55 protein-coding genes (2 of these 55 running past the window's edge) are annotated in these 55,401 nt (G+C 67.8%); 31 read left to right on the top strand and 24 right to left on the bottom strand.

From position 1 onward, the window contains the following. The 4 genes from trxA to BN1263_RS14725 form a co-directional block, all read left to right on the top strand. Nucleotides 1–796, top strand: the 3' portion of a protein-coding gene (gene trxA / locus BN1263_RS14740; protein WP_019662117.1) for a thioredoxin. The gene continues 62 nt to the left of window position 1, outside the view; the window shows 796 of its 858 coding nt (coding positions 63–858); the start codon falls outside the window, past its left edge; it ends in the stop codon at nt 794–796. Between the two features lie 107 nt (nt 797–903). Further along, complete coding sequence (locus BN1263_RS14735; protein WP_058982157.1) at nt 904–2,604, top strand: FecR family protein; 1,701 nt, start codon at nt 904–906, stop codon at nt 2,602–2,604. Beyond that, on the top strand, nt 2,601–4,226 hold the full coding sequence (locus BN1263_RS14730) for a CHASE2 domain-containing protein (protein ID WP_058982155.1): 1,626 nt from the start codon (nt 2,601–2,603) through the stop codon (nt 4,224–4,226). The genes BN1263_RS14735 and BN1263_RS14730 overlap by 4 nt, the downstream gene beginning before the upstream one ends. A gap of 77 nt (nt 4,227–4,303) precedes the next feature. After that, nucleotides 4,304–4,756 (top strand): DUF4442 domain-containing protein, encoded by a 453-nt coding sequence (locus tag BN1263_RS14725; RefSeq protein WP_019662120.1) that lies wholly within the window; start codon nt 4,304–4,306, stop codon nt 4,754–4,756. A gap of 7 nt (nt 4,757–4,763) precedes the next feature. Here the strand turns inward: BN1263_RS14725 and BN1263_RS14720 are convergent, their stop codons facing one another. Next, nucleotides 4,764–6,080 (bottom strand): hypothetical protein, encoded by a 1,317-nt coding sequence (locus BN1263_RS14720; protein WP_058982153.1) that lies wholly within the window; start codon nt 6,078–6,080, stop codon nt 4,764–4,766. A 76-nt stretch (nt 6,081–6,156) separates the two neighbouring features. Between BN1263_RS14720 and BN1263_RS14715 the strand changes: the two genes are divergently transcribed. The 9 genes from BN1263_RS14715 (at nt 6,157) to rnfB (ending at nt 15,271) form a co-directional block, all read left to right on the top strand. Beyond that, nucleotides 6,157–6,852 carry a DUF502 domain-containing protein gene (locus tag BN1263_RS14715; protein WP_005414135.1) on the top strand — a complete coding sequence of 232 codons (696 nt, stop codon included), beginning with the start codon at nt 6,157–6,159 and terminating at the stop codon, nt 6,850–6,852. Continuing rightward, nucleotides 6,849–7,634, top strand: coding sequence for a queuosine precursor transporter (locus BN1263_RS14710; RefSeq protein WP_021204314.1), 786 nt, complete (start codon nt 6,849–6,851; stop codon nt 7,632–7,634). Before BN1263_RS14715 ends, BN1263_RS14710 begins: the two co-directional genes overlap by 4 nt. 94 nt (nt 7,635–7,728) lie before the next feature. Continuing rightward, on the top strand, nt 7,729–9,669 hold the full coding sequence (locus BN1263_RS14705; protein WP_058982150.1) for a DUF885 domain-containing protein: 1,941 nt from the start codon (nt 7,729–7,731) through the stop codon (nt 9,667–9,669). A 16-nt stretch (nt 9,670–9,685) separates the two neighbouring features. Further along, nucleotides 9,686–10,756, top strand: a complete 1,071-nt coding sequence (locus tag BN1263_RS14700; RefSeq protein WP_058982148.1) for a serine hydrolase domain-containing protein — start codon at nt 9,686–9,688, stop codon at nt 10,754–10,756. Then, nucleotides 10,753–11,157 carry an SMU1112c/YaeR family gloxylase I-like metalloprotein gene (gene gloA2, locus BN1263_RS14695; RefSeq protein ID WP_058982145.1) on the top strand — a complete coding sequence of 135 codons (405 nt, stop codon included), beginning with the start codon at nt 10,753–10,755 and terminating at the stop codon, nt 11,155–11,157. Before BN1263_RS14700 ends, gloA2 begins: the two co-directional genes overlap by 4 nt. Before the next feature lie 381 nt (nt 11,158–11,538). Continuing rightward, nucleotides 11,539–11,982, top strand: a complete 444-nt coding sequence (locus BN1263_RS14690; RefSeq protein ID WP_012480941.1) for a DUF2147 domain-containing protein — start codon at nt 11,539–11,541, stop codon at nt 11,980–11,982. A gap of 102 nt (nt 11,983–12,084) precedes the next feature. Further along, nucleotides 12,085–14,166 carry a methionine--tRNA ligase gene (gene metG / locus BN1263_RS14685; RefSeq protein WP_058982143.1) on the top strand — a complete coding sequence of 694 codons (2,082 nt, stop codon included), beginning with the start codon at nt 12,085–12,087 and terminating at the stop codon, nt 14,164–14,166. Between the two features lie 75 nt (nt 14,167–14,241). Further along, nucleotides 14,242–14,832 (top strand): HAD family hydrolase, encoded by a 591-nt coding sequence (locus tag BN1263_RS14680; RefSeq protein WP_058982140.1) that lies wholly within the window; start codon nt 14,242–14,244, stop codon nt 14,830–14,832. 25 nt (nt 14,833–14,857) lie between these two features. Beyond that, nucleotides 14,858–15,271 (top strand): Rnf electron transport complex subunit RnfB, encoded by a 414-nt coding sequence (rnfB, locus tag BN1263_RS14675; protein WP_019662127.1) that lies wholly within the window; start codon nt 14,858–14,860, stop codon nt 15,269–15,271. A gap of 152 nt (nt 15,272–15,423) precedes the next feature. On the opposite strand, the gene BN1263_RS14670 is transcribed toward rnfB, so the two are convergent. Beyond that, a complete protein-coding gene (locus tag BN1263_RS14670; RefSeq protein WP_019662128.1) occupies nt 15,424–15,771 on the bottom strand; it encodes a RidA family protein in 348 nt (115 codons plus the stop codon). 192 nt (nt 15,772–15,963) lie between these two features. Between BN1263_RS14670 and mprF the strand changes: the two genes are divergently transcribed. Then, complete coding sequence (mprF, locus tag BN1263_RS14665) at nt 15,964–18,528, top strand: bifunctional lysylphosphatidylglycerol flippase/synthetase MprF (protein WP_058982138.1); 2,565 nt, start codon at nt 15,964–15,966, stop codon at nt 18,526–18,528. Nucleotides 18,529–18,634: 106 nt separating this feature from the next. Here the strand turns inward: mprF and BN1263_RS14660 are convergent, their stop codons facing one another. From BN1263_RS14660 to BN1263_RS14650, 4 genes are all read right to left on the bottom strand, one after another. Further along, entirely contained in the window at nt 18,635–19,981 is a 1,347-nt protein-coding gene (locus tag BN1263_RS14660) for a virulence factor family protein (protein WP_058982136.1), read from the bottom strand. 78 nt (nt 19,982–20,059) lie between these two features. Continuing rightward, a complete protein-coding gene (locus BN1263_RS14655) occupies nt 20,060–20,677 on the bottom strand; it encodes a DUF998 domain-containing protein (RefSeq protein WP_058982134.1) in 618 nt (205 codons plus the stop codon). After that, nucleotides 20,674–20,847, bottom strand: coding sequence for an oxidoreductase-like domain-containing protein (locus BN1263_RS20180; RefSeq protein ID WP_080241960.1), 174 nt, complete (start codon nt 20,845–20,847; stop codon nt 20,674–20,676). The genes BN1263_RS14655 and BN1263_RS20180 overlap by 4 nt, the downstream gene beginning before the upstream one ends. Nucleotides 20,848–20,896: 49 nt before the next feature. Further along, nucleotides 20,897–21,499 carry an HD domain-containing protein gene (locus BN1263_RS14650; RefSeq protein ID WP_058982132.1) on the bottom strand — a complete coding sequence of 201 codons (603 nt, stop codon included), beginning with the start codon at nt 21,497–21,499 and terminating at the stop codon, nt 20,897–20,899. 228 nt (nt 21,500–21,727) lie between these two features. Here BN1263_RS14650 and BN1263_RS14645 point away from each other — a divergent pair, with 228 nt between their 5' ends. Further along, a complete protein-coding gene (locus tag BN1263_RS14645) occupies nt 21,728–22,882 on the top strand; it encodes a transglutaminase-like domain-containing protein (protein WP_058982130.1) in 1,155 nt (384 codons plus the stop codon). Nucleotides 22,883–22,888: 6 nt separating this feature from the next. Here the strand turns inward: BN1263_RS14645 and BN1263_RS14640 are convergent, their stop codons facing one another. Next, nucleotides 22,889–23,224: a zinc ribbon domain-containing protein YjdM gene (locus tag BN1263_RS14640; RefSeq protein WP_021204683.1), complete on the bottom strand. Its 336-nt coding sequence runs from the start codon at nt 23,222–23,224 to the stop codon at nt 22,889–22,891. 181 nt (nt 23,225–23,405) lie between these two features. Here BN1263_RS14640 and BN1263_RS14635 point away from each other — a divergent pair, with 181 nt between their 5' ends. The 3 genes from BN1263_RS14635 (at nt 23,406) to BN1263_RS14625 (ending at nt 25,483) form a co-directional block, all read left to right on the top strand. Then, nucleotides 23,406–24,767, top strand: coding sequence for an Hsp70 family protein (locus BN1263_RS14635; RefSeq protein ID WP_058982127.1), 1,362 nt, complete (start codon nt 23,406–23,408; stop codon nt 24,765–24,767). A 228-nt stretch (nt 24,768–24,995) separates the two neighbouring features. Then, on the top strand, nt 24,996–25,289 hold the full coding sequence (locus tag BN1263_RS14630; protein WP_080112561.1) for a YkgJ family cysteine cluster protein: 294 nt from the start codon (nt 24,996–24,998) through the stop codon (nt 25,287–25,289). Between the two features lie 11 nt (nt 25,290–25,300). Further along, nucleotides 25,301–25,483 carry a hypothetical protein gene (locus tag BN1263_RS14625; protein ID WP_005410566.1) on the top strand — a complete coding sequence of 61 codons (183 nt, stop codon included), beginning with the start codon at nt 25,301–25,303 and terminating at the stop codon, nt 25,481–25,483. Between the two features lie 51 nt (nt 25,484–25,534). On the opposite strand, the gene BN1263_RS14620 is transcribed toward BN1263_RS14625, so the two are convergent. The 3 genes from BN1263_RS14620 to BN1263_RS14610 are packed head-to-tail and all read right to left on the bottom strand — an operon-like array spanning nt 25,535 to nt 27,535. After that, the gene (locus BN1263_RS14620) at nt 25,535–26,416 is read right to left on the bottom strand and encodes a DUF4097 family beta strand repeat-containing protein (RefSeq protein ID WP_058982124.1); all 882 of its coding nucleotides are present in this window, start codon (nt 26,414–26,416) and stop codon (nt 25,535–25,537) included. Nucleotides 26,417–26,426: 10 nt separating this feature from the next. After that, the gene (locus BN1263_RS14615) at nt 26,427–26,960 is read right to left on the bottom strand and encodes a hypothetical protein (protein WP_058982122.1); all 534 of its coding nucleotides are present in this window, start codon (nt 26,958–26,960) and stop codon (nt 26,427–26,429) included. Continuing rightward, nucleotides 26,957–27,535: an RNA polymerase sigma factor gene (locus BN1263_RS14610; protein WP_019662138.1), complete on the bottom strand. Its 579-nt coding sequence runs from the start codon at nt 27,533–27,535 to the stop codon at nt 26,957–26,959. Before BN1263_RS14610 ends, BN1263_RS14615 begins: the two co-directional genes overlap by 4 nt. A 124-nt stretch (nt 27,536–27,659) precedes the next feature. Between BN1263_RS14610 and BN1263_RS14605 the strand changes: the two genes are divergently transcribed. Both BN1263_RS14605 and BN1263_RS14600 read left to right on the top strand, forming a co-directional pair. Beyond that, on the top strand, nt 27,660–27,839 hold the full coding sequence (locus tag BN1263_RS14605) for a hypothetical protein (protein ID WP_058982120.1): 180 nt from the start codon (nt 27,660–27,662) through the stop codon (nt 27,837–27,839). A 35-nt stretch (nt 27,840–27,874) separates the two neighbouring features. After that, nucleotides 27,875–28,468, top strand: a complete 594-nt coding sequence (locus BN1263_RS14600; protein ID WP_019662140.1) for a mechanosensitive ion channel domain-containing protein — start codon at nt 27,875–27,877, stop codon at nt 28,466–28,468. A gap of 512 nt (nt 28,469–28,980) precedes the next feature. Here BN1263_RS14600 and BN1263_RS14595 read toward each other — a convergent pair. Next, nucleotides 28,981–29,247: a DksA/TraR family C4-type zinc finger protein gene (locus BN1263_RS14595; RefSeq protein WP_058982117.1), complete on the bottom strand. Its 267-nt coding sequence runs from the start codon at nt 29,245–29,247 to the stop codon at nt 28,981–28,983. A gap of 169 nt (nt 29,248–29,416) precedes the next feature. After that, nucleotides 29,417–29,974 carry a DUF2058 domain-containing protein gene (locus BN1263_RS14590; RefSeq protein ID WP_058982115.1) on the bottom strand — a complete coding sequence of 186 codons (558 nt, stop codon included), beginning with the start codon at nt 29,972–29,974 and terminating at the stop codon, nt 29,417–29,419. 62 nt (nt 29,975–30,036) lie between these two features. On the opposite strand from BN1263_RS14590, the gene BN1263_RS14585 reads away from it, so the two are divergent. The 3 genes from BN1263_RS14585 to BN1263_RS14575 all read left to right on the top strand — a co-directional run bounded on the left by BN1263_RS14585 (nt 30,037) and on the right by BN1263_RS14575 (nt 32,945). Continuing rightward, nucleotides 30,037–30,537: a M48 metallopeptidase family protein gene (locus BN1263_RS14585; protein ID WP_021203991.1), complete on the top strand. Its 501-nt coding sequence runs from the start codon at nt 30,037–30,039 to the stop codon at nt 30,535–30,537. A gap of 47 nt (nt 30,538–30,584) precedes the next feature. Beyond that, complete coding sequence (locus tag BN1263_RS14580; RefSeq protein ID WP_058982113.1) at nt 30,585–31,283, top strand: RNA pseudouridine synthase; 699 nt, start codon at nt 30,585–30,587, stop codon at nt 31,281–31,283. Nucleotides 31,284–31,352: 69 nt separating this feature from the next. Next, nucleotides 31,353–32,945 carry a phospholipase D family protein gene (locus tag BN1263_RS14575; RefSeq protein WP_058982201.1) on the top strand — a complete coding sequence of 531 codons (1,593 nt, stop codon included), beginning with the start codon at nt 31,353–31,355 and terminating at the stop codon, nt 32,943–32,945. Nucleotides 32,946–32,948: 3 nt separating this feature from the next. On the opposite strand, the gene BN1263_RS14570 is transcribed toward BN1263_RS14575, so the two are convergent. Continuing rightward, nucleotides 32,949–34,025, bottom strand: a complete 1,077-nt coding sequence (locus BN1263_RS14570) for an HDOD domain-containing protein (RefSeq protein ID WP_058982111.1) — start codon at nt 34,023–34,025, stop codon at nt 32,949–32,951. 276 nt (nt 34,026–34,301) lie between these two features. Between BN1263_RS14570 and BN1263_RS14565 the strand changes: the two genes are divergently transcribed. Beyond that, the gene (locus BN1263_RS14565) at nt 34,302–35,399 is read left to right on the top strand and encodes a Glu/Leu/Phe/Val dehydrogenase dimerization domain-containing protein (RefSeq protein ID WP_058982109.1); all 1,098 of its coding nucleotides are present in this window, start codon (nt 34,302–34,304) and stop codon (nt 35,397–35,399) included. Nucleotides 35,400–35,445: 46 nt separating this feature from the next. Here BN1263_RS14565 and BN1263_RS14560 read toward each other — a convergent pair whose 3' ends face one another. Next, a complete protein-coding gene (locus BN1263_RS14560) occupies nt 35,446–38,286 on the bottom strand; it encodes an autotransporter serine protease (RefSeq protein ID WP_058982106.1) in 2,841 nt (946 codons plus the stop codon). A gap of 183 nt (nt 38,287–38,469) precedes the next feature. Between BN1263_RS14560 and BN1263_RS14555 the strand changes: the two genes are divergently transcribed. From BN1263_RS14555 to BN1263_RS14545, 3 genes are all read left to right on the top strand, one after another. Further along, nucleotides 38,470–39,645: a thiolase family protein gene (locus tag BN1263_RS14555; RefSeq protein ID WP_058982105.1), complete on the top strand. Its 1,176-nt coding sequence runs from the start codon at nt 38,470–38,472 to the stop codon at nt 39,643–39,645. A 124-nt stretch (nt 39,646–39,769) separates the two neighbouring features. Then, nucleotides 39,770–40,111: a hypothetical protein gene (locus tag BN1263_RS14550; protein ID WP_019662150.1), complete on the top strand. Its 342-nt coding sequence runs from the start codon at nt 39,770–39,772 to the stop codon at nt 40,109–40,111. Between the two features lie 156 nt (nt 40,112–40,267). Further along, complete coding sequence (locus tag BN1263_RS14545) at nt 40,268–40,678, top strand: hypothetical protein (protein WP_019662151.1); 411 nt, start codon at nt 40,268–40,270, stop codon at nt 40,676–40,678. Between the two features lie 448 nt (nt 40,679–41,126). On the opposite strand, the gene BN1263_RS14540 is transcribed toward BN1263_RS14545, so the two are convergent. Next, nucleotides 41,127–42,764 (bottom strand): acyl-CoA dehydrogenase family protein, encoded by a 1,638-nt coding sequence (locus BN1263_RS14540; protein ID WP_019662152.1) that lies wholly within the window; start codon nt 42,762–42,764, stop codon nt 41,127–41,129. Between the two features lie 113 nt (nt 42,765–42,877). Between BN1263_RS14540 and BN1263_RS14535 the strand changes: the two genes are divergently transcribed. The 4 genes from BN1263_RS14535 to pdeM are packed head-to-tail and all read left to right on the top strand — an operon-like array spanning nt 42,878 to nt 48,567. Next, entirely contained in the window at nt 42,878–43,876 is a 999-nt protein-coding gene (locus tag BN1263_RS14535) for a ligase-associated DNA damage response exonuclease (RefSeq protein WP_058982104.1), read from the top strand. Further along, nucleotides 43,873–45,480 (top strand): ATP-dependent DNA ligase, encoded by a 1,608-nt coding sequence (locus tag BN1263_RS14530; RefSeq protein ID WP_058982103.1) that lies wholly within the window; start codon nt 43,873–43,875, stop codon nt 45,478–45,480. Before BN1263_RS14535 ends, BN1263_RS14530 begins: the two co-directional genes overlap by 4 nt. After that, nucleotides 45,477–47,936 (top strand): ligase-associated DNA damage response DEXH box helicase, encoded by a 2,460-nt coding sequence (locus BN1263_RS14525; protein WP_058982101.1) that lies wholly within the window; start codon nt 45,477–45,479, stop codon nt 47,934–47,936. Before BN1263_RS14530 ends, BN1263_RS14525 begins: the two co-directional genes overlap by 4 nt. Beyond that, on the top strand, nt 47,926–48,567 hold the full coding sequence (gene pdeM / locus BN1263_RS14520; protein ID WP_058982098.1) for a ligase-associated DNA damage response endonuclease PdeM: 642 nt from the start codon (nt 47,926–47,928) through the stop codon (nt 48,565–48,567). Before BN1263_RS14525 ends, pdeM begins: the two co-directional genes overlap by 11 nt. A gap of 1 nt (nt 48,568) precedes the next feature. Here pdeM and BN1263_RS14515 read toward each other — a convergent pair whose 3' ends face one another. The 9 genes from BN1263_RS14515 to rlmD form a co-directional block, all read right to left on the bottom strand. Continuing rightward, entirely contained in the window at nt 48,569–48,838 is a 270-nt protein-coding gene (locus BN1263_RS14515) for a hypothetical protein (RefSeq protein ID WP_058982096.1), read from the bottom strand. A 180-nt stretch (nt 48,839–49,018) separates the two neighbouring features. After that, the gene (locus BN1263_RS14510) at nt 49,019–50,287 is read right to left on the bottom strand and encodes an FAD-dependent oxidoreductase (protein WP_058982095.1); all 1,269 of its coding nucleotides are present in this window, start codon (nt 50,285–50,287) and stop codon (nt 49,019–49,021) included. Nucleotides 50,288–50,389: 102 nt separating this feature from the next. After that, complete coding sequence (locus tag BN1263_RS14505; protein WP_005410590.1) at nt 50,390–50,596, bottom strand: cold-shock protein; 207 nt, start codon at nt 50,594–50,596, stop codon at nt 50,390–50,392. Nucleotides 50,597–50,684: 88 nt separating this feature from the next. Then, a complete protein-coding gene (locus tag BN1263_RS14500; RefSeq protein ID WP_058982093.1) occupies nt 50,685–51,431 on the bottom strand; it encodes an S-methyl-5'-thioinosine phosphorylase in 747 nt (248 codons plus the stop codon). An 82-nt stretch (nt 51,432–51,513) separates the two neighbouring features. Continuing rightward, a complete protein-coding gene (locus tag BN1263_RS14495; RefSeq protein WP_005410592.1) occupies nt 51,514–52,068 on the bottom strand; it encodes a hypoxanthine-guanine phosphoribosyltransferase in 555 nt (184 codons plus the stop codon). Continuing rightward, the gene (gene nagZ, locus BN1263_RS14490) at nt 52,068–53,075 is read right to left on the bottom strand and encodes a beta-N-acetylhexosaminidase (RefSeq protein WP_058982091.1); all 1,008 of its coding nucleotides are present in this window, start codon (nt 53,073–53,075) and stop codon (nt 52,068–52,070) included. The genes BN1263_RS14495 and nagZ overlap by 1 nt, the downstream gene beginning before the upstream one ends. A gap of 115 nt (nt 53,076–53,190) precedes the next feature. Next, complete coding sequence (locus tag BN1263_RS14485) at nt 53,191–53,886, bottom strand: DsbA family oxidoreductase (protein WP_021204004.1); 696 nt, start codon at nt 53,884–53,886, stop codon at nt 53,191–53,193. Nucleotides 53,887–53,999: 113 nt separating this feature from the next. Continuing rightward, nucleotides 54,000–54,485: a CYTH domain-containing protein gene (locus tag BN1263_RS14480; RefSeq protein ID WP_031270571.1), complete on the bottom strand. Its 486-nt coding sequence runs from the start codon at nt 54,483–54,485 to the stop codon at nt 54,000–54,002. Nucleotides 54,486–54,519: 34 nt separating this feature from the next. Further along, nucleotides 54,520–55,401, bottom strand: the 3' portion of a protein-coding gene (gene rlmD, locus BN1263_RS14475) for a 23S rRNA (uracil(1939)-C(5))-methyltransferase RlmD (RefSeq protein ID WP_058982090.1). The gene runs 453 nt beyond the window's last position; 882 of the gene's 1,335 nt are visible here — the last part of the coding sequence; its start codon lies off the right edge, out of view; its stop codon occupies nt 54,520–54,522.

Genomic DNA, 55,401 nt, shown 5'->3' with positions numbered 1-55,401 from the left:
GAAGTCGCTGCAGACGCCGGTGCTGGTCGACTTCTGGGCCACCTGGTGCGGGCCGTGCAAGACCCTGGGGCCAATGCTGGAAAAACTGGCCGCCGAGTACAACGGCGCCTTCGAACTGGCCAAGGTCGATGTCGACAAGGAACAGCAGATCGCAGCGGCCTTCCAGATCCGCTCGGTGCCGACCGTGTTCCTCGTCAAGGGCGGCCAGCTGGTGGATGGCTTCCCGGGCGCGATTCCGGAAGGCCAGCTGCGTGAGTTCCTGGCCCAGCACGGCATCGTGCCGGCCGATGTCGGCGACGCCGCGCCCGAAGATGACGCCCCGCTGGACCCGCAGGCGCAGGTCGATGTGCTGCGTGCCCAGATCGCCGCCGAGCCGGACAAGGACGAACTGAAGCTCGACCTGGCCCTGGCCCTGCTGCAGATCGGTGGCGTGGACGAAGCCGGCACCCTGATCGACGGCCTGCCCGCCAATCTGGCCACCGACGACCGCGCCGTGCGTGCCCGCGCCCGCCTGGCCTTCGCCGCCGCGCTGAAGGATGCCCCGGCCGCTGAAGTGCTGGACGCCCGCATCGCCGCCGATGGCAAGGACCTCAAGGCCCGCCATCTGCGCGGCGTGCAACTGTTGCTCGGGGGCCATGACGAAGCTGCGTTGGCCCAGTTCCTGGAAATGCTGCGGATCGACCGCACGTTCGAGGAAGGGCTGCCGCGCAAGGCCCTGATCGACGCCTTCAATGTGATCTCCGACGAGGACCTGGTCGGCCAGTACCGTCGCCGGATGGCCTCGCTGCTGTTCTGAACGGGAGCGGTCCTCGTTCAGAATCCCTGCACTGAACGCGGGCAATAATGCACTGGATGGCGGCCGGGCGGCCGCCACGATCCGTTCGGGGGGATGAGGTCGGGGCCATGGGGTCTTGCAGCTGCGCCCCCGCATTGCCGGGATTGCAAACTGTGACCTTCGTCCGCTCGCTGTCGTTCGCCATGCGCTTCCAGGGCGCGCTGCTCTGCGCTCTTCTCTTCCTGCCGGCCATTGCCGCGGCCCAGGACTGGAACTACCGGGTCCGTCCCGGCGATACCCTGTGGGACCTGAGTGGCCTGTATCTCAAGCCCTCGGTACGCTGGCAGCAGCTGCAACAGCACAACCGCATCGACAACCCCTACCAGCTGCCGCCGGGGCAGCTGCTGCGCTTCCCGATCAGCTGGCTGCGCATCGAACCAGCCCCCGCCCGCGTGCTGTCGGTAAGGGGCAAGGTCGAACTGTCCGGCGCCGATGGCAGCGCCACGCGCGCGCTACTGGCCGGGGAACAGCTTCGCATCGGTGACACCGTGCAGACCGAGGGCGACTCCAGCGTCACGCTTGAATTCGCCGACGCTTCCCGCCTGCAGCTGCGCGAGCATTCCCGGCTGCGCCTGGACCAGCTCAGCCGTTACGGCCACACCGGCATGGTCGATACCCGCGTGCGCCTCCAGCAGGGCCGCGCCAGCAACCGGGTGACGCCTGCCCGTGGCCCCGCCTCGCGCTACATCATCGATGCACCTACGGCGACCAGCAGCGTACGCGGTACCGTATTCCGGGTCAGCGCCGGTGACGCCGGCCACGTGGCTGCCACCGAAGTGCTGCAGGGCAAGGTGCAGGTCGGCAACATCCACGGCAAGCGCCTGGTCCAGCCTGGACAGGCCAGCCTCAGCAGCAGCGCCGATACGGCGCCGGATGCTGTCTCCGCCCTTCTTCCAGCACCGCAGCTGCGCAGCGACGGCATGCGCCTGGCGCCCTTGCCGGCCCTCCTCGCCTGGGACCCCGTCGACGGCGCCGCCCGCTACCGCGTTGAAGTGGTGCTGTCGGCAACGCCGGAAATCCTGCTGTTTGCCGCCACCACCACCGATACCCGGCTGGCGATCGGCGACCTGCCCCCCGGCCAGTTGCGCATCCTGTTGCGCGCCGTGGATGCGCAGGGTGTGGAAGGCCTCGACGCCAGCGCCGATTTCGAACTCGGCGACCAGCCCCCGCCGCCACTGACGGTGGCCCCGCTGCACGGGCAGACCATCAACAGCGACCGACCGCGCTTCCGTTGGAGCCAGGCGCCCGGTGCGCGCAGCAGCGTGCTGCAGATTGCCGCCGAGCCGAACTTCGAGCAACCGCTGCAGGAACAAAGCACCCCGGGCACCGACCTGCGCCTGGCGCAGCCGCTGCCGCCCGGCCAGTACTTCTGGCGGGTGGCCTCGCGCGATGGCAACGGCCACCAGGGCCGCTATGGCCAGGCCCTGCCCTTGCAACTGAGCAATGAACCGGTCGACCCGGCCCTGCAGCCGCCTGAGGCCACGCGTGGCGAACTGACCCTCCGCTGGCAGGCCGGCAGCGAAGGCCAGCGGTACCGGGTGCAGGTGGACCGTCGAGGCGACTTCCGGGCCCCCCTGGTCGACCAGACCGTAAGCGAGCCGCAGGTCAGCTTCAAGCAGCCGTGGAGCGGCACCCTGCATGTGCGCGTGCAGTACATCGACGACGACGGGCATGCGGGTGAGTACTCGCCGGCCCAGCAGATCAAGCTGCCTTGCCGTCTGTGCTACGGCGCTGGTGGCGGCGCCCTGCTGCTGTTGCTGTTGTTATGAGGCGCTCGCCGCTGCCGTGGTCGAAGCGGATTCTGCTGGCACTGCTGGCCGGCGTGCTGACAGTGATCGCCAGCCACGGCCAGTGGCTGTGGCGCCAGGACGAAGCCGCCTATGACGCCATGGTTGGGAATTGGGAGTACCGCCCCGACCCCAGCGTGCTGATCGTGGCCATCGACGAGGGCAGCCTGCAGCGCATCGGCCAATGGCCCTGGCCCCGTTCGGTCCATGCGCGCCTGCTGGACCGGCTGACCGACGCCGGCGCCGAGCGCATCGCACTGGACCTGATGCTGTCTGAGCCGGATCGACGCGACAGCCAGCAGGACGATGAACTGGCCACAGCGATCCGCCGCAGTGGCCGGGTGGTGCTGCCAGTGCTGGCGGCGCCGGCCGCCGGCGACCGCATGGCCGAGGAAATGCTGCCGATTCCGCAGATCGCGAGCAGTGCTGCGGCAATCGGCCATACCGATGTGGAAGTGGACGGCGATGGCGTCGCGCGCGGTGTGTATCTGCATGCGGGCATCGGCAAGGCCCATTGGCCGGCATTGGGCCTGGCGCTGGCCGACCTGCCGCCGGGCACGGTGCACGGCCTGCCCGATCCCGATCCGCAGATCGGTTCGCCCTATCAGTGGCGACGCGACGACTACGTACGCGTGCGCTATGCGGGGCCGCCCGAGCGCCTGCCGCAGGTGTCCTATGCCGACGTACTTGATGGTCACGTGGACACGGCGATGCTGCATGGCCGCCGCATCGTGGTGGGCATGACGGCCAGCGGCATCGCACCGCGGCTGTTGACCCCGACCACCCGCGAGTACTGGATGAGCGGCAGTGAATACCAGGCCAACATCGCGTCGATGCTGCTGCAGCACAAGCAGATCGATCTGCTGCCACGCCTCTGGCAGCACGCCATCAGCGGCGTGCTGGCCGCGTTGTGCGTGCTCCTGCTCGGCCTGCGCCTGCCATGGCTTGCCGCACTGTGCTCGCTGCCGCTTCCACCGCTGCTGAGCTGGTTGCTGTTGCGTGCCGGTGACCTGTGGTGGGCACCGGCAAGCGCAATGCTGGGCATCCTGCTGGTGCTGCTGTCCTGGGCGATCTGGCGGATCTCGGCCTGGCACCGCCAGGCCAACCGTGATGCGCTGACCGGCCTCGGCAATCGCCTGCGTTTCGAGCAGTCACTGCAGCAGGAATGCGATGCCGCGCGCCGCAGTGGCAGGTCCTTGAGCCTGGCACTGATCGACGTCGACCATTTCAAGCGCCACAACGACCGCCACGGGCATCAGGTCGGCGACCGCGTGCTGCGCGATGTTGCACGGCTGATCGGTGCGCATGCGCGGCGCCCACGCGACATGGCCGCGCGCTACGGTGGCGATGAGTTCGCACTGGTGCTGCCGGATACCCCGGCCGAAGGCGCACGCCAGGTCATCGAGGACCTGATCGCCTGCGTGCGTGCACTGCCGGCCCCCGGTGATGGCAGCGACGGTGCCGTCACCCTCACCATCGGCGTGTTCACCCGCGTGCCTGACGGCACGCTGCAACCGCATCATTTCGTTGAAGGCGCCGACGCCGCGTTGTACCAGGCCAAGGCCAACGGCCGCGACGGGTATGTGATCGACGACAAAGCGTGACCCTCGCCGCCGCCGGGGTGCAACATACGCATGCGAATGGCTAGACTGGGCGCCTCGCCCTGCGTCCCCGCACCCGCATGAACGCCCACCTGTTCCGCTTCGGTATCAATCTCTGGCCACCGTTCCTGTTCACCGGCATCCATGTCACCCGCATCACGCCGGACTACCGGCAGATAGATGTCGAGCTGCGCCTGCGGCCATGGAACCGCAACTACGTCGGCACGCACTTTGGCGGCAGCCTGTTCGCGATGACCGATCCATTCTGGATGCTGGGCCTGCTGCACATCCTCGGGCGCGACTACTACGTGTGGGACCGAGCAGGCGCCATCGACTTCCTCAAGCCCGGCCGCGGCACCGTACGCACGTCATTCCGCATCGACGACGCGCTGCTGGATGAACTGCGCACGGAAGCAGCCAGTGGTGAGAAGGTGCTGCGCTGGTTCAGCAACGACGTGGTCGATGAGAGCGGCGAAGTGGTCGCCCAGGTGCGCAAGCAGGTCTACCTGCGGTTGAAGCCACACGCACGCTGAGCGCGCCTCAATCGCGCGCCAACGCAGCCGAAGCTGGCTCCGCCTGCAGCGGTACCGTCAGCCACGGGTTCTCATCAGCGCTGCGCGATGGAGAGCGCCGCGGCACCTGCAGATGGTGGCCATCGGCGGACAGCTGCGGCGACCGCACCGGTGAGCGGAACTGCGCCGGCAGCCGCTGCAGGGCGTGCACCGGATCGTCCGTCTGCTGCCGCAGCCAACGCTGCGCCCCCAGCAGCCGCACCATCGCCGCGGCATCCTGTGGCCGTGACGAATAGGCAGGATAGATTGGCGCGGCGATATCGGTCAGCACGCAGCCCATGACGTTCGACAGGCAACCGAAGTCATGCTGCGGTGGCGCCGGCACTGGCAACGGGCGATCCGTTTCCAGCGCTGCTGTGGCTGCCGCGCCACAGGCCCAGCCAAGATTGCCGGCCACGCGCGCCAACGTGCTGCTCCGATCCAGCACCAGGACGCCACCAAATTCCCGGGCCGAGGACTCGATCGCCGCCCGGCTCATCGCGTACTCGCCCTGCATCGCACGGCACAGGCTCTGTTCCTCGGCCCGCAACGGCTGCATGGCCTGTTCGCACTCGGCCGGCAGGGGGTGGTCGGCAGGCAGTTCAACCAGCATGTCGGCCAGCAGCTGGGCATTGGCCTGCGCCAGGCTGGCACCGATGATGCTCTCGACCAGATAACTGCTGCCGGGCACCAGCCGCCGGCCCAGCTGCAGGCCACGGCAGGCACCACGCAGGGCACCGTCAATGTCACCCTGCACATAGGCCAGCGCGCGTGCACTGGTGGCGTCCATCACTACGCCATAGGCCGGCAACGGGACCAGAATGCCCTCGCCCTTCGGCGGGAACGGCGACGCGAAGTAGTCGGCGTCGGCCAGCTGATCCAGCCGCGCATGCAACTGCTGGTGCCCGGCGTGGGCCTCCACGAAGCGTTGCGGGTCCGCGCGGACCTGGGCGAGACAGCCGCTGGCGGCCGGCCCGCAACTGGCCCCGGGCCGCGAGTGCAGCTCGGCATGGTTGGCTACCAGGTGTGTCCGGCCGCTGCTTCCGCCATGTGCATCGGCTTCCCAGCGCCGTACATCCTCGGCCAGCGCCTGCTCGCGCTGCTGGGCATCCAGATCGTCGAACGGCAGCGTCCACAACAGTGCATATCCATTGCGGCCGCTCACCGGCAGGCGTGCTTCCAGTCGCTGCTGCGCCTGCAGGCGCGATTCGGGCACCGGCCACATGCGCGAGGCGCACCACACCACGATGGCCAGCACCAGCAGGCCTGCCAGGGTCCAGCCCAGTCCGCGCAGAATCTTCAACACAGCTTCCCTTCCATGTGCCGTTGCCGCAGTCGATTCCCCAGCGTAATCGACCGGCCGTGACCGCTACAATGCGCGCATGTCGCTCGAAGCCCCCGCCCTGGTCCCCCGCCCCTCCCTGCAGCGCCTGTTCCTGACCGGCCTGCTGACCCTGCTGCCGATCTGGCTGACCTGGGTCGTGGTCAAGTTCGTGTTCGTGCTGCTGTCGGGTATTTCCAGCCCGCTGGTGGTGCCGCTGTCCGAACAGATCGCAACCAGCTTCCCGCACTATCTGGGCTGGGTCCGCGCCGAGTGGATCCAGGACACCATCGCCCTGCTGGCCACCCTGCTGGTGATCCTGGCGGTGGGCGTGGCCAGCCGCCGCGTGCTCGGCCAGCGCCTGCTGCGCTGGGTCGGCGCGGTCATCAAGCGTATTCCGTTGGCCAGCATCATCTACGACAGCGCCAAGAAGCTGCTGGACATGCTGCAGACCGAACCGGGCAGCACCCAGCGCGTGGTGCTGATCGACTTCCCGCATCGCGACATGAAATCGGTCGGCCTGGTCACCCGCGTGATCAAGGAACACGGCACCGACCGTGAGCTGGCCGCGGTGTATGTACCGACCACGCCGAACCCGACCTCGGGCTATCTGGAAATCGTGCCGGTGGAACTGCTGACCCCGACCGACTGGACCGTCGATCAGGCCATGAGCTTCATCATCTCCGGCGGTGCCGTGGCACCATCCAGCGTGCCGTTCACCCGCGCCGGCGAACGCACTGGCGAACGCACCGAATGACACCGGCGCCGATCGAGCGCCCGCTGCAGGACCGCGCGGTCCTGCTGTTCATCGTGCTGGCCGCGTTCTTCTGCGGCAACGCTGTGCTGGCCGAGCTGATCGGGGTGAAGATCTTCGCGCTGGAAGACACCCTGGGCATCGATCCGCTGAACTGGAACCTGTTTGGCCAGACCGGCTCGCTCAGCTTCACCGCCGGTACCCTGCTGTGGCCGGTGGTGTTCATCATGACCGACACGATCAACGAGTTTTTCGGCAAGCGCGGCGTGCGCTTCATCTCGTGGTTGGCCGTTGTGCTGATCGCCTATGGCTTCCTGTTCGCCTTCGCAGCGATCTCGCTGGCTCCGGCCAGCTGGTGGGTCACCTCGATGGACGGCCACGGCGTGCCGGACTACCAGGCGGCATTCGCCGCGGTGTTCGGCCAGGGCATGTGGACCATCGCCGGTTCGCTGGTGGCCTTCCTGCTCGGCCAGCTGATCGACGTGGCGGTGTTCCATCGCATCCGCCAGGCCACCGGCGAGCGCCACGTGTGGCTGCGTGCGACCGGATCCACCGCGATCTCCCAGGTGGTGGACAGCTTCGTGGTGATCTGGATCGCCTTCGTGCTCGGCCCGCAGCACTGGCCGACGTCGCTGTTCCTGGCCGTCAGCAGCGTCAACTACATCTACAAGATGGGCTTTGCGATCGCATTGATCCCGTTGCTGTACCTGATGCGGCGCGCGATCACCCGCTACCTGGGCGCCGACAGGGCCGCCGCGCTGCGCGCCGCGGCCGCGGCTGACTGAAGCCCCAGCGGCAAAAAGCTGACTGCGCCTTCACGCTGGCCGTACGCGGCCGGATCGTGCAAGCTCCACGGTCTGTGTTCCACGGAAGCTCCTGATGCCGCATCCCACCCGCGCCCTGGCCGCCGCCATTGCCGCGTTGTTCCTGTTCAGTGCCGTGCCGTCGGCCGAAGCAGCGAAGAAAAAGGCAAGCCGCCCTGCCGCCGCGCAGACCCGCCAGGCTGCCAAGCCCAAGGCCAGGCCCGCCCGCGCCACCGCGCCAGCGCGTGGCAGCTCGGCGCGCCGCGCCGCGCCCCGCCCGGTCGCCCCGGCCCGGGCCGTACCCAAGCAGGTGCAGCTGGAGCGCCTGTACGACGAATACTGGGATGCCTCGATGCGGTTGAATCCGCTGCAGGCGACCTTCCAGGGCGAGGCCCGCTACAACGACCAGCTGCCCAACATCCTGTCCGCCGCCTGGCGCCAGCAGTCGCACGACTTCACCACGCAGTGGCTGGGCAAGGTCGAGAAGCTCGGCAGTGACGGCCTGCAGGGCCAGGACCTGCTCAGCTACGAGATCTTCGTGCGCGACGCGCGCGCCTCGCTGGCTGCCGAGCGTTACCCGAGCTGGATGATGCCGATCAGCCAGTACTACAACATCGGCAGCATCATGGCGATCCTCGGCTCAGGTGCCGGCGCGCAGCCGTTCAACACCGTGCAGGACTACGACACCTGGTCGCGCCGCTCGCTGGGCATTCCCGAGCTGTTCGACCAGGCCATCGACAACATGCGCCAGGGCATGAGGGCCGGCGTGGTGCAGCCCCGCGACCTGATGGAGAAGGTGCTGCCGCAGCTGGATGCGGTGATCAAGCCGACTGCCGAAGAGAGCATCTTCTGGTCGCCGATCCGCACCATGCCCAACACCATCGGGGCGGAGGACAAGGCGCGCATCAGCGCCGAGTACAAGCGCATGATCGAGCTGCGCATCATGCCGGCCTACCGCGCCCTGCGCGGCTTCATCGCCACCGAATACCTGCCGGCCACGCGCACCAGCAGCGGCCTGGGCGCGCTGCCCGATGGCCAGGCCTGGTACGCCAGCCTGATCATGCAGACCACCGCCAGCGACCAGAGCGCCGCGCAACTGCACGCGCTGGGCGAGAAACGCGTGCAGGAGCTGCAGGCGCAGATTGCCACCGTGATGAAGGATGCCAAGCTGCGCGGCACGCCGACCAAGCTGCTGCGCAGCATGCGCAACGACCGCCAGTTCCAGTACGGTGACGCCAACGCATTGATCAACCGCTACCGCCAGGTGCAGCAGCAGGTCAACGCACGCCTGCCGCAGGTGCTCGATACGCTGCCGAAGTCCGCACTGGACGTCCGTGCGGTGGAACCGGAGCGTGCGCTCACCGCCGCGGCAGCGGCCTATCAGCCGTCCGCAGCCGGACAACCGGCCGTGTTGTACGTGAACACCCGCGACCTGCCCAGCCGCAAGCGCTGGAACGTGCCGGTGCAGTACCTGCATGAAGCGATTCCCGGCCACCACGTGCAGCTGGGCCTGCAGCAGGAACTGGCCAAGCTGCCACGCTTCCGCCGCCTCGGTGGCGATCTCGCCTTCGTCGAAGGCTGGGGCCTGTATGCCGAAACGCTGGGTGAGAACCTGGGCATCTACACCGATCCCTACGACCGCATCGGCTACCTGTATTCGCGCCTGCTGCGCGCCGCCCGCGTAGTGGCCGACACCGGCGTGAACGCACAGGGTTGGAGCAAGCAGCAGGCCGTCACCTACCTGCAGAAGACCGTGGACATGAGCAGCGACGACGCCAACGCCGAAGTCGAGCGGATCATGGCCCAGCCCGGCCAAGCGCTGTCCAACGTGGCGGGCCTGACCACCATCGTCGCTCTGCGCGACAAGGCCAAGGAACGCCAGGGCGCCGCCTTTGACCTGCGCCGTTTCCACGCCGAACTGCTGAAGGACGGCTCCATGCCGCTGGACGTGCTGGGCCGCAAGATGGAACGCTGGATGGCGCAGCCCGCCAGCGCCACACCAGCCCCTTCACCCTGACCCCTCCGGAGCCGCCATGCGCCCTGCCGTCGCCCTGTTCGCCGTCGTGCTGGGCCTGCTGCCAGTGGCGGGCTCCGCCGCGCCGGTGCTGACCCCACCGGATGCGGGCATCGACGGCCTGATGCAGGCCTACGATGGCCGGGTGCCCGGCGCCGCCGTGCTGGTGCTGCATGACGGGCAGCCGGTGTTCCGCCGTGGCTACGGCCTGGCAGTGGTGGAGGACGGTACTGCGGTCACTGCCGCCAGCAACTTCCGGCTGGCCTCGGTCAGCAAGCAGTTCACCGCTGCGGCGGTGCTGCTGCTGGTGGAGGATGGACGGCTGGGGTTGAATCAGCCTGCACGACAGTGGCTGCCCGAACTGCCGCCGGCTGCAGCGGCCATCACGATCCGCCAACTGCTCTCGCACACCAGCGGCCTGCTCGATTACGAAGACCTGATGGACCCGGCTGACACGCGGCAGGTGCATGACGCCGACGTGCTGACCCTGCTGTCGCGCGAGGACCACCTGAATTTCGCACCCGGCACGCAGTACCGCTACAGCAACAGCGGCTACGCGCTGCTGGCCCTGATCGTCGGCCGCGCGTCCGGCCAGGATTTCGCCACCTTCCTGCAGCAACGCATCTTCCGCCCGCTGGGCATGGCGCATACCGTGGCCCACCAGGACGGCGTGGACACGGTCGCCGCGCGCGCCTATGGCTACAGCCGGATCGACGGCCGCTGGCAGCGCACCGACCAGAGCACCACCAGCGCCGTGCTCGGCGATGGCGGCATCTATTCCTCGCTGGACGATCTCGCCCGCTGGGACGCCGCGCTGTATGACGACCGGCTGCTGTCGAAGGCTTCGCGCCGCGCGATGTTCAGCCCGGCCACGGCCACATCGGAACCGGACGTGCCGCATTACGGTTTCGGCTGGCGCCTGATCGGCCCGGTGCAATGGCACAGCGGCGAGAGCATCGGCTTCCGCAACGTGATCGTGCGCCACCCGGAAAAGCACCTGACCGTGATCGTGCTGACCAACCGCAACGATCCCGAACCGTACCCGCTGGCGCAGAAGATCGCCCAGCGCTGGCTGGACACTCTGCAATGAACACCGGTTCCGACGCCCTGCTGGGCATCCACCACGCCGCACTGATCTGCAGCGACTACGCACGCTCGAAGGACTTCTACGTGCGCATCCTCGGCCTGCGCGTGCTGGCCGAGAACCACCGCGCTGCGCGCGATTCCTGGAAACTGGACCTGGCCCTGCCCGACGGCGGCCAGCTGGAACTGTTCTCCTTCCCCTCGCCACCGCCCCGTCCCAGCCGTCCGGAAGCCCAGGGCCTGCGCCACCTCGCGTTCCGGCTGGCTGTACTGGAGCCCTTCATCCAGCGCCTGGCCGCGAATGGCGTCGCCTGCGAACCGGTCCGCGTGGACGAGTACACCGGCCGCCGCTTCACCTTCTTCGCCGATCCGGATGGCCTGCCGCTGGAGCTGTACGAAGTCGGTTGAGCGTTTTTCAATCGTGATTCATCCATGCATGGCATGGATCTACGTGTCGACCAAGGTCGACACCCACCAAGAGCAGGTCGTTCCATTCCGGCAGATCGCAGGACTCTGTCGAAGGCGGGGTGGGTCCGGTTGCGGGGGCGTGAGCCGCATGGATGCGGCGCCCGAGCTTACAGGGACGTACTTGCAGCGCCCCCCCGCAACCGGACCCACCCCGCCCTCCCACGGATAGCCGCCTTTGCTTTTGAGGTTGCCGGCCAGCGGCCGGCACTACCGCAGGTGCAGGGCGCAGCCCTGCAAAGCCCCTCTTCCCCATACCCCGCCGAATGGGTATACAGTCGACCCATGCCGGCATCGTGCCGGAATGAACCCTGGGAGGGGACCATGCGCAACACCTTCAAGACCCTGCTGCTGGCATTGCCGCTGTGCCTGGCCGCGCTCTCGGCGCAGGCCGCCGATGGCGCCGCCGGCCGCTGGAAGACCATCGACGACAAGACCGGCAAGGTGAAGTCGATCGTCGAGATCACCCAGGCCGCCAACGGCACCCTGACCGGCAAGGTGGTCGACATCCTGCACTCGGACAAGGGCCCGAACCCGGTCTGTGACGGCTGTGAAGGCGCCAACAGGAACAAGCCGGTCAAGGGCATGACCATCCTCTGGAACCTGAAGGCCGACGGCGCCAACAAGTGGTCCGGCGGCACCATCCTCGACCCGGCCAACGGCAAGACCTACAAGTCGAAGATGGAACTGCAGCCCGGCGGCACCCGGCTGGACGTGTCCGGCTGCATCGCCTTCATCTGCCGCGCGCAGACCTGGCAGCGCGAATAAGCGCCCCTGGCCTCACTTCATCCCGGTGACCCGGCCCCGGCCGGGTCACCTCGTTGCGGGCATGCGATACTCTGCGGTTCCCCTCGGCTTCACCCCGCGACCATGACCCGTACCGCGCTCGTCACCACCGCCCTGCCCTACGCCAACGGCCCGCTGCACCTGGGCCACCTGGTCGGCTACATCCAGGCCGACATCTGGGTGCGTGCGCGGCGAATGAGTGGCGGCAAGGCCTGGTTCGTCTGCGCCGACGATACCCATGGCACGCCGATCATGCTGGCCGCGGAAAAGGCCGGGGTCACCCCGGAAACCTTCATCGCCAACATCCAGGCCAGCCACGAACGTGACTTCGCCGCCTTCGGCGTGGCCTTCGACCACTACGACTCGACCAATTCGGCGGCCAACAAGGCGCTGACCGAGCAGTTCTACCTGAAGCTGGAAGCGGCCGGCCACATCAGCCGCCGTTCGGTGGCGCAGTTCTACGACCCGGCCAAGGGCATGTTCCTGCCCGACCGCTACGTCAAGGGCATCTGCCCGAACTGCGGCAGCCCCGACCAGTACGGCGACAACTGCGAAGTGTGCGGCGCTACCTATGCGCCGACCGACCTGAAGGAACCGCGTTCGGTCATCTCCGGTGCCACGCCGGAAATGCGCGATTCGGAGCACTTCTTCTTCGAGGTGGGCCACTTCGACGCGTTCCTGCGCGAATGGCTGGCCGGCGACGTCGCCCTGCCGGGGGTGAAGGCCAAGCTCGGTGAGTGGCTCAATGCCGAAGGTGGCCTGCGCGCGTGGGACATCTCGCGCGATGCACCGTATTTCGGATTCCAGATTCCCGGCCAGCCGGGCAAGTACTTCTACGTCTGGCTGGACGCGCCGATCGGCTACCTGTCCAGCTTCCAGACCCTGTGCGGCAGGATCGGCGAGGACTTCGACGCTCACCTGCGCGCCGGCACCGCCACCGAGCTGCACCATTTCATCGGTAAGGACATCGTCAATTTCCACGGCCTGTTCTGGCCGGCCGTGCTGCATGGCACCGGCCATCGTGCGCCGACGCTCCTGCACGTGAACGGCTACCTGACCGTGGACGGCGCCAAGATGAGCAAGTCGCGCGGCACCTTCGTGATGGCCCGTACCTTCCTCGACGCGGGCCTGGAACCGGAGGCACTGCGCTACTACTACGCCGCCAAGTCCAGCGGTGGCGTCGACGATCTCGACCTGAACCTGGGTGACTTCATCGCCCGCGTCAACGCCGACCTGGTGGGCAAGTTCGTCAACCTGGCCAGCCGCTGCGCCGGCTTCATCAGCAAGCGCTTCGACGGCCAGCTGGCCGCGCAGCTGCCTGATGCCGCGCAGTACCAGCGATTCGTCGACGGCCTGGCGCCGATCCGTGAAGCCTACGAGCGCAACGACCCGGCTGCGGCGATCCGCCTGACCATGGCCCTGGCCGACGAAGCCAACCGCTACATCGACGACGTCAAGCCATGGGTCATCGCCAAGCAGGAAGGCGCCGACGCGCAGCTGCAGGCCGTGTGCAGCCAGGGCCTGAACCTGTTCCGCGTGCTCGTCACCGCACTGAAGCCGGTGCTGCCGGCCACCGCCGCGCAGGCCGAGGCCTTCCTGGCCGCGCCGGTCAACGACTGGACCGAACTGGCGCAGCCGCTGCTGGGCCACCGCATCACCGACTACACCCCGCTGTTCACCCGTATCGACCCGAAGAAGATTGACGCCATGATCGACGCCTCCAAGGACACCCTGCAGCCGGCCGCTGCCGCCGCCCCCGCCGCCAAGACCGAAGCGGTCAAGCCGGCCGCCTCGGCCCCGGCCAAGGACGACGCAAAGAGCGCCGACGCCCCGGCCTACATCGGCATCGACGATTTCGCCAAGCTCGACCTGCGCATCGGCAAGGTGCTGGTGTGCGAGTTCGTGGAAGGCTCGGACAAGCTGCTGCGCTTCGAACTGGACGCAGGTGAACTGGGCAAGCGCCAGATCTTCTCCGGCATTCGTGGCAGCTACGGCGAGCCGGAGCAGCTGGTGGGCCGCAACGTGGTGTTCATCGCCAACCTGGCCCCGCGCAAGATGCGCTTCGGCCTGAGCGAAGGCATGATCCTGTCGGCCGGTTTCGACGGTGGCGCGCTGGCGCTGCTGGACGCCGACAGCGGCGCGCAGCCGGGCATGCCGGTGCGCTGATGCCTGCAGCGGGCGCGGCCACCGCCGCGCCCGCCGGCAGCACCGGCCACGGGGCACGCGATGGGAGGCAACGGAATGGAACTGGCGCTGTTCGACTTCGACCACACCGTGACCACCTGCGATACCTATGGCCGCTTCCTGCGCCGCGTGGCCACCGCCGAACAGCTGGCGCAGGCGTGGTGGAAGGTCGGCCCGTGGCTGGCCGCGTACAGGCTGAAACTGATCTCGGCCGAACGCATCCGCGCGCGCGTCACCCGTTTGACCTTCAGCGACCGCCACAGCGATGACATCGCCACGCTGGCCGCCGGCTTCTCGCGTGAGTTCCTGCCCGACGTGGTGCGCCCGGAAATGCTGGAGCAGATCCGCTGGCACAAGGAACAGCAGCACACCGTGGTGATCGTGTCCGGCTCGCTGGACCTGTACCTGCGGCCATGGTGCGAACAGCTGGGCCTGCAGTTGATCTGCAACCGGCTGGAGAGCAAGGACGGCCGCCTCACAGGCCGTTATGCCGGTGGCGACTGTGGCCCGCGCAAGGTTGAGCACATCCGTCGCCAGTTCGACCTGTCGCGCTACGTGCGCATCCATGCCTACGGTGACAGTTCCGAAGACAAGCCGATGCTGGCCCTGGCCCACGAGCGCTGGTTCCGTGGCAAACCCCTGAAATGACCCCAACGCGCAGCCTTCGCCACGCATGAGCCTGATTCCGCCCCTGACCGAACGCCTCGACCGCCTGCTGCCGCAGACCCAATGCGGGCAATGCGGCTACGACGGCTGCCGCCCGTATGCTCAGGCCATGGCGCGCGGCGACGCGGGCGTGGACCGCTGCCCGCCGGGCGGAGATGCCGGTGCGCGTGCGCTGGCGCAGGTACTGGGCGTGCCGGCGATTCCATTTGATCGTTCGCGCGGCCAGCACAAGGCACCGCAGGTAGCGGTGATCGTGGAAGCCGACTGCATCGGCTGTACCAAATGCATCCAGGCCTGCCCGGTGGATGCCATCGTCGGTGGCGCCAAGTACATGCACACGGTCATCGCCGACCTGTGCACCGGCTGCGAGCTGTGCATCCCGCCATGCCCGGTGGACTGCATCGAGCTGGTGCCAGCGTAGCCACCGGACCAACCGGCAGTGGAGCGGCGGGGTAGAGTCGACTGTTAGTCGACTGCTCTTCGTTCCGGCGGCGCAAAACCGCGCGCTGCGCGCGATAGTCGGGCAACAGTCGACTCTACCCCCTCCCTGGTGGGAGGTGACCTTGCCTGCCGTTACGGTACTGCCGCCGTCACCACGATTTCGACCTTCCAGTCGGCATGGGCCAGCTTGGCCTCGACCGTGGCACGTGCCGGGGTCGCGCCTTCAACCACCCATTCGTCCCATGCCTTGTTCATGCCGTCGAAGTCGGCCATGTCGGCCAGGAAGATCTCCGCACGCAGCACGTGCTGGCGGTCACTGGCGACCAGCGCCAGCAGCTTGTCGATCTCCGCCAGCACCTGCCGGGTCTGGCCGGTGATGTCCTGGCTGGTGTCCTCCGGAATCTGGCCGGAGAGGTAGGCGACCTTGTTGTATACGGTCATTTCGGACATGCGCGGTCCGACGTCGTAACGCTCCATCATGGGCGTGGCTCCTGCGGTTGATCAGGCCTGCATTGTCCTCCAAACCGGTCGACGGTGGGTGCACGGGTGCCCTCCGCGATACGTCATTACCGGGCTCCGACGGTCCCACTGGTCAAATGACGATGACAGGCGCACGATGCGCCACGCCCGCGTTGACACCGCCCTCGCCCCTCCTGCCGCACCCTTGCGCCGATGACCGCCCCCGTCGATTCCACCACTGCCCCTTCCACGCCAACCTGGAAGCGGGTTGCCACCATCGTCATCCCGCTGCTGATCCTCGCCCTGGCCCTGCACGGCCTGGCCAATGAGTTCGACGAGCACGGCTATCGTGCGATCCGCCAGGCGTTCCGGCAGCTCAGCGGCACGCAGATCGCGCTCACCGTGGTACTCGGCCTGGCCAGTTACGCCTGCCTGATCGGCTTCGATGCCATCGGCCTGCGTCGCAGCGGCATCCGCGTGCACCCCGCGCGCGTCGGCATCACCGCGTTCCTTGCGCACACGTTGGGCCAGACCGTGGGCTTTGCCGCGTTGACCGGTGGCGCGGTACGCCTGCGCGGCTACCGCAGCGCCGGCCTGGACCTGGCGCAGATTGGCCAGGTGGTGCTGATGAGCACGCTCGGTTTCGTATTCGGTGCATGGCTGTTGATCAGCGTGGCCCTGTGCATGGAACCCGCCGCGGCAGCGTTGGCATTGCCATTGAATCCCGATGCCGTGCGCATCGTCGGCATCGTTGCCCTGCTCGCCTATCTCGGCACCGTGCTGCTGGTCGGCCGCGATGGACGGCAGTTCAGCGTGTTCGGCCATGCCTTGTGGCTGCCCGACCGCCGCACCATGATCGGTGTCACCGTACTCAGCGTCATCGAGTTGGTGCTGGCCAGTGCCGCGTTCTACGTGCTGCTGCCGGACTCCACGCCAACCGGCCTGCCGGGCTTCGTCGGCCTCTACCTGGTGGCAGTGCTGGCCGGCCTGGTCTCCACCGTGCCCGCAGGCCTGGGTGTGTTCGAGTGGAGCCTGCTGAAGCTGTTGCCGCAGGTGGCACCGGCAGCGGTGCTGGCGGCAGCACTGATCTACCGCGTCACCTACTACGTGCTGCCGTTGGTGCTGGCCACCCTGCTCGCCCTTGCGCCGGCCCTGCGTCAGCCGCTGCAGGCCAGCGCAGGGGCAACCCGTGCCGGCTGGAACGCGCTGCGCCCGTGGCTGCCGCAGATCATCGCGCTGGCGGTGTTCAGCATCGGCGCCGCGCTGGTCATCGACGGCACGCTGCCGACGCCACGCCGTCACCTGGTGAACGCCTCGCTGCCGATCCTGGAAACCTCACACCTGATCGGCAGCCTCAGTGGCGTCGCGCTGCTGCTGATCGGCCAGGGCCTGGCCCGGCGCAGCCACGCCGCGTGGATGCTGGCGATGGCGGTGTGCGTTGTCACCCCGTTGCCGCTGTGGCTGCGCGGCGGGCAACCATTGATCGCCGTCTCGGCGGTGCTGGTGGCGATGGCCTTGTGGGCTGCACGCCGCGAGTTCTACCGCCAGGGCGCGCTGCTGGATGAAGCCTGGTCGTGGCCGTGGCTGCGCAATCTGGGTCTGGTGCTGGTCGCGGTCACCTGGCTGCTGTTCTTCACCTACAGCCATGTCGAATACCAGAACGAGCTGTGGTGGCAGTTCGCGTTGTCCGGCAACGCACCGCGCGCGCTGCGTGCGTTGCTGGTGGTGGCGATCGCGCTGGTGATGTTCGGCCTGGCCCGCCTGCTGCACAGTACGCGCAGCCCGCTGCCGGCCGCTGACGAGGCCACGTTGCAGTCGCTGGCACCGGTGCTGGCCGGGGCCACCGATACCCAGGCCTGCCTGGTACTGACCGCCGACAAGGCGGTGCTGCGCGATGATGCGAAACAGGGCTTCGTGATGATGCAGCGCTATGGCGGTTCGCTGATCGCGATGGGTGATCCGGTCGGCCCGCCGGACGTGGCCCGTGCACTCATCTGGCGCTTCCGCGAAGAAGCCGACCGGCTCGGCCTGCGCCCGGTGTTCTACCAGGTGGGCGAGACCTACTGGCAGACCTATCTCGACCTCGGCCTGGGCCTGGTCAAGCTGGGCGAGGAAGCGATCGTGCCGCTGCACGATTTCGGGCTGGAAGGCCGCGAACGTGCCGATCTGCGCCAGGCCTGGAACCGCGGCAGGCGCGGCGGCCTGTCGTTCCGCGTGGCACCGGAGGAGGAGGTTCCCGGCCTGCTGCCACGTCTGCATGCGATCTCCAACGCATGGCTGGAGGACAAGGCCGGCGATGAGAAGGGCTTTTCGCTGGGCAGCTACGACCCGGATTACCTGGTGCGCTTCCCGGTGGCACTGGTCGAAGCGGAGGGCCAGATCGTGGCATTCGCCAACCTGTGGCAGGCACCGGCCGGTGCCGAGCTGTCGGTGGACCTGATGCGCCACGTCAACGAAGCGCCGAAGGGGACGATGGACTTTCTCTTCATCGAATTGTTCCTGTGGGGCCGCGCGCAGGGCTATGCGCGGTTCTCGCTGGGCATGGCGCCGTTGTCCGGGCTGGCCCAGCATCGGCTGGCCGGTCGCTGGAACCGCCTGGCCGGCCTGCTGGCGCGGCATGGCGAACGCTTCTATGGCTTCAGTGGCCTGCGCCGCTTCAAGTCGAAGTTCGATCCGCAGTGGCGGCCACGCTATCTCGCGGCGCCCGGCGGCATGCATCTGCCGGCCGCGCTGCTGGATGCCACGCGCCTGATCTCGCTGGATCCGCGGCGGCACTGAAGCCGCGATGCGTCGGGCATGGCTCGACGCTACCCGCTGCTCGGTAGGTGTCGACCTTGGTCGACATGCAACCCCAGCGCCGACCAAGGTCGGCGCCTGCCAAGCGCTACATACCGCCCTTGAGGATCACTTCGGCCAAGCGATCGTAGTCCCCCCCGAAATGGTGATCACCCGGCAGCTTCACCTTCCTCACCCCGTCATTGGCCGGCAGGTCCGGGCACAATGCGTCCTCATCCTTGTCGCCGAACACGCACAGCGTTTTTTCTGCCGGCAGCCTGGCCACTTCCGGGGCGATCGGCAAGCCATCGCCGCCACCGCCCAGCCAGTTGCTGACATGAAATTCGAAGTCGGCCTTCCTGCCCACCGATAGCAGCACGATGCGCTCCAGCCCCTCACGGGTACCGGCATCGAGCTGGTTGATGGTGGCAGGCAACACATCGGCACCCTGCGAGAAACCAATCAGCATCACCTTGTCTCGGTGCCACTGCTGGCGGTAGTGGTCGATGATCTTCTGCAGGTCGCCGGCAAAGCCCTTCGGTGTGCGCTGGCTCCAGAAGTAGCGCAGCGAGTCGATGCCCACCACCGCCACGCCATGCGCGTTGAGTGACGACGCCACGTTCTTGTCCAGGCCCGCCCAGCCACCGTCACCGGAGACGAACACCGCCAGCGTATCGCCGCTGGTGGCCGCCGGCATTTCCACCACCGGCAGGTCCTTCAGTGCAGCAGGCGGCGGTGCCAGGCTGACGCCAGCCTGCGCGCCAATCACCCGCGCCGCCGCCACCAGGCCCGGTGATGCATCACCGCGCGCAGTGCGCTTGAACTCACGCGCCATGGCCACCTGCTGTACGAACCGGCTGGCCTGGCCCGCCCTGCAGCCGTTGTCACCTGCCGCACTCAACCACGGAAAATTCAGTTCGGCCGGCTGCAGCCTGTCGCGCTTCACGCCATCGCCACAGACCATGCGCTGGTGGCTGTGGTCCGGGCAGAAGCCGGTGGTCAGCACACCGGCGAAAACCTGGGTGTCGGCCTGCGCTGCCAGCGCGTAGGCCATTTCGGCACCTTCGCCATCACCGCCGACCAGCGGCAGGTGGTAGCCGGGCAGATGCAGCGAAGCCTGCAGCCAGCGCGAGAAATTCTCGACGTCACCGGAACCGAACGAACAGGTCGGGTCACCCTCGCGCTTGAGCACACCGCGCAGATGCGCAATGTCCACTGCCGCCACCAGCGCGCCGTCGGCACGCAGGGCCTCGATCGGCAGGCGGCTGGTGTCACCGCCGGCAGTGGGTTCGTGGAACCAGATCACCACCCGTTGCGGCGTGCCGGCCGGCATGTGCACCGGAATCTGCTCGAACCGCCCATGGCTGAACTGCTGCGGGGTCACCGCCGCCGTTGCCGGCAGCGTGGCCAGCGCCAATACCACACCCATTGCCCTGCCCAGCCCTGCACGCTTCATGTCGCATCCCCGATCGAATGCGCACACGATACGCCGCCGCCGCGTGCACGGCACGTACCGGCGCAGGCCGTTGGGGATTCAGTCGGCCGCGGCCTGGCGGCTGCGACGGTACAGGGCCGTCGCCAGGTACAGAAGCCAGCCGACGATCACTGCGATCACCACTTTCTGTCCGAGCCCGCGCGGTGGCCCAGCGCGCCACAGCACGTGCAGCCACAGCAGCACGAAGGCCAGCCATGCCCAGCCCCAGAGCAGTTCAGCGGCGGGCTGCCAACCCGGTTCCCGGCGCAGGTACCACGCCTGCAGCAGCATGCCGACGCAGGCACACAGGAACGCCGTGTTGGCTGCAAGCCCGTGGATGAACGGCGCCAGCAACGGGGTCGCTTCAGGCAGCCAACTGTCGCCGATCGCCACCGTCGCCAGGCCCAGGGCGGAAACCGTGAACAACAGCGGTGCGGCCGCACTGCGCCGTGGGCCGATGCTGCCGCGATACAGCGCAACGCCGAGCGCCGCAATGGCCAGCGCCAGCACGCAGTAGGCAGCGCGCAACGCCAGCCCCCACGGCCCGTGCAGATACAGGCTCAACGTCGCCCGCACCCAGTCCAGATCACTGCGTGCAACCTGGGTCCACAGCGCGGTTGCCACGAACAGCAGCAGCGCCACCAGTGCCAGCACCGCCACCGGACGCGCACGGCTCATGCTGCGTCCTCAGGATGCCGCGTCTTCCATTCGGCCAACGCCTTGCGGTAACGCTGCAGCTCCTCGGAGTACAGGTCCAGCACGCACAGCGGGCAGCCGCTGCCGCAGCATTCGTTGGGACCGGGTTCTTCCGGTGGTAGCGGGCGTGGATCGGGATCAGGGACGGACACGGTCGGAAGCGACGATCAGTGGAAGCAGGCCCCAGTGTACCGGGCTGGCTCAGCGGGCCAGCTGTCGGCGCAGGTTCTCCCGAGCGGCCGCATCCAGCCGTTGGTGGAAGAAGTCACTGAGGAAAATCCGCGGCGCCCGCAGCAGGCCCTGCAGGAACCGACGGCGGCCGGCGCGGTACAGGAAGGCCGGCACCACGCCCTTGTATTCGTCGGCCACGCCACGGTCATAGGCGGCAAACACCGGCTCCGGCGCGGCCAGGATCGCCATGTCGCAGTCCAGGAACAGCGCCGCCTCGGCATCCACATCCTGCGGACCCAGCTCACCATGGCGGGCGGTCAGCAGGATCAACTGCTCGACGCGTGCGGCATCCACTGCGGCCAGCTCCGGTGCCTGTGCGATCGCCTGCAGGGCCAGCTGCGCCGAACGGGCCTCGTTGTCCTTGCGCCCCGCGTGGTAGATCGCATCGTGGTAGAGCACGGCCAGATAGATCTCGGCCGGCTGCGTCCAGCCAGGGCCGTCGGCCACCTCCTGGCAGTGCTGCAGCACGGCGCGTACATGGCCGAAGTGGTGGTAGGCCCGTGGCGGCGTTGCATAGCTGTCCTGCAGCGCCTGCCACTGCGCCGGGGCAAGCGTCAGCGGTGAGAAGTCCATGCCCGGATCATCCCGCCTGTGCCGGCGCCGGGCAAGCTGGCGGTTTTTTCACCACGCGCTCACCACGCTTGCCGGGCGGGGCCCGGAGCCAGTTGTCCACAGCTTTGTCGAGCGCTGGTCCACATCGGTTGTGGATGACCGCGGCGCCGACCAACGGTCGCTGCAGCCTGACATCCATGGGAATACACTCGCCACAGGCGGGGGCGCCCGCCGCTGCCGGGAACCGTCATGTACCGTTCTGCCGCCCATTGCCTCACCCTTTCGCTGCTGGCCTTCTGTGCTCCTGCCTTCGGCGCAGGCCAGGCACCGCCCGCCGATGTGGTGACGACCCCGACCATCACCGTGTCAGCCGTACGCGTGCCGACCCCGGAAGAAGTGTTCGCCATTCCCGCAGACCTGCGTGCGATGCTCCAGAAGCAGGTGATCCAGCGCAGCTACTCCCGCGACCAGCGGTTGCAGGCGCTCGTCGAGATGATCTTCGGCCAGCACGGGCTGGACCTGCAGTACGACGCCAATGCGACCTACACCGTCAGCGATATCTGGCAGCACCGCCGCGCCAACTGCCTGGCCTTCACCCTGCTGTTCGTGACGCTTGCGCGGGAGGCGGGCATCCAGGCGCGCGTGCAGGAAGTGGGGCAGGTAGTGTCCTGGTACCAGGACCAGGACGCGGGCGTGGTCTACAGCGTCGGCCACGTCAACGCCGGTGTCGACGTCGGCGGGCGTTTCGGTACCGTCGATCTGGATCGCAACGTGCTCTATGACCGCCGTGGGCCGGTTCCGGTCAGCCGTGCGCGGGCATTGGCGCATTTCTACAACAACCGGGGTGCGGAGCGCCTCGCCGACGGTGACTTCGGCGGCGCGCGTGCGTTCTTCGACGCTTCCCTGGGCCAGGACAGCGGGTTCGCTCCGGTGTGGAACAACCTCGGCGTACTCGCCCACCGCGAAGGCAACACCGAGGCGGCGCGGCAGGCGCTGGACCGATCGCTGCAGCTGGACGGCCGCCAGGATGCCGCACTGACCAATGCCTCTGCGCTGTTCCGCAGCCTGGGCTTGACCGCACAGGCGCAGTCACTTGAGCGCCGGCTGAAGTCGGTGCAGCGCGAAGACCCGTTCGCGCAGTACATGTTCGGCGCCAAGGCCGAACGCGCCGGCCAACTGGACGAGGCGATCCGCCATTACCGGCAGGCCGTGCGCCTGTACGACACCGCGCATCAGTTCCACTTCGGGCTGGCACGCGCCTATTTCCTGGCTGGCCAGCTCAAGCGCGCCGATCATGAACTGCTGCGTGCACGGGAACTGGGGGGCGCGCCGGAGCAGGCGCGCTACCAGGCCAAGCTGGACAGCCTGGCCCGCTGGCGCGCGCAGCAGCAGGCCAGGCGCTGAAGGCGATCAGGCCTTTTTGAGGAAGCAGGTCTTCAGGACCAGGCCCTTGATCTTGTCCGAGTTGCCTTCGATGTGCTCGGCATCATCTTCGACCAGGCGGATGTTGCGGATCACGGTGCCCTGCTTGAGCGGGATCGAGGAGCCCTTCACTTTCAGGTCCTTGATTACGGTGACGGTGTCGCCGGCCTGCAGGGTATTGCCGTTGCTGTCACGCACGACCAGGGTGGAGCCCGCGCTTTCTTCGGGGGTCCATTCGAAGCCGCAGTCGGCGCAGATCCAGAGCGCACCATCGGCGTAGGTGTTTTCCAGGGTGCACTGCGGGCAGGCGGGGGCAGAAGACATCAGCAAGTACCTCAAAGTGAATCAACAGCCGCCATTGTAACCGCCTGGCTTCCCTGCCCCTTTTCCAGGCAGGCCCCGGGCTGCGCACCTGGCCCGACACACAACGGCACGCCCCCGGAACTTGCAGTCGGCGGCGAACTGCAGCAGAGTGCGCGGCCCCTGATCGACCCCGGAACCTCCCATGCGCCTCGGCATCGACTTCGGTACCAGCAACTCCGCCGCCGCCATCGTGCATGAGGGAAAGCTGCTGCCGATCCGCTTCGGCGACGCCGAACAGTTCCGCACCAGCGTGTACTTCCCCGGCGTGGTGCCCGACCCGGATGACTTCCAGCTCGATGATGGGCAGGAACACCAGCTGCAGCAGATGATCGACAGCGCTGCGCGCGCGGCCCGCGCCGCCGGCCAGGAACGCACGCCACAGGCACTGCGCCGCGAAGCCCTGCGCGCACTGCGACGGGAGTGGATGGAAGCGCGCGCCGGCAAGGAACGCAGCGCCAGCGACCTGCTGCAGAACGCGGTCTATGGCGATGACGCGCTGGAAGCCTATTTCGAGGAACACGACGGCAACCTGGTGCAGAGCCCGAAGTCGATGCTCGGCTACAACCTGCACCCGCGCGCCAAGCAGACCATCACCGGCATCGCCGCGCACATCCTCGAGCACATCCGCCTGACTGCCAGCGCCCAGCTCGGCCAGCCGCTGCGTGCCGCCCTGCTCGGCCGCCCGGTGCAGTTCCGCAGCTCGATCGGCGCGGCCGGCAACGACCAGGCGCTGGACATCCTGCGCGAGGCCGCCACCCAGGCCGGCTTCGACCAGATCGATTTCCTCGAGGAACCGGCCGCGGCGGCCATGCATTACCACGCCGAAAGCCGCGAGCGGCACCAGGCGGTGATCGTCGACATCGGTGGCGGTACCACCGACATCGCGCATGCCGAAGTCGGCGGCGATGCTGCGCCACGCATCCACCGCGCGTGGGGTATTGCCCGCGGCGGTACCGACATCGACCTGGCGCTGAGCCTGTCCAGCTACATGCCGCTGTTCGGCCGCAGCATCACCCGCGTGCCCGCCCACCACTACGTGGAAGCGGCCACGGTGCAGGACATGACCCGCCAGCGTGACTTCCGCCAGCACAAATACGATCACGTCGAAGATCCGTGGCGCGCGCGCCTGCAGGCCCTGCAGGACACCGGCAATACCGCCCGCCTGTACCGCGATGTGGAACGCGCGAAGATCGCCCTCAGTGCCGCCAGCGAGCACCGCAGCACGCTGGACTACATTGCCCGCGACCTGCATGCCGACAGCAGCGCCGCCGGCCTGGCCGCTGCCGCTCACGGCTACCTGGAACAGATCCGGGAACTGCTGGCCCAGGTCCGCAGCGACATTGGCGGCGACCCGGATGCGGTGTTCCTGACCGGCGGCATGTCCCGCGCCGGCTACCTGCGCCAGGCCGTGGCCGAGGCCTTCCCGGGCGCCCGCATGGTCCACGGCGAGCCCTCGCTGGGCGTGGTCCAGGGCCTGGCACTGGCGGCAGCCAGCCCGGATTAACAAAACGTTACGCGGTCTAAGTTACTCTTGGTCGGCTAGAACCCCGCTGCACCTTCCACTGGCCACGCCGGTGTGTGTCCACGGTGCAGCCTGGCCCGCCTGCGGGCCTAGCGGCCATGCCTTCCTGGCTCGTTCATGGTCCGCGCAGCACCTGAGCCGCCATCGAGACCCGCTTTGGGCACCCGCCAGGCCCCTGTGGCCTTACAACCTGACGCAGCACCTGCACCCATCGACTGCCGCCGTTGTGACGCGGTCTGTTGTCGGCTGCCCGTGCTGCTGCAGCCCGGCGACCACGTGCCTGGCCAGTTCCTGTCACGCGACTCCCACGGCCGTGCCGTGATGGCGCGCAACGAGGAAGGCTGGTGCGCGGCGATCGATCCCTATCACCTGCGCTGCACGATCTATTCGCAGCGCCCGGCGATCTGCCGCCAGTTTTCGATGGGCGGCGATGACTGCCGCCGCGAGCGGCAGGACTACCTGCGCCAGGCTGATGCCTGGTCGCTTTCCTCCCCTTCCACCTGACAGGAGCAACCATGCCCCGCAAGGCAAAGACCCCCGCGAAGGCCAGCAACAGCATCCGCAGCGAACGCAAGGGCGCGGCCGCCAGCACCGTGGTCAGCAGCGATTCGATCGCTTCGGACCTGGCAGCGTTCCGCAAGGCCGGTGGCAAGATCGAAGTCCTCGGCACCACTTGGGCGCTGAAGAAAGCCAGCTGACCCAGCACCGACCGCGGCGGCGCTGCCGCCGCGGCCTGCCGGACCGCGCGCTCAGCGATCCAGGCGTACCCTCACACTGCCCGAGTGCGACTGGATGCGGATGTCTCCATCACCGCTGCCCAGACGCGTGTCGAGATGGCTGCCCGGCCCATAGCGCGGCCGCTCCACCTGCCCGGCATCGCTGTTGATCGAGCCGCTGAAGCTGTTCACCGACAGCTGTGCCGACACCGTGCGCGGCAGGCTCAGCGTGACCGGGGCACTGACCGATTCGACATTGATGCGGCCACCGGGCGCCAACCCGGCTGCTGCCAGATCGATGCTGCCCGAGACGGTCTCCACCGCCAACCGCTGCACGCGTCCGGCCTCCACCGCAACCCGGCCGGATACCGTCTGCGCACCGATATCACCGGACACGCCGCCGCCGGCCTCGATCCGGCCACTGACCGTATTTACGTCCAGCTTCGGCGTCTGCAGGCGTGCGCTGACACTGCCACTGACCGTGTTGAGTTTGCTGTCGCCACTGCGGCCAGCCGCGCTGAGGCTGCCGCTGACCGTGTCGGCCTGCAGCCGTCGCACATCGATGCCACTGATGTCCTGGCTGGCGCTGACCGTACTCAACAGCAGTTCCACCGAGCGCGGCACGTTCAGCACCAGCGTCGCGCCACCATTGTTGCTGCGGCGCGGGTATTCAATCTCCCAGCGCACCCGGTTGGCGCTCTTTTCCTGGCGCAGCTGCAGGCCATCGCTGAGCGTGCCGGTGAGTTGCACATCATTGCGGTCCCAGCCACGCACGGTCACCTTGCCGGCCACGTTGCTCAGTTCGATGCGACCGCCCGCAGCCAAGGTGTGGCGCTCGTCGATGCGGGTGTCGGCCAGCGCCACGGCAGGGGCCAGCAGCAGTGCGACACAGCAGGAAATCAGGGTTCGGGTCATGGGGGTCTCCTCAGGTCGTCAGGCCGGACTCGGCGGCATAGGCCGCCTGCCGGGTCAGTTCCAGCCGCAGCGCATAGGTGCGCTTGAGCTGGCCAAGCAGGTGCGGCGCGCGCGGGTCCTGCGCCAGTGCGGCACGGATCTGCGCCGCGCTATCATCCAGTTCGTGCAGGGCCGGCTGCCATTCCGGCGCGCGCCCATCGGGCAGCGAGGCCACGGCCTGCTGGTACTGCTCGGTCATCGCCGCCGCCTGCAGCTGCAGCGCTGAAGGTACCGGTACCTCTGGCTGCGCATGACGCCACGGCGCCACGGCGTAGACCGCCAGGCTGGCCGCCAGGGCAGCGCCGACCGGCAGCCACCAGCGGCGCCGCGAGCGCGTTGGCAGGGCCACCACGTTGTCCGTTGGCGCAGGTGCTGCCTGCGGTTCACGCGGCGGCAGCCGGGCAGACAGGCGTGCCCAACCATCAGTGGGCACTTCGCGCTCATTCGGCAGCGCACGCAGCAGGGCCAGCAGGTCGTGATCGGAATCGTGTTCGTGCGTACTCATGTCATGTCTCCCAGCCGTGCGCGCAACAGGCCGCGCGCACGATGCAGCTGTGCCTTGGAACTGCCGACGGCCATCTGCAGCTGCTCGGCGATTTCCTGGTGTTTCCAGCCTTCGATGTCGTGCAGCACCAGTACCGCACGCGCCCGTGGTGGCAGTGTCGACAACGCGCGCTCCAGGTCGCGCTCGGTGCCGGCGCAGCGGTCACGCACCGCCAGTTCCTGCAGGCCCCCGTCGACGTCGTCCAGACTGTCGTGATCCTGCCCGCCCGCCCGGCCACGCAGCTCCATGAGCGCGGCGTTGACGCCCAGCCGATGCAGCCAGGTCGACAGGCTGCTCTCGAAGCGGAACCCCGGCAGCGCTTTCCAGGCCTGCAGGAAGGCCTCCTGCAGCGCATCCTCGGCACGTGCCTGCTGGCCGCCACACAACCGCCACAGCACAGCGAATACACGCGGCGCGTGACGCCGGTACAGCAGTTCGTAGGCAGCAGTGTCTCCCGCAGCGGCCGCCCGCACCAGGGCGGGTTCGTCGACGGGGTCGTTGGCGGCAGGCAGCGCTGGCATGGTGGTGTCGAGCATATCGCTTGGATGCGGCGGCCCGGAAAAAGGTTTAGAGGTGATCGGCGATCAGGGACATGCAACCTTTTCGACGATGGCTGCATCCATGAAAGGTCTTCGAGAAAACACCTCCGGGAGTCCAGTCATGTCCAGCCCCGCCTGCGCCGCCGTGCTGGTGATCGCCGCCTGCGTCGTGCTGCAGGCATTGGGCCTGTCCCTGCAGCTACGCACGGACAGTGGCAGCGCCTGCCTGCAGCAGCATCGCCAGGAACTGGTGTGCCTGGCCTGGGCCCCGGCAGTCGAATCCACGGCAGGCGCCGGGTAACATCAAGGGCCGTTATTGCCACCTGTTGTCGCGCCATGATGTTGTCGCTGAAGGATCATCTCCCCGCCTGGACCCACCCCTGGCTGCATGACGTGGGTATCGCCGTGAAGATCCTGCTGACCCTGCTGGCCGCGTGGCTGCTGCGGGTGCTGGCACGGCGCCTCATCCGGCGTTTCGCCGAGCACTACACACTGCCACCGGAGATGGCGATGGGCGCCCGGCGGATCACCAGTTTCGTGGTCTATTTCAGCGCCCTGCTGTACATCCTCAGCCTGCTGGGCGCGTCGCCTTCGGTACTGTGGACGGCGTTCACCGGCTTTGCCGCCGTGGGTGCGGTGGCCTTTTTCGCGGCGTGGAGCGTGCTCTCCAACATCTTCTGCACGCTGCTGATCTTCACCACGCGCCCGTTCCGCCTGCATGACTACATCGAGGTGCTGGAGAACGGCGAGAAGCCGGGTCTGAAGGGCCGGGTGATCGATGTGAACCTGATCTACACCACGCTGCAGGAAACCGGCGACGGCCACGAGGGCACGGTGCTGCAGTTGCCGAACAACCTGTTCTTCCAGCGCACCGTGCGCCGCTGGCGCGACCCGGCACAGGCGCCTGGCGGCATCCAGGGCGACGGCTGAGGGTGGAGTTGTCGGCAGGGCTGCGCCCTGCACCTGCTCGGAGCAACGGCAACGGCAAAAGCATGCTATCCGTGGGATGGCGGGGTGGGTCCGGTTGAGGGGGACGCTGCAAGTACGTCCATGTAAGCTCGGTCGCCGCATCCATGCGGCTCACGCCCCCTCAACCGGACCCACCCCGCCTTCGACAGATTTCCGCGAGCTGTCCGTTCTTCTGTAGAGCCGAGCCATGCTCGGCTCAAATCATTCCGATATCGAAATTTTCGATTTCGATGGAAATTTATCCACGCACGGCGGGATGTACCCGATCGCGGAAATCTGTCGGAGGTGGGGCGGTGTCGGAGTGCGGGGTGTCAGCCGTATGGATGCGGCTGCCAAGCCTACAAGGACGTACTTGCGGCGTCCCCGCACTCCGACACCGCCCCGCCACCCCACGGAATGCCAGCTTTTGCTGTTGCTGCTGCCTTGACTTGAAGGCTTCGGCGGGGGGGGGGCGCAGCCCTGCCGAACAACCTTTACCTCAACTGGCTGTCCTTGCTGCCACGCCGGTTGTAGCCTGCATGCGCCTGTTCTTCGTCGTCACGCGCCTGCTGGCACGCCACGCACAGCCGGACACCGGGCACGGCCTGGCGCCGCGCCAACGGGATCGGCGCGTCGCATTCCTCACAATGTTCCAGACCCGGGCCCTGCCGCAGCTGGCGCCGCGCGCGGGCGATCGCATCATCAACGGTGGCGTCGATCTGGTCCTGGACCGCGCCGTCTCCCGCCCAACCGGTGGCCATGGCTATCCTCCGCAGGTGTGTCGCCCATATGGGGACGATACACCCCGGCAAAAAGGAAGGCCTTCATGTAGAGCCGAGCCATGCTCGGCTGCTCTTCAGGATGCCAAACAGAACGCCGACGGATCCGATCAGGCCGATTGCGACTTAATCCCCTCCGTCCCCTTTCTGCTTACCAGACCAGGTCGTCGGGCACCTGGAACTGCGCGTAATAGGCGTCGTCCTCGGCGTTGCCGGTGGAGATCTCGGCGGTCGAGCCCGGCTGGCCGTGGTCGACGATGATCGCTTCGGGCGCGCGTTCACGCACCTTTTCGGCGGCAGCACGCGGCAACACGGCGTAACCGTCACCATGGGCAACGATGACCAGAACGCCCACCGACAGCGCCTTGCGCAGCTTGGGGTCGATCAGCAGGGTGCGGATCGCGGCGCCGTCGCTGAAGCGGTACTCGTCGTCACCCTTGTGGGGCACGGCATGGGCCGTGATGATCTGCCTGGCCTGGGCCTTCTGTTCAGCCTGCCTGGCCTGGGCATTGCGCTCGGCGGCCAGCGCGCGGTCGCGCTCGACCTTCTCGGCGCGGGCACGCTCAGCCTCGCGCTGGACCTCGGCCGAAGTCGATTCGGCCTTGCCTTGCCGCGCCTTGGCCTGCTCGCGCGCGGCGGCGCTGGCCTGCGACTTCTTGGCCAGGCCGGCCTTGAGCAATTGTTCCTGCAGCGCGTTGGGCTTTGCCATGGTCGGTGCGTACCGCGTGTAATCTTGGATGCCCCATTCTACCGACGCCCCGCCGGCCCTGCATGGCAGTCCTGAAGTACCTCACCGGCTATCCCGAACCCCTGGTCGCCCAGGTCAGCGACCTGCTGGCACAGGGCAAGCTCGGCCCATGGCTGCAGCAGCGCTACCCCGACCCGCACACGGTGCGCAGCGACCGCCAGCTGTACGACTACACGCAGGAGCTGAAGGACCGCTACCTGCGCAAGTCGGTGCCGCTCAACAAGGTCTGCTACGACAACACGCTGGAAGTGATCAAGCACGCGCTCGGCACCCACACCGCCATCTCCCGCGTGCACGGTGGCCGCCTCAAGGCCAGCCGCGAGATCCGCATCGCCACCGTGTTCCGCCAGGCACCGGCAGCGTTCCTGCGCATGATCGTGGTGCATGAGCTGGCCCACCTGAAGGAAGCCGACCACAACAAGGCCTTCTATCAGCTGTGCCAGCACATGGAGCCGGATTACCTGCAGCTGGAATTCGATACCCGCCTGTACCTGACCGAGCTGGCCAACCGCGGCCAGCGCTGACCGGCCGCAGCAGCTACACTGCGCGCCCACTGCCCGACCTGCCTGCCATGGAACCGATCCGTCTCGACAAACGCCTGTCCGCCCTGCTCGGCATCCCGCGCGGCGAAGCGCGGCGCTACATCGAAGGCGGCTGGGTCATGGTCAATGGCGAGGTGGTGGAACAGCCGCAGCGTCCGGTCGATGACAGCGCGGTGATCGTGGTGGCCGAGCAGGCCAGCGATGAAAAGGCCGAGCGGGTCAGCATGCTGTTGCACAAACCGGCTGGCATTGCCGCCGAAAGCCTGTGCGCGCTGGTCAGCCGTGACAGCCGCAGCGAGCTGGACGCCAGCGACATCCGTCCGCTGCAGCGCCACTTCCACGGACTGCAGCTGGCGGCCGCCCTTCCGGCCAGCGACAGCGGCCTGGTGGTGGTCAGCCAGGACCCGGCCACGCTGGCCCATCTTCAGCGCAACCTGGGACGCACCGAGCAGGAATACCTGATCGAGGTCGCCGAAGGCGGCCCCGAGCGTGGCCCATGGCTGCTGGCGCGCCTGCAGCAGGAATCCGGCGGTGCCAAGGTCAGCTGGCAGAGCGAGCAGCGCCTGCGCTTCGCGGGCAAGGGCCTGACCGCCAAGGGCCTGCGCGTGGCGGTCACCGCGGCCGGCCTGCAGGTGACGGCCGTGCGTCGACTGCGTATTGGCCGCGTGGCACTGGGACCGCTGCCTGCGGGGCAGTGGCGTTACCTGGGCAGCGACGAGCGGTTCTGACAGGGAAGTCCCTGTCATCCACGCATGGCGTGGATCTTCTGCGATGCACCGTCTGCCTTTGATCCACGCGTGGCGTGGATCTACCATCGGCGCATGAGCCTGCCCAAGCCCCTGTGGCGACGCCTGCTTCGCGTTGCTGCAATCATCCTCGCCACACTGGTGCTGCTGGTCCTGTCCGGGCTGCTGCTGGCCGACCATCTCACCCCGCAGGCACGGGGCACGCCCTCGCACGTGCTGCCGCTGCAGCCGGCACAGACGCGGATCGACCGGCAGATCGTTCCGTTGCAGGAGGCCCATCCCGGCCAGTCCGGCGTGGCCTTCCTCAGCGATGGCATGGATGCCTTCGCCGCGCGCGCGATGATCACCACCCACGCCGGGCGCAGCCTGGACCTGCAGTACTACATCTGGCACGACGACCTGATCGGCCACCTGATGGCCAAGGCGTTGTACGACGCCGCCGAACGAGGCGTGCGCGTGCGCATCCTGCTCGACGACATGAACGCCAAGGACAAGGACGCCCTGATGATGGCGCTGGACCGGCACCCCAACATTGAAATCCGCCTCTACAACCCGTTCCGCAACCGGACCGGCCTGCTGCGCATGGTGGAGATGGTGCAACGGTTCTTCAGCGTGAACCACCGCATGCACAACAAGAGCTGGATTGCCGACGGCCGCGTCGCGATCGTCGGCGGCCGCAACATCGGCGAGGAATACTTCAGCGCGCGCACCGATGTGAACTTCCAGGACCTGGACCTGCTGGTCGCCGGTCCTGCCGTGGAGCAGGCCAGCCGGATCTTCGACGACTACTGGAACAGCGAGGCCGCCATTCCGGTATCGGCGCTTGCCTTCCATACCGATGCCCAGCTGCGCCTGCTGGTACGCGAATCGGACCATGAGGCCCAGCGTGACGTGGCCCAGCCCTACCTTGCGCGCATGGCCGAATCGCGCAGGCGGCAGCGCCCGAGTCCCGAGCCATTGCGCTGGAGCCGTGCAGTGCGCATCGTCTCGGACCCGCCGATGAAGCACCGCGACGATGATCGCGGCGCGTGGCTGGTTTCGACGCTGACCAGCGAGCTGCAGGCCGCCCGGCACAAGGCCCTGTTGATCTCGCCCTACTTCGTGCCCGGCAACGAGGGCCTGGATGGCTTTTCGGCCATGGCCCGGCGGGGCGTGCAGGTCGGCGTGGTCACCAACTCACTGGCTGCCAATGACGTCGCCGCGGTGCACGGCGGCTACATGGGCTACCGCGTGCCGTTGCTCGAAGCCGGCGTCCACCTGTATGAGCTGAAGGCACAAGGACAGTCCGGCGATGCGGGCGTGTTCGGCAGCAGCGGCGCCAGCCTGCACACCAAGGCGTTCCTGGTCGATGACCGCCGCGGCTTCGTCGGCTCATTCAACCTCGATCCGCGCTCGGCCTACCTGAACACTGAAATGGGTGTGCTGTTCGACGATCCGTTGCTGGGTGCACAGCTGCGCGGCGAGTACCTGCGCCTGGCGGATCCCAGGCACAGCTGGTGGCTGGCGCTGGACGACCGTCGCCGGTTGCGCTGGCTGGAGCGCGAACCACCACCGCACTGGGCGGAGGAAGAGCCAGGGGCAACGGCGCGCAAACGCTGGTTGTCGCGGGTGATCAGCTGGCTACCGCTGGAATCGCAGCTGTAACGCTCAGCGCCCCGGATCGGTGGCTTCCTGCCCGGCATCATCCAGCGTTTCCACACTGCGCCCATGCAGTCGCCGCCAGATCCAGCGCAATGCATGCGGCGGTGCCGAAGGCAGCTGTTCCAGCAGGGCCAGCATGCGGCTCTGGCTGGCATGCCCATGGCGGCACAGCAGGCTGGCCGCCGCAGCGGCGCTGGCCAGGCGCAGGCTGTCGGCCAGCGGGCCCTCGGCCTCCGGCAACAGCGCCTGATGCACCGGCTCGGGCAGCTCCCAGGCAGCCGCCACCCGTTGTGCCAGCGGTAACGACCACTGCTGAAGCAGCTGCAGTGCCAGCGCCGGCTCCACGGTTTCACCACGTACCTGGGCTTCCTGCAGCAGCTGGCGCATCACCAGCGCCGCGCCCAGGCCCTGCACCAGGCCCAGCCACTGCGCGGCGAAAGCATCACCGAAGGTAACCGTGCGTGCGTGGTCTGCAGCCGCGCGCGAGGCCAGCAGTGCGTGCTCCCAGATGATCGTGCTGAACTGCGGGAACGCATCGCACTGCATCTGCATCACCGGCTGTACCAGTACCGCGCTGATGATCTGCCGAACGCCTTCGGTACCGACCAGAGTCACCGCCCGCTGCAGGCTTTCCACGGGCCGCTCGTGCACCTTGTAGGCGGGGCTGTTGGCGATGCGCAGCAGGTTGCCGGTCAGCACCGGGTCCTGGCCGATGATCGCGGCCATCACCCGCGCGGAGGCGGCATCGTCGTTGACGGTCTGGATCAGCTGCGGCAGCAGCTGCGGACGGCGCGGCAACTGCCGGGTAGCCCAGTCGCGGTCCTGCAGCGCGCGTGCCACCGCTTCCCCCAACGCCGGATCCTGGACAGGCGCCGGCTCACCGGCCAGTCGTGGGTACAACGCCAACGCGTGCAGGCCGCGCTGCAGATGTGCGGCGATCTCCGCAGACGGCAGGGCCTCACCCTGCAGGCTCGCAGCCGCTGCCGCCACTGCCTGTCGCGATACCGCCGCCAAGCGGGACGGCGCAGCCCCGGTCGAGCGCGCCAGCCAGCCGCGCAGTGATCGCCACCAGGCCGCTGTCATCGCCGCCTGCCCTGTGGTTGTGGTGCCCTTGCCGTCACTGACCGCCTGCCTCTTCACGCGAATCCGGCCACCCGCCGTCGTCGCAGCATCGGCCGCACTTTCATCTTCTTTAACCGGAAGGCATGCGATGTCGACGGCACCGGCCGGGGGAATGGACTAGAATGGCGCCGCGCGACCCGTCCCCCTGCACCGACGACGTCGCTTTTTTTTTTTGGGACCCTACCGTTCACTGGCCGTTCGCTGCAGTTCGCCGCTGATCGCGCCATCGGAGACGCCATGCTATTCGAAACCCTCGCCACCACCGGCCACGAACAGGTGGTGTTCTGCCACAACCACGACGCCGGCCTGAAGGCGATCATCGCCATCCACAACACCACCCTTGGCCCGGCCCTGGGCGGCGTGCGCATGCGTCCTTACGCCAGCACCGACGAGGCGCTGGCCGATGCGCTGCGCCTGAGCCGGACGATGACCTACAAGAATGCACTGGCCGGCCTCAACGTCGGTGGCGGCAAGGCGGTGATCATCGGCGACCCCAAAGCGGACAAGACCGAAGTGCTGTTCCGTGCCTTCGGCCGCTATGTCGATTCGCTGGGCGGACGCTACATCACCGCCGAGGACGTCGGCACCGATGTCAACGACATGGAGAACATCTACCTGGAGAGCCAGTTCGTGACCGGCGTGCACCAGGTCCATGGCGGCTCCGGCGATCCGGCCCCGTTCACCGCCTACGGCGCGCTTCAGGCGTTGATGGCGTCGATGCGCTTCAAGTTCGGCCATGAGGAAGTGGGCAAGACCAGCATCGCGGTGCAGGGCCTGGGCCACATCGGCATGGAACTGGTGAAGCTGCTGCGTGACCGCGGTGCCAAGCTGTATGTCACCGACCTGGACAGCGCGCTGGTTGACCGCGCGGTCAGCGACTTCGGCGCTGAAGCGGTCAAGCCGGACGAGATCCATGAAGTGAATGCCGATGTGTTCGCACCGTGCGCGCTGGAAGGCGCGATCAACGCCGACACCCTGCCGCGGATCAAGGCAAAGATCGTCTGCGGCACCGCCAACAACCAGTTGTCGAGCCTGGAAATCGGCGACGAACTGCATGCGCGCGGCATCCTGTATGCGCCGGACTATGCGGTCAATGCTGGTGGCGTGATGAACGTGTCGCTGGAGATCGACGGCTACAACCGCGAACGCGCGATGCGTCTGATCCGCAGCATCTATCACAACCTCACCCGCATCTTCGAACTGTCGCAGCGCGAGAACATCGCGCCGCAGCGAGCGGCCGACCGCATCGCCGAAAGCCGCATCCTGTCGATCGGCAAATTGAAGATGCCGCTGGGCCGCAGCACCCCGCGCCTGGGCAACCTGCGCGGCGGCTGAGCGCGTCGATGTCGCGCCGGGGCTGGCGTCCCGGCGCGACTGTCACTCAGAACCCGGTGCTGTAGCGCAACGCCGCCTGGCGCGCGCCCTCGCCCCCGACGCGCTGGTCGAAGCCCAGGCTCAGGCGGCCACTGCGACCCCACCATGATTCCAGCGCCATGCCGATCAGCGCACTGCCGCGCGGCGCATTCCAGCCCGCCAGTGGTGCCCAAGCATCGATGCCGACGAAACTGGCCTGCCACGCCGCATCGGCACCCTCGAGCCGCTGCTGCCACTCGGCATGCCCGCGCAGGGTCCAGCGCCCCCAGCCACGCTCGCCGCGGATGCCGGCCAGCATCTGGCTGCGCTGCACGCGGTTGGCATCGCCACGCAGGCCGAAGCCGAACCCGCCCAGTTCGTTGAACGCATCGGTATCCACGCGCGTGGTGCTGGCGCCCAGATACGGTGTCAACGAGGCACCCGCGCGGCCGAAGCGATAGCCGCCTTCGACACTGGCACTGCTGAAGCGCCCGCCATAGCGGGCCGAAACACCGTAACTACCCGCGCCCAGCAGCAGTTGGCGATCCAGCGCCCGGGTGAACTGCCCGCTGCCGATCTGGGCCAGCGCATAGCCCCGGCCCAGATTCCAGCCCGCGTAAAGCTGTGCCTGCGCCTGGCGATCACGCCCGCGATCGCCGCCGAAGCTGCTGCCACCGTTGCTGCGGGTCTCGCCGAAGGCCACACCCATCAGCCCGGTGCTGCCCAGCGGCAGGTCCTGGCCGGCCATCCAACCGCGGCTGTCGGCGGCGTTGCCGGCAAAGCTGCCCTGCCCGGCCTGGCCGAGCGCACTCTGCCAGGCCCCGCGCAGGCGCGGCGCCGCCTGCACGCGATCAAAGCGCTCTGCGATGGCACGGCGTGACATGTCGATGCTGTCGAAGGTGACCGCTTCGGCCCGCGCGTGCGCCTGCCCGGACAGGCTCTGCAGACTAGCCTCGAGGCCGTTGCTGCCACCGCCGGTCCACTGCAGCGCCCCGGCGGCCGTACCGAAGGCCGATCCCTGCAGTCCTGCATTCTTGTCGAGCGCGGCAAATGCACCCTCCAGCCGCTGTGCTGCCGCCTGGGCGGAAGCCCCCAGGCCGCTGGCTGCCCCGGTGACACTGACCTGGGTCAGGTTCAACCAGGCGTTGTTGCTGTCGTAGCCATAGCTGCTCTGCAACAGCGACAGTCCCTGCAGGCCGCTGGAGGTGGCCGGCGTACTGAAGGCACCACTGAGTCCGCCGTCCGCATGGATCAGGTCCTGCCGGGTGCCGCTCTGTGGCACGTAGCCGGAGACGAAGCCATGCACGCGCACGCCACCGTCGAGGGTGGCCTTGCCGGTGACCTGCAGCGCATTGGCGCCGAGTGCGATCATCAACTGTGCGCCCGCCTGCTGGGCGTAGTCGCCCTCGATGGTGCCGGTGGTGTTGCCGGTGGTGAGGAACACGCTGCTGCCGTTGACCACGTTGCCGATCACGCGCGGCGCGCCGCCATTGAACTGCAGGCCGGTCGAATCCGGATCGGACTGGCCGAGGATGGTCACGTTGGAACGGATCACGCCACCGTCCTGCAGTGCCAGGATGCCGCGTTCGATGCGGGTGGAACCGGTATAGCTGTTGTTGCCGGCCAGCACCAGAGTGCCCCCGCCCTGCTTGACCAGGCCGCCGCTGCCGACGATGTTGTTGCGCCACGCCGAACCGCTGGAGGCCACATCCACGTTGGCAACCACATCCCCCCAGTCGAAGCGACCCGGACCGTTGATCGCACGACCGATGTCGAGCAGGCCGTAGCCGAACACCGGATCCACGCCCGGGGCGCCGATGTCCTTGGCAGTGCCCAGCAGGGTCTGCCGCACCAGGTCGTTGCTGAAATACGGATAGCGCTGCCAGACCAGCGCAGCGGCGCCGGACACCAGCGGCGCCGCGAATGACGTGCCGTAGTTCCAGTAGTAGCTCCCCCCGTTTGCATCGGGATAGACCGCGCTGCCCGGCGCTGCCAGGCAGTAGCGCGCGGCCTGGCCGCAGCCATTGGCGTAGCTGGCCAACGTGCCCGGTGCATAGGGATCCACCGCGGTCGCCACCAGCCAGCCGCGCTCCAGATCTGCCGCCGGCAGCGAGCCGGCAACGCCCAGCTGGCTGGGCAGCGCGGCCAGGCTGCTCGGTTCACTGCGGCCGTCATTGCCCGCTGCGAACACCACCAGCCCGCCGTGGTTGACCACGAAGGGGCGATACTCGGCGGCCACCTGCGCGGTGGTCGGCAGGTCGGTCCAGTACAGGCCGCCCCACGAGTTGTTCATCACCTTTACGTTGTAGCTGATCAGGTCCTGGTGCACCTGGGCCACGCCCAGCGGTCCGCTGAAGGAATTGCCCTTGCCGCTGCCATCGTCGGCGGGCGGCTTGTCGGCGATGATCCGCGCCGAAACGATCTGCGCACCAGGGGCGATGCCGCCTGGCCAGGACCCAACCGGCGCGCCGGCAGCCAGGCTGGCTACCGCCGTGCCGTGGCCCACTACGTCGTCCACCTGCAGGTTGTTGCGCGACGGATCGATGTAGTTGAGGTTGGCCACCACCCGCCCGTTCAGTGCCACCGCGTCGCGCTGCACGCCCGAATCGACGATACCGATGCGCACGTTCTGGCCGCTCAGGCCGGCGGCCTGTGCGGCACGCGCATTGGTGACCGACAGATGCGCGTCGAAGGCCGGCTCCTGCGGTTTTGCCGGCGGCGGCGGCGTCGGTGGCGGGGTCGTGGGTGGCGGCGGTGGTGGCGGTGTGTCAATGCGCACGTTGCCGCCCCCGCCACCTCCGCCACAGGCTGCCAGCGCCAGTGCCAGCGCGGTTGCCAGGGCAGATTTCACCGTCGTCGTGCGTTCCATCGATTCCTTCCCATGAACATTGGCCCGCCGTTGTCCCGGCAGGCATGCGGCGCCGTCCAGCGGCGGCCCTCCCCGACCCTCTATACTTGGGCCGACCCCCACGCAGTCTGCCGGGAAACCGGGGCGCTTCCAACGGCCCACGGTCTCCTTTCCGAACATTGCTTACGCATCAACGAGATTGCCATGTCCAACATCGTCATCGCCGCCGCCAAGCGCACCGCCATCGGCTCCTTCCTCGGCCAGTTCAACGGCGTGCCGACCCCGACCCTGGGCGCGGCCGCCATCGCCGCCGCACTGGAGCAGTCGGGCATCCCGGCCAGCGACGTTTCCGAAGTCCTCATGGGCTGCGTGCTGCCGGCCAACCTCGGCCAGGCGCCCGCCCGCCAGGCGGCGATCGCTGCCGGCATTCCGCTGTCGACCGGTGCCACCACGCTGAACAAGGTCTGCGGCTCCGGCATGAAGACCATCATGCTCGGTCATGACCTGATCAAGGCCGGTTCGGCCAGCATCGTTGTCGCCGGCGGCATGGAATCGATGTCCAACGCACCGCACATGCTGCCCAACTCGCGCACCGGCAACCGCTTCGGCAACTTCCAGGCGGTCGATCACATGGCCCACGACGGCCTGGTCAACGCTTATGACGGCAAGGCGATGGGTGAATTCGCCGAATGCGCCGTGGACAAGTACCAGTTCAGCCGCGAAGAGCAGGACGCCTACGCCATCGAATCGGTCAAGCGCGCGCAGGCAGCCCAGGCCAACGGCGCGTTCGCCGATGAAATCGTCGTGGTGAAGGTCGCCACCCGCAAGGGCGAGGTCGAGATCACCACCGACGAGCAGCCCGGCCGTTCGGACATCGCCAAGATCCCGACCCTGCGCCCGGCCTTCAAGAAGGACGGCAGTGTGACCGCCGCCAGCTCTTCCAGCATTTCCGACGGCGCTGCCGCAGTGGTCCTGCTGACCGAGGAAGATGCGGCTGCGCGCGGCATCAAGCCGTTGGCCCGAATCGTCGGCCACGCCACCCATTCGCAGGAACCCGAGTGGTTCACCACTGCCCCGATCGGCGCGCTGCGCAAGCTGCTGGACAAGACCGGCTGGTCGCTGGATCAGGTCGATCTGTTCGAAATCAATGAAGCCTTTGCTGTGGTGGCGATGGCGCCGATGCGCGAACTGGGCATTCCGCACGACAAGCTCAACGTGAATGGCGGCGCCTGTGCACTGGGCCATCCGATCGGTGCCTCCGGCGCACGCCTGGTGGTGACCCTGGTCAATGCCCTGCGCACGCGCGGTGGCAAGCGCGGCATTGCCACCCTGTGCATCGGCGGTGGCGAAGCGACCGCGATCGCCATCGAATTGATTTAAATGGATTTAACGATGATTTCGCAAAAATGAATGCGGGATCGCTTGACACCCAATCTTGGCTTGTCATCATGTTGTCGGCGCGCAGCATGCGCGTTGCCTAATTCTAACGACGAGGATTTACACAATGAGCATCAACAAGCTGCTGGTCGCGATGTCCCTGGCTCTGGCCCTGGCCGCCTGCTCGAAGCAGGAAGCTGCCCAGGACGCCGCTGCTTCGGCCAACGAAGCCGCCACCGAAGCCCAGGCTGCTGCCGACCAGGCCGCCGCTGCTGGCGCCCAGACCGCCGACGCTGCCCAGCAGGCCGCTGACACCGCCGCCACCGCTGCCGACGCTGCGACCGACGCTGCTGCCAACACCGCCGCTGCTGCCACCGACGCCGCTGCTGGCGAAGCCAAGGACGCCGCCAAGGCTGCCGAAGCTACCGCTGAGCAGGCCAAGGACGCTGCTGAAGAAGCCAAGAAGTAATCACTTCTTTCTTCACGCTGTTCCGGAAAAGCCGCTGGTTCGCCAGCGGCTTTTTCTTTGCGCCCGTGGATCGCGACTGAGCGCGCTCCGCGACCCCGTCTTCACAACGGCATGAATAGGCTGGCGTCCCCATCCATTGCAGTACCGGAGACCGCCATGAAGATTCGTCCGATCACCACCACCCTGCTGGCCGGCTCCCTGCTGCTGGCCCTGGCCGCCTGCAAGGGCCCGGAGGCCGAACAGGCCAAGCAGGACGCGCAGCAGGCCGCCGACAGCGCTGGCGTCGCTGCCCGCGATGCCGTCGACCGGGCCGCTGCCGCAACCCGCGACGCCGCCGACAAGACCGCTGCTGCTTCCGAGCAGGCCGCCGCCGATACCCAGCAGGCGCTGGACAAGGCCGCCGACGCCACCGCCAATGCCGCTGACCAGGCCAAGGTCGCCGCCACCGACGCGGCCGCGCACGCCAGCGACGCCACTGCCGACGCCGCGCAGAAGGTCGCCGACAAGGCGCGCGATGTCGCCAATGACGCCAAGGCCAACGCCGCCAAGGAAGAAGCCAAGCACTGAGCCTTGCCGGCAGCCGAGCACCGGCTCGGCGCTACAGGAAAAGCCGCGGCATGGCCGCGGCTTTACTGTTTTTCGCTCCCTGCCTTTGCTGTTGATTCCGTAGTGTGCGGCCACGGAAACTGTCCGCGGCCGCGCGGGTGGGTTACGCAGGGGCGTGAGCCGCATGGGCCCGAGGCATGCCTCGGGCGGGTTGGGCAGGACGCCCAACCCCGGTCTTGCCGTGTGCGCAGGACTGCGCACACGAGAAAGCGGCGACCAAGCTTACATGGGTAAGGGCGCCTTGCTTGCGAAGCACTGCTTCGCAAGCGACCGAACGCCCAGCCGCCTGCGGCTGGGCCAGGCCCCGGAGGAGGACTTGCAGCGCCCCCTGCGCAACCCACCCGCGCGGCCCGCTCACGATGCAGGCTCCGCGCCGCCCACCACGAGGGGCACCGCCGTTGGCCATTGCCTACGGCAGCGCGCGCGCCAGCATCGCGGTCAGCTCCAGGCCCGCCGGCAGCGTCCCGAATGCCAGCCCGTGCTCTCCTTCCAGCCGGCTGCGCACGAACGCCTCGGCGATCGGGCTGCGCGCACGCAGCAGCAGCGCTGCCTGCAACAACAGCGCAGTGCGCTCGCAGAACAGTCGCGCCTGTGATTCCTCCGGTGCCGGTGCCGCTGCCCAGCGCTGCAATGCCGCTGCGTAGCGCGCATCACGGTCGGCCACCGCCGCCAGCTCGCCGCGCAATGCCGCCATCGCCTCCGGTTCACGGGCCAATGCACGCAGCACATCCAGACACTGGATGTTGCCGCTCCCTTCCCAGATCGAATTCAACGGTGCCTGCCGGTACAGGCGCGGCAGCATCGACTCCTCCACATAGCCCGCGCCGCCCAGGCATTCCTGCGCTTCATTGACGAAGGCCGGCGCACGCTTGCACAGCCAGTACTTGCCCAGTGCCGTCCCCAACCGTGCCATCGCGGCTTCATTGGCATCCACACCGGCACGATCCACCGCGCGTGCGATGCGGATCGCCAACACCGTGGCCGCTTCCGACTCCATCGCCAGATCAGCCAGCACGTTGGTCATCAACGGGTGCTCGACCAGCAGCTTGCCAAAGGTGCGGCGATGCCGTGCGTGATGCAGCGCCTGCGCCAGCGCCATGCGCATCTCCGCTGCGGCGCCCAGCATGCAGTCCAGGCGGGTCATCATCACCATGCCGATGATGGTGGCCACGCCGCGGCCCTCTTCACCCACCCGCCACGCCTGCGCGCCGCAGAACTCGACCTCGCTGGAGGCATTGGCCCAATCCCCAAGCTTGTCCTTCAACCGCATCAGGCGGAACGCATTGCGGTCACCGTCTGCCAGGCGGCGCGGCAACAGCAGGCAGGTCAGTCCTCCCGGCGCCTGCGCCAGCACCAGGAAGCCGTCGCACATCGGCGCGGAAAAGAACCACTTGTGGCCGACCAGGCGATAGCGCTCACCATCGATCGGTTCGGCGCGGGTACTGTTGGCACGTACATCCGAGCCGCCCTGCTTCTCGGTCATGCCCATGCCCAGGGTGATGCCGGCCTTGTCCGCCACCGGCACGTCGCGCGGGTCATAGACCGGCGCTGCGGCCTTGCGTGCCCACTCGGCCAGGTGCGGCTGCGTGCGCAGCACCGCTACTGCTGCATGGGTCATCGTCAATGGGCAACTGGTGCCCGCCTCGGCCTGGTGATGCAGGTAGCTCAACACCGCACGTGCCACGTGCGCGCCGGGCTGCGGCTCATGCCAGGACAAGCCTGCGACCCCGTGCGATTTGGCCGTGTCCATCAACTGGTGATAGGCCGGATGGAACTCCACCGTGTCGATGCGATGGCCCTGCGCATCATGCGTGCGCAGGCGTGGCCGATCGCGGTTGGCATCGAAGCCGACCCGGTACAGCTCATCACCCGCCAGCGCGCCATACACCGCCAATCGTGGCGCGAAGCTGCCAGCGCCTTCGCGCTGAACGGCTTCCATCAGCGCCGCGTCGTCGGTCCACAACTGCCGCCCCGCGAACGGCGGCGGCTGGTTCAGTACCACATGGGTTTCGTAGGGCGCGTTGCTGCTGAAGCTCGGTCCACTCATCCGGTCCATCCTGGCGGCAAGAAGTGTGCGGCCCGATTGTGCCGCATGACCTGCCAAGCCCGTGTTCAGGCCGGTTCTCACCCCGTGCACGAGCCGCAGGCCACAGTGATGGCATGGCAGGCAATGACGATCTGGTGGTGTTGCGCCCGGAGGGGCTGTACTGCGCTGCGGGCGACTTCCACATCGATCCCTGGCGGCCGGTGCCGCGCGCGGTCATCACCCATGGCCACGGTGACCATGCTCGCCCGGGCATGGGCGAATACCACTGCAGCGACGGCAGCCTGCCGATCCTGCGTTGGCGCCTGGGCGACGTGCCGGTGCAGGCGCATGCCGAGGGCACCCCGTTCCGCCTGGGCCGGGTGCAGGTATCACTGCATCCAGCCGGCCACGTGCTGGGGTCCTCACAGGTGCGCATCGACGACGGGCGGCAGGTCTGGGTGGCCTCCGGCGACTACAAGCGCCAGCCAGACCCGACCTGCGCGCCGTTCGAGGTGGTGCCCTGCGATACGTTCATCACCGAGGCAACCTTCGCCCTGCCGATCTACCGCTGGCCGGACACGCCGGCAGTCGCTGCGGAGATCGTGGCGTGGCGCCGCGAATGCGAACAGCGCGGCGAGGCGGCGATCCTGCTGTGCTATGCACTGGGCAAGGCACAACGGGTGCTGGCCGAGCTGCGGCCGCTGGATGATCGCCCGGCCTGGCTGCATGGCGCCATCGCCAATGGCGTAGCGGTGTACCGGCAGGCCGGCATACCGATGCTGGAGACGCTCACCGTGGCCGAACAGGGCCGTCAACCCGATGCCGCCGGCCAGTTGATCCTCGCCCCGCCCTCGGCTGCGGGCACGCCCTGGATGCGCCGCTTCGGGCGCCACCAGCTGGGCTTCGCCTCGGGCTGGATGCAATTGCGCGGCAACCGGCGCCGACGCAACGTCGATCGTGGCTTCGTCATTTCCGATCACGCCGATTGGCCAGCACTGCTGAAGACGATCGAACAGACCGGCGCGCAGCGGGTGATCGCCACCCATGGCAATACCGATGCGCTGATTCCCTACCTGCGTGAGCGCGGCGTGGCTGCCGAAGCCTTCCGTACCGATTTCGGGAGCGAGGAATGAAAGCCTTCGCAGCACTCTACCAACGCCTGGACCGCAGCACTGCCACGCTGGACAAGCGAGCGGCACTGGTCGATTACTTCGGCCAGGCAGGCGCGCACGATGCGGCGTGGGCGCTGTACCTCCTCAGTGGTGGCAAGGTGGGCGGCGCACGCCGGAAGATCGCCGCCAGTGGCGAACTGCGCGCCTGGACCGCCGAGGAATCAGGGTTGCCACCGTGGCTGGTGGACGACAGCTATGCGCAGGTCGGTGACCTGGCCGAAACGCTGACCCTGCTGCTGGACGACCCACCAAACCCCTCGCCTGACCGCCCCCTGGCCGAATGGATCGAACAGCACCTGCTGGCGGTGGCCAACCAACCCGAGGCGGTGCGCCGTGCGGCGGTCGTGGCCGGCTGGCGGCAGCTGTGCAGCAGCGAACGCCTGGTGTTCAACAAGCTGCTGACCGGAGCCCTGCGCGTTGGCGTCTCGCAGCGGCTGGTGCAGCAGGCGCTGGCCGAGTGGTCCGGCCTGGATATTGCCCGCATCGCCCAGCGCATGCTGGGCGAGTGGGTGCCCTCGCCCGGGCTGCTGGCCCAGCTGCTGTCGCCGGATGAGCTGCCGCTGGACCGGCAGCAGCCCTACCCCTTTTTCCTCGCCTCGCCACTGGAGGGCAGCCCTGCCGAACGACTCGGTGCGATCGACGACTGGCTGCTGGAATGGAAGTGGGATGGCATCCGCGTGCAGCTGCTGCGCCGGCGCGGCGAGGTCGCCTTGTGGTCACGTGGCGAAGAGCGGCTGGATGGTCGCTTCCCCGAAATCGAACAGGCGGCGATTGCGCTTCCCGATGGCTGCGTGCTGGATGGCGAGCTGCTGGCCTGGGACGAAGCCGCAGACCTGCCACGTGCCTTCACCGCGCTGCAGACCCGCATCCAGCGCCGCAAACCCGGCGCGGCCACCCTGCGCAACACGCCGGTGCGCGTGCTCGCCTACGACCTGCTAGAACTCGATGGCGCGGACCTGCGCGAACTTCCATTGCAGCAACGGCGCGCGCGGCTCACCGAGGTCGTCGGTGCACTGGGCGATGCGCGCATCCAGCTGTCGCCCGACGTTGCCGCCGGCGACTGGCCGCAGGCCGCGGCGATGCGCGATGTGGCGCGCGAACGCGGTGTGGAGGGGTTGATGCTGAAGCGGCGCACGTCCTCCTACCAGGCGGGGCGACGACGCGGCGACTGGTGGAAATGGAAGGTCGATCCACTCACGATAGACGCGGTGCTGCTGTACGCACAGGCCGGGCACGGCCGACGCAGCACGCTGTACACCGACTACACCTTTGGCGTGTGGGACGGTGACACGCTGGTGCCGGTGGCCAAGGCGTATTCCGGCCTGGACGACAAGGAGATCCTTGCGCTCGACCGCTGGATCCGCGCCAACACCCGCGAGCGCTTCGGGCCGGTGCGCAGCGTACGCGCCGAACAGGTGTTCGAGCTGGGCTTTGAAGCAGTCAACCGCAGCAGCCGGCACAAGTCCGGCATCGCCGTGCGCTTCCCGCGCATCCTGCGCTGGCGCCACGACAAGCCCGCCAGCGAGGCCGATCAGCTGGCCAGCCTGCAGGCGCTGGCGCGATGACCCGCAGCCAGGCGCTGCGCCGGCTGGAAGACTGGTTTGCGTCCAGAGGCTGGCGCTCACTGCCGTTCCAGCGCGCAATGTGGCGCCACTACCTGGCGGGCGAATCCGGGTTGCTGCATACGCCCACGGGCAGCGGCAAGACACTGGCGATGTTCGGCGGGCCCCTGCTGCAGGCCATGATCGATCCGCCGCCCTTGCCCCGTCGGGCCAGCGCGGTGCGCCCACTGCAGGTGCTGTGGGTGACGCCCTTGCGCGCGTTGGCCAGTGATACCGCACGCGCACTGCAGGACGTGGTCGATGGGCTGGGGCTGGGATGGCGTGTCGGCCTGCGTAGTGGCGACGCCAGCAACCGCGAACGACGACAGGCGCGCGAGGGCCGCATCGACGTACTGGTGACCACGCCCGAATCGCTGGCGCTGTTGTTGAGCTATCCCGACACGCTGCCGCGCATGCGCCAGCTGCGCTGCGTAGTGGTGGATGAATGGCACGAACTGCTGGGCAACAAGCGCGGCGTCCTGCTGCAGTTGAACCTGGCGGTGTTGCGCGATGCCAGGCCGGCATTGCAGCTGTGGGGTCTGTCGGCCACGCTGGGCAATCTGCAGGAGGCGCGCGACGTGCTGCTGCCTGGTCAACCGGAAGCACCGATCGTGCAGGGCGTACGGCCGCGCACACTCAGCGTGCGCAGCCTGCTGCCAGACCCCGGCGAACGCTTCCCATGGGCGGGGCATCTGGGCCTGGCACAGCTGCCACGCGTGCTGGAGGCGCTGATGCAGGCACGCAGCAGCCTGCTGTTCACCAACACCCGTGCACAGGCAGAACTTTGGCATCAGGCGCTGGCCGCGGTGTGGCCGGAAGAACTGGACACGCTTGCGCTGCACCACGGCTCGCTGGATCCGGCCCTGCGCCAGCAGGTGGAAGACGGACTGCGCGCGGGCGCGCTGCGCTGCGTGGTTGCCACTTCCAGCCTTGACCTCGGCGTGGACTTCCCCGAAGTAGAACAGGTCCTGCAGCTGGGCAGCCCGAAGGGCGTGGCGCGCCTGCGCCAGCGCGCCGGACGCGCACGCCACCGCCCGGGTGCCAGCGGCGCCATCCTGTGCGTGCCCAGCCATGCGCTGGAACTGGCCGAGTACGCTGCGGTGCGCCGTGCATTGGCTGAAGGCGTGGTCGAAGCGCGCAGGCCGCCGACGCTGTCGCTGGATGTGCTGGCCCAGCACGCGGTCAGCCGTGCGCTGGCGGGCGGCTTCGACAGCACTGCGCTGCTGGAACAGGTCCGGCGTACTCATGCCTTCGCGTCGCTCGGCAACGACCAATGGCAGGCCGTGCTCACGTTCATCGTGCAGGGCGGGCAGGCCTTGGCCCAGTACCCCGATTTCCACAAGGTCGTGCGTGATGCCGATGGGTGGTACCGCATGCATGACCGCCGCCAGGCGCTGCGTCATCGGCTTTCGATCGGCACCATCAGCAGCGATGGCAGCGTGCGCGTGCAGTTCCTGCGTGGCGGCAGCCTGGGCGCCGTGGAGGAGCAGTTCGCCAGCCGGCTGCGACGTGGCGATCGTTTCCAGTTCGCCGGGCGCCTGCTGGAGCTGGTGCAGCTGCGCGACATGACCGCCTTCGTGCGGTTGGCACGAGGGCGCGGAGACGGCGTCGTGCCACGCTGGCAGGGAGGCCAGTTGCCGCTGTCGATGCCACTCGGTCGCGAGCTGGAGTGGGTACTGTCCGGCGCCGACAACAGTGCCGAATCACGCTGGCTGTCGCCCTTGCTGGCACTGCAGCAACAGTTGTCGGCGCTTCCCGGCGCGGACCACCTGCTGGTGGAACAGGTGCGGCGTCGCGAAGGCCAGTTCCTGTTCGTCTATCCCTTTGCCGGCCGCCACGTGCATGAGGCGCTGGCCGCCCTGCTGGCCTTGCGCTGTACCCGCCTGCAGCGCAACAGCATCGGCTACGCGGTGAACGACCATGGCCTGGTGCTGGCACCGGCCCAGGCGATCGATCTGGACGCAGCGCAATGGCGAGCATTGTTCACCCCCGATCAGCTGCTGGATGATCTGCGTGCCGCAGCGAACCTGGGCGAGCTGGCGCGGCGCCAGTTCCGCGGCATCGCACGTGTGGCCGGCCTGCTGGTACCCAGCCTGCCCGGTGGCATGCCGCGATCGCTGCGGCAGTTGCAGGCGTCGGCGGGCCTGCTCTTCGATGTACTGCGCGAGCACGATCCGGGCCATCTGCTGCTGGCGTTGGCCGAACGCGAAGTGCTGCACGACAGCCTTGACCTGCCGGGCTTACGGCAGGTACTGGCAAGGATCGGCACGCAGGCGCTGTCGGTGCAATGCCCGGGGTCGCTGACGCCCCTGGGCTTCCCGTTGTGGGCCGAACGCCTGCGTGGGCAGTTCAGCAACGAGGACTGGCGTACCCGCGTGCAACGCGCGGCCAAGCAGCTGGAGCGCCGCCATGGCCGATGAACTACGGCTGCTGCGCGCGGGCGAATCGCTTGTGCTGCTTGGCGAGCGCGCGCTGTACTGGCCCACACGGCAGGCGCTGTTGATCGCCGACCTGCACTTGGGCAAGGCCGACGTATTCCGCCGTGCCGGCATCGCGCTCCCCAGCGGTGGCACCGGGGAAGACCTCAATCGCCTGCAGGCGCTGCTGGACAGGTATGCATGCCGCGAGCTGTGGATCCTGGGCGACATCCTGCATGGACCGGCGCATCGCGCCGCGTGGTACCAGCAATGGTTGGCATGGCGCGAACGCAACGCGGCGCTGGACGTGCATGTCCTGCGCGGAAATCACGACCGCCACCTGCCGCACGCCCAGCTGCTGGTACAGATCCACGATGAAGCACACCTGCATCCGTTCATGCTTCGCCATGAGCCAGTGGCCGATGCAGGACGGCATGTGATCGCTGGGCATCTGCATCCGCAGGTCGCCCTGCCGCCGTTGCGTCGGCGCTTCCCCGTATTCTGGCTGCGTGACGGGATGACGGTCCTGCCGGCCTTCTCTGCGTTCACTGCGGGAATCGTGCCTGTTCCCGCTCCCGGCGAGCAGAGGGTCGCCTGCGTCGAGGGCAGCCTGGTCGAACTGCCCGTGACGTGAATCAGGCGGGGCGGATCTCCAGCTGCGGCATCAACTGGAACTCGGGCGTGTCCCCTTCACGCCGCCGCGGCAAGGCCTGGATGCTCGCCAGCATTTCCTGCGCGCAGGCGCGGATGCGTGCATGGTGTTCCGGCGACGCGTGGCTGATCAGGCTGCCCACATGGAATTCAAACACGTCCTCCAGTACGTCGGGCTGGTCCTCGTGCAGCATCTGCAGCAGACCACGCAGCTTGCAGATTTCCGATTCCAGCTCCTCGACCGCGAACAACATGGCGTCCTCCTCTTCAACAACAGGCGGCGCGTCCGGGCCGCAACAGGCCGCAACGGCAGCGCCGCCCGGGCCACGCGCGATGTCGATCACGGAAAGGAAAACGGGCGACGCGCAATCGCGTGCAACCCACTTCTCGCATATCTGTAGTGACGCAGCCGTTAATTCACGTGACGACGCGCCTCACGCACTGGCCGTGATCGCGTTGCTGGGAGGCATTGTCATCGACGTGCCCAGTTCGTTGACGAATGCCGGGTCCAGTTGGAGCGAGCCAAGCCAGCCATGCTGCGTGCCACTGAGTATGCGCAGCATATGCCCACGGCCACCGGGCAGGCGCCCCATCGGGCCAAGCAGCACATCACGCGCTTTCGCCCAAGCGTCGCGGTCGGACTGGAACAGTGGCGTCAGCCAGCGGCTCCAGCGCTGGTACACGGCCACATGCGCGCGCCGCTGCGCTTGGTAGGCCTGCAATGCCGCCGCACTGCCGCCATGGCTGCGCACGGCATCGCGCAGTGCCAGCGCATCGAGCAACGCCATGTTCACACCCTGCCCCAGCTGTGGGCTCATCGCATGCGCCGCATCACCGGCCAGCACCATGCGGCCTTGGTGCCAACGTGTCATCACCGCATCACGGTAAACGGCGCGCGCCAACTGGCCGGCATCGCGCAGATGGGCGAAGCGCGCACCGGCCTGCGGCCACAGCGCATGCAGTTCATCAAGCCAGGGCGCCATACCTTCGGCCTGCCACCGATCGAAATCGGCGCGTGGCAGGCTCCAGAAGAAGCTCAGGCGCGGCGTGTCATCACCGGGGCGGGTACCGACCGGCAGCAGCCCGATCATCTTGCGCGCGGCCACGTAGCGCTGGCGCAGCTCGCTCATGTGCGGCCAGTCCTCGGCCGGCAGCAGGCACCACAGCGCGCCCCACGGGTAAACCCTGTCCAGCGCGATGCCCCGCTCGACGCCGCCGCGCAGCGTTGAAGCTGCACCATCGGCAGCCACCACAAGGTCGAACGGTCCGTGCTGGCGCCCCTCGCTGTCGCGCAAACGCCCCTGTGCGGCGTCGACGGAAACGATGGTGGTGCCGACGTGCAGCTGGCCGGCGCCATCGCGGGCCTGGTCCAGCAGCGAAAACAGCGCCCCGCGCTGCATGCCCAGCCCATGCAAGCGTGCATCCAGCCCGGCATAGGCCATGTCCATCACCGCGCGCTCGCACGGCGTGTCGCCATACAGGCGGTGCACCGGCGCGGCATGTGCACGCACGGAATCAAGCAGGCCCATCTGCCACAGTACCTGCAGGCCGCTGGGCTGCAGCAGGAAGCCGGCGCCAACCGGTCCCGGCGTGGGCACGCGTTCGAAGATCTCCACCTCGTGGCCGTCACGGGTGAGCAGGATGGACACTGCCTGTCCAGCGGTGCCGTAGCCGATCACGGCGATGCGCAGTCGTTCCTTCATGGGCGCATTGTGCCCGAGGTGGGTGGATCGCGAACGGGCCGCGAGCATGCCGCGCAAAAAAAACCCCGCCGGAGCGGGGTTTTCAACGCACTGTCGAGTGGATCACTCGGCCGGCGTGATGTTCGAAGCCTGGGCACCCTTCGGGCCCTGGGTCACGTCATAGGTGACACGCTGGCCTTCCTGCAGGCTGCGGAAGCCCTTGGAGTTGATGGCGGAGAAGTGCGCGAACACGTCGGCGCTGCCATCCTCCGGCGAGATGAAGCCAAATCCCTTGGCGTCGTTGAACCACTTGACGGTACCGTTCGGCATGGTGATGCGAGACCTTATGCAATGAATGGGTGGTGTACGCTGAACCCGCGCACAAGCTGAGTATGCAAAGCTTGCTCGGCGAAGACAATCACCCCCGTGCCAATTCACCTACCAGTCCCGGAAGTCCGTTGCTGGCGGCCTGCACGTTGGCAAGTACTTCAGCCATCGTGATCTCTTCACCATCGCCACAGCCGGCAGCCCAGTTGGCGATGATCGCCAAGCAGGCGTAATCCAGCCCCAGCTCCCGTGCCAGTGCGGCTTCCGGCATCCCGGTCATGCCCACCAGATCGCAGCCGTCGCGGCGCATGCGGGCGATCTCGGCGATGGTTTCCAGGCGCGGGCCCTGCGTTGCGCCGTAGCAGCCGCCGTCATGGACCGTGACACCGGTCACTTTCGCAGCGGCCAGGATCTTGCTGCGCAGCATCGGCGTATAGGGGTGGCCGAAATCGACGTGGACCACGTCGGTGCCTTCTTCTTCACAGATCGTGCTGATGCGGCCCCAGGTGTAGTCGATGATCTGATCCGGGCAGGCCAGCACGCGCGGACCAAAGTGTTCGGTGATGCCTCCCACCGTGTTCAACGCCAGCACGCGCTGCGCGCCCAGTTGCTGCAGTGCGGCCAGGTTGGCGCGGTAGTTGATCTTGTGCGGCGGCAGCGAATGGCCCTCGCCATGCCGCGCCAGGAACGCCACGCGGTGTCCAAGCAGCGTACCGACGCGTACCGGGCCGGACGGGCGGCCGAAGCGGGTGTCGACCTCGTGGGTCTGCACGTCGTCAAGCTTGGCCAGGTTGTAGACACCGGTACCGCCGATCACGGCCAGGGCGATCTGTTGCATTCAAAGCACTCCATGAAAAGACCAACGCCGGCACCCGAGGATGCCGGCGGCAGAAGAAGACGCGCCGCGGGCGGCTGCGCCGTTATTCCTTCATCGCGTAGATGGCCGGCACGCAGCGCAGGGTTTCATTGACGTCCATGCCGAAGCCGAACACGTAGCGGTCCGGCAGTTCGATGCCGGCGTAGTCGGCGGTCACGTCCGGCAGCGCGCGGTCGTGCTTCTTCACCGTCATCGCGGCGATGCGCACGTCGGTCGCGCCCTGTTCCAGGCACCAGGTGCGCACGCCCTGCAGGGTGTAGCCCTCGTCCAGGATATCGTCGACCAGCAACACGCGGCGGCCGAACAGCGAGGTCGCCGGCTTGTGCTTCCAGACCAGGTCGCCGCCGGTGGTTTCGCCGCGGTAACGGGTGGCGTGCAGGTAATCGAACTGCACGTCCTGGCCGCGCGCGCCCAGCTCCAGCGCCAGCTGGCCGGCGAACGGCAGCGCGCCGTGCATGATTGACAGGAACAGCGGCACCTCGCCCTTGTAATCGCGCGCGATGGCGTCGGCGATACCAGCGATGGCCTTGTCGATGGTGGGGCGGTCGACCAGCAGGTCAGCCTGGGCCAGGGCCTGGGAAATGGTGAGGTTGGGCATCAGACGGTTCTTCCAAGGGTTTCAATCAGACGGGATTGGGTGTGGCCATGGCGGGCATCGGCCAGCAGGCCATCCCAGCCAAGCGCGCCGCGGCCGAGCAGGCCCAGCAGCGCAGCAGTATTGAGGGAGCGCCCCTGCACCGCGTGCAGGGCTTCATCAACCAGCTCCGGGTGGCAGACCAGCACCACGTCGCAGCCGGCGTCCAGGTGTGCGTGCACGCGCGCGGGCACGCCACCGGCACTGTGCGAGGCGGCCATGCCGATGTCATCGGAGAACACCACGCCGCGGAAGCCGAGCTCGCCACGCAGGATGTCCTGGATCCAGCGCAGCGAATAGCCAGCCGGTTCAGGCGCAATCTGCGGGTAGATCACGTGCGCCATCATCACCGCGTCGGCACCGGCGGCGATGCCGGCCTGGAATGGCACCAGGTCCTGCGCGCGCAGCTCGTCCAGCGCGCGCGGGTCGATCGCGGTATCCACGTGGGTGTCTTCCAGCACGGTGCCGTGGCCGGGGAAATGCTTGAGCGTGGCGGCCATGCCGACCGCATGCATGCCGCGCACATAGGCTGCGGTGAACGCCGCAACCACCTGCGGGTCTTCACTGAAGGCGCGGTTGCCGATGGCGCGGTTGCCGCGGCCAAGATCGACCACCGGCGCGAAGCTGAGGTCCAGCCCGCTGGCGCGGACTTCACTGGCCATCAGCCAGGCGTGCTGCTCGGCCAGCGACAGGGCCTGCTGCGGGTCGGTGGCGTACAGGGCACCGATGTCCTGCAGTGGCGGCAGATCACTGTAACCTTCGCGGAAGCGCTGTACGCGGCCGCCTTCCTGGTCCACGCAGATCAGCTGCGGGCGCGGCGCAGCGGCGCGGATCGCCGCGCTCAGATCGGTTACCTGCTGGCGCGAGGCGAAGTTGCGCTTGAACAGCACTACCCCGGCCACGGCATCGTGCTGCAGCCAGTCACGTTCCTGGGTGGTCAGTTCGGTGCCGGCAACGCCGATCAGCAGCATGGTTGATCTCCACAACGCGCGCCCGCATGGCGCAGTGCCGCATTGTCGCAGAACCGGCCGACAGGCGCAGTGGTCAAGGGGAAAAGGGAAATGCGGGGGCTCTGCCCCGGTCTGCTCAGACCCTGCAGCCGTCCGGGCCGCAGGCCTCGTCGTCGCCAGCCGGGGCGGCCGGGGGCCCCTGTTCGGCCGCGATCTGGCGCAGCGCGTTGGCAAAGCCTTCTGGCGGCTGCGCCCCGGAGATCGCCCACTTCCCGTCGATGACAAAGGTCGGCACGGAGGAAATGCCCAGCGCATGGGCCTGGCCGAGCTTGGCCTCGACCTCGGCCAAGCCACGGTCCGAGGCCAGCATCTGCGCGATTTCGCCACCGTCCAGGCCGCCAGCCACGCCGGCCTTCACCAGTACAGCGTTGTCGGCCAGGTTCTGGCCATGTTCGAAGTGGGCGCGGAACAGCGCCTCGCTGACCGCATCCTGCACGCCGTGCTCGCCGGCCAGCCACAGCACTCGGTGCGCCGGCAGCGTGGTCACCCGCACCTGGCCCTGGTTGAAATCCATCGGAAGCCCCTCCGCGCGCGCGGTGGTCTGGGTCTGGCCGAGGATCTGCTCGGTGCGCTCGACGCCCCCAAACTTCCGCGAATAGGCCTCGCGCAGCGGCACCGGGGTGTCGTCCGCATCCGGGTCCAGCTGGAACGGCTGCCAGTGGATATCGAGGTCAGGCGCGTGCTCGCCCAGCAACTGCACGCCCTGCTGGAAACGATGCTTGCCGATCCAGCACCAGGGGCAGACCACGTCGGAATAGATGTCGATTCTCATCCCCACCACATGGGGCCCCCCTTCCTCGATAAAAGGGGACGGAGGGGATCAAGTCGCTTTCTGCACAGGCGGGGTAAAGACGACTTAATCCCCTCCGTCCCCCTTTTTGGGGTTCACCACTCTGAATACGGCCGGCTGGCCAAGGCAACGTTGTAGTAACGGGCGTCATCGGTCACTTCGGCACCGACCCAGTCCGGCAGGTCGATGGCTTGGTCGGCGCTTTCCAGCTCGACTTCAGCCACCACCAGGCCGGCGTTGTCACCGAGGAACTCATCCACTTCCCAGGTCAGGCCGGCGTGTTCGACCAGATGGCGGCGCTTGTCGATCAGGCCGCCGACGCACAGCGCCAGCAGTGCGCGCGCGTCCTCCACCGGGATCGGGTAGTCGAACTCCTGGCGGGTATGGCCGAGGGTGCGCGACTTCAGGTTCAGCGCGGCGTGGTCGCCTTCGATGCGCACGCGCACCGAGGCGTTCTGGGTGCCGCGGTCGAGCGCGCCCATGTCGTTGATGTAGCCCTGCGCCATCGGGATCACCCGATGCGCGGCGGTGCGCCAGCCATCGCTGCTGACCAGGAATTTGCGTTCGATTTCGATGCCCATGGCGCAATTATGCGCCACGGGTGATGACACCTGCTCAGCGCTTCTCGAATACCGCGATGCTTTCCACGTGCGCGGTGTGCGGGAACATGTCCATGGCACCGGCGCTGACCAGGGTGAAGCCCTGTTCGTTGACCAGATAGCCGGCATCGCGTGCCAGCGAGCCCGGGTGGCAGCTCACGTAGACAATGCGCTTGAACTGCTTCAGCGGCAGCTGCTGCAGCACTTCGATCGCGCCCGAGCGCGGCGGATCCAGCAGCAGCTTGTCGAAGCCCTGGCGCATCCACGCCGTGCTGCGCTGGTCCTGGGTCAGGTCGGCGCTGAAGAACTGGGCGTTGGCCAGGCCATTGCGCTCAGCATTCTCACGGGCGCGCGCGACGAGGCCGGCATCGCCTTCCACGCCAACGACCTCGCGCACGCGGCGGGCCAGCGGCAGGGTGAAATTGCCCAGGCCGCAGAACAGGTCCAGCACGCGCTCATCCTCACCCGGCTCCAGCAGATCCAGGGCATGGGCGATCATCTTTTCGTTGAGCTTGGCGTTGACCTGGATGAAGTCCAGCGGGCGGAATGCCAGTTCCACATCCCAGGGCGCCAGCCGGAACGACAGGGGCACACCCTGCCCGTCCAGCGGCTGCACGGTGTCCACGCCACCGGACTGCAGGTAGATCACGAAGCCATGCTGCTGGCCGAAGGCGGCCCAGGCCGCACGGTCCGCATCGCTGAGTGGCTGCAGGTGGCGCACGGTCAGGACCACGGCCTGGTCGCCGGCGATGAACTCAATCTGCGGAATATCGCGCTTGCCATCGAGCGATTCGATGAAGGTGGACAGCGCCTCGACCTTGGTGCCGATCTCCGGGATCACGGTCAGGCACTGGCTGAGGTCGGCGACGAAACGCGGATCCTGTTCACGGAAGCCGAC

Source organism: Stenotrophomonas thermophila (assembly GCF_001499715.1).
Lineage (GTDB): Bacteria > Pseudomonadota > Gammaproteobacteria > Xanthomonadales > Xanthomonadaceae > Stenotrophomonas > Stenotrophomonas hibiscicola.
Note: the sequence above shows the minus strand (reverse complement) of the source record. Positions and strands in the feature narration are given on the sequence as shown.

Excerpts from the sequence above, each read along its gene's own strand:
- BN1263_RS14580 (WP_058982113.1), top strand. The coding sequence starts at position 30,585 with ATGGAACCGATCCGTCTCGACAAACGCCTGTCCGCCCTGCTCGGCATC.
- BN1263_RS14735 (WP_058982157.1), top strand. The coding sequence starts at position 904 with ATGGGGTCTTGCAGCTGCGCCCCCGCATTGCCGGGATTGCAAACTGTG.
- BN1263_RS14525 (WP_058982101.1), top strand. The coding sequence starts at position 45,477 with ATGACCCGCAGCCAGGCGCTGCGCCGGCTGGAAGACTGGTTTGCGTCC.
- BN1263_RS14645 (WP_058982130.1), top strand. The coding sequence starts at position 21,728 with ATGTACCGTTCTGCCGCCCATTGCCTCACCCTTTCGCTGCTGGCCTTC.
- BN1263_RS14660 (WP_058982136.1), bottom strand. The coding sequence starts at position 19,981 with ATGAAGCGTGCAGGGCTGGGCAGGGCAATGGGTGTGGTATTGGCGCTG.
- BN1263_RS14600 (WP_019662140.1), top strand. The coding sequence starts at position 27,875 with ATGATGTTGTCGCTGAAGGATCATCTCCCCGCCTGGACCCACCCCTGG.
- BN1263_RS14605 (WP_058982120.1), top strand. The coding sequence starts at position 27,660 with ATGTCCAGCCCCGCCTGCGCCGCCGTGCTGGTGATCGCCGCCTGCGTC.
- nagZ (WP_058982091.1), bottom strand. The coding sequence starts at position 53,075 with ATGCTGCTGATCGGCGTTGCCGGCACCGAACTGACCACCCAGGAACGT.
- BN1263_RS14560 (WP_058982106.1), bottom strand. The coding sequence starts at position 38,286 with ATGGAACGCACGACGACGGTGAAATCTGCCCTGGCAACCGCGCTGGCA.
- BN1263_RS14680 (WP_058982140.1), top strand. The coding sequence starts at position 14,242 with ATGGAACTGGCGCTGTTCGACTTCGACCACACCGTGACCACCTGCGAT.
- BN1263_RS14500 (WP_058982093.1), bottom strand. The coding sequence starts at position 51,431 with ATGCAACAGATCGCCCTGGCCGTGATCGGCGGTACCGGTGTCTACAAC.
- mprF (WP_058982138.1), top strand. The coding sequence starts at position 15,964 with ATGACCGCCCCCGTCGATTCCACCACTGCCCCTTCCACGCCAACCTGG.
- BN1263_RS14620 (WP_058982124.1), bottom strand. The coding sequence starts at position 26,416 with ATGACCCGAACCCTGATTTCCTGCTGTGTCGCACTGCTGCTGGCCCCT.
- BN1263_RS14595 (WP_058982117.1), bottom strand. The coding sequence starts at position 29,247 with ATGGCCACCGGTTGGGCGGGAGACGGCGCGGTCCAGGACCAGATCGAC.
- BN1263_RS14625 (WP_005410566.1), top strand. The coding sequence starts at position 25,301 with ATGCCCCGCAAGGCAAAGACCCCCGCGAAGGCCAGCAACAGCATCCGC.
- BN1263_RS14530 (WP_058982103.1), top strand. The coding sequence starts at position 43,873 with ATGAAAGCCTTCGCAGCACTCTACCAACGCCTGGACCGCAGCACTGCC.
- BN1263_RS14635 (WP_058982127.1), top strand. The coding sequence starts at position 23,406 with ATGCGCCTCGGCATCGACTTCGGTACCAGCAACTCCGCCGCCGCCATC.
- BN1263_RS14485 (WP_021204004.1), bottom strand. The coding sequence starts at position 53,886 with ATGAGAATCGACATCTATTCCGACGTGGTCTGCCCCTGGTGCTGGATC.
- BN1263_RS14640 (WP_021204683.1), bottom strand. The coding sequence starts at position 23,224 with ATGTCTTCTGCCCCCGCCTGCCCGCAGTGCACCCTGGAAAACACCTAC.
- BN1263_RS14610 (WP_019662138.1), bottom strand. The coding sequence starts at position 27,535 with ATGCTCGACACCACCATGCCAGCGCTGCCTGCCGCCAACGACCCCGTC.
- BN1263_RS14670 (WP_019662128.1), bottom strand. The coding sequence starts at position 15,771 with ATGATGGAGCGTTACGACGTCGGACCGCGCATGTCCGAAATGACCGTA.
- BN1263_RS14535 (WP_058982104.1), top strand. The coding sequence starts at position 42,878 with ATGGCAGGCAATGACGATCTGGTGGTGTTGCGCCCGGAGGGGCTGTAC.
- BN1263_RS14540 (WP_019662152.1), bottom strand. The coding sequence starts at position 42,764 with ATGAGTGGACCGAGCTTCAGCAGCAACGCGCCCTACGAAACCCATGTG.
- rnfB (WP_019662127.1), top strand. The coding sequence starts at position 14,858 with ATGAGCCTGATTCCGCCCCTGACCGAACGCCTCGACCGCCTGCTGCCG.
- BN1263_RS14585 (WP_021203991.1), top strand. The coding sequence starts at position 30,037 with ATGGCAGTCCTGAAGTACCTCACCGGCTATCCCGAACCCCTGGTCGCC.
- BN1263_RS14515 (WP_058982096.1), bottom strand. The coding sequence starts at position 48,838 with ATGTTGTTCGCGGTCGAGGAGCTGGAATCGGAAATCTGCAAGCTGCGT.
- BN1263_RS14480 (WP_031270571.1), bottom strand. The coding sequence starts at position 54,485 with ATGGGCATCGAAATCGAACGCAAATTCCTGGTCAGCAGCGATGGCTGG.
- metG (WP_058982143.1), top strand. The coding sequence starts at position 12,085 with ATGACCCGTACCGCGCTCGTCACCACCGCCCTGCCCTACGCCAACGGC.
- BN1263_RS14705 (WP_058982150.1), top strand. The coding sequence starts at position 7,729 with ATGCCGCATCCCACCCGCGCCCTGGCCGCCGCCATTGCCGCGTTGTTC.
- BN1263_RS14715 (WP_005414135.1), top strand. The coding sequence starts at position 6,157 with ATGTCGCTCGAAGCCCCCGCCCTGGTCCCCCGCCCCTCCCTGCAGCGC.
- BN1263_RS14655 (WP_058982134.1), bottom strand. The coding sequence starts at position 20,677 with ATGAGCCGTGCGCGTCCGGTGGCGGTGCTGGCACTGGTGGCGCTGCTG.
- BN1263_RS14730 (WP_058982155.1), top strand. The coding sequence starts at position 2,601 with ATGAGGCGCTCGCCGCTGCCGTGGTCGAAGCGGATTCTGCTGGCACTG.
- BN1263_RS14700 (WP_058982148.1), top strand. The coding sequence starts at position 9,686 with ATGCGCCCTGCCGTCGCCCTGTTCGCCGTCGTGCTGGGCCTGCTGCCA.
- pdeM (WP_058982098.1), top strand. The coding sequence starts at position 47,926 with ATGGCCGATGAACTACGGCTGCTGCGCGCGGGCGAATCGCTTGTGCTG.
- BN1263_RS14690 (WP_012480941.1), top strand. The coding sequence starts at position 11,539 with ATGCGCAACACCTTCAAGACCCTGCTGCTGGCATTGCCGCTGTGCCTG.
- BN1263_RS14510 (WP_058982095.1), bottom strand. The coding sequence starts at position 50,287 with ATGAAGGAACGACTGCGCATCGCCGTGATCGGCTACGGCACCGCTGGA.
- BN1263_RS14710 (WP_021204314.1), top strand. The coding sequence starts at position 6,849 with ATGACACCGGCGCCGATCGAGCGCCCGCTGCAGGACCGCGCGGTCCTG.
- BN1263_RS14505 (WP_005410590.1), bottom strand. The coding sequence starts at position 50,596 with ATGCCGAACGGTACCGTCAAGTGGTTCAACGACGCCAAGGGATTTGGC.
- gloA2 (WP_058982145.1), top strand. The coding sequence starts at position 10,753 with ATGAACACCGGTTCCGACGCCCTGCTGGGCATCCACCACGCCGCACTG.
- BN1263_RS14590 (WP_058982115.1), bottom strand. The coding sequence starts at position 29,974 with ATGGCAAAGCCCAACGCGCTGCAGGAACAATTGCTCAAGGCCGGCCTG.
- BN1263_RS14495 (WP_005410592.1), bottom strand. The coding sequence starts at position 52,068 with ATGCCCAACCTCACCATTTCCCAGGCCCTGGCCCAGGCTGACCTGCTG.
- BN1263_RS14725 (WP_019662120.1), top strand. The coding sequence starts at position 4,304 with ATGAACGCCCACCTGTTCCGCTTCGGTATCAATCTCTGGCCACCGTTC.
- BN1263_RS14545 (WP_019662151.1), top strand. The coding sequence starts at position 40,268 with ATGAAGATTCGTCCGATCACCACCACCCTGCTGGCCGGCTCCCTGCTG.
- BN1263_RS14650 (WP_058982132.1), bottom strand. The coding sequence starts at position 21,499 with ATGGACTTCTCACCGCTGACGCTTGCCCCGGCGCAGTGGCAGGCGCTG.
- BN1263_RS14615 (WP_058982122.1), bottom strand. The coding sequence starts at position 26,960 with ATGAGTACGCACGAACACGATTCCGATCACGACCTGCTGGCCCTGCTG.
- BN1263_RS14550 (WP_019662150.1), top strand. The coding sequence starts at position 39,770 with ATGAGCATCAACAAGCTGCTGGTCGCGATGTCCCTGGCTCTGGCCCTG.
- BN1263_RS14555 (WP_058982105.1), top strand. The coding sequence starts at position 38,470 with ATGTCCAACATCGTCATCGCCGCCGCCAAGCGCACCGCCATCGGCTCC.
- BN1263_RS14565 (WP_058982109.1), top strand. The coding sequence starts at position 34,302 with ATGCTATTCGAAACCCTCGCCACCACCGGCCACGAACAGGTGGTGTTC.
- BN1263_RS14570 (WP_058982111.1), bottom strand. The coding sequence starts at position 34,025 with ATGACAGCGGCCTGGTGGCGATCACTGCGCGGCTGGCTGGCGCGCTCG.